The 57,671-nt window shown below is 40.2% G+C and carries 50 protein-coding genes and 2 pseudogenes (2 of these 52 running past the window's edge); 26 read left to right on the top strand and 26 right to left on the bottom strand.

The features are described from left to right. From AC1PJP_RS11920 to lgt, 6 genes and pseudogenes are all read right to left on the bottom strand, one after another. Positions 1–1,049 carry the 5' portion of an Lnb N-terminal periplasmic domain-containing protein gene (locus AC1PJP_RS11920; RefSeq protein WP_151766730.1) on the bottom strand. 7 nt of this gene lie to the left of the window's left edge, so the window shows 1,049 of its 1,056 coding nt (coding positions 1–1,049); the start codon lies at positions 1,047–1,049; its stop codon lies beyond the left edge, outside the window. Between the two features lie 14 nt (positions 1,050–1,063). Next, positions 1,064–1,573: a dihydrofolate reductase gene (locus AC1PJP_RS11915; protein WP_004794794.1), complete on the bottom strand. Its 510-nt coding sequence runs from the start codon at positions 1,571–1,573 to the stop codon at positions 1,064–1,066. Between the two features lie 44 nt (positions 1,574–1,617). After that, entirely contained in the window at positions 1,618–2,460 is an 843-nt protein-coding gene (gene thyA / locus AC1PJP_RS11910) for a thymidylate synthase (RefSeq protein WP_005302144.1), read from the bottom strand. A gap of 168 nt (positions 2,461–2,628) precedes the next feature. Next, positions 2,629–2,992, bottom strand: a pseudogene (locus tag AC1PJP_RS11905) (hypothetical protein); the annotation flags it as partial. An 11-nt stretch (positions 2,993–3,003) separates the two neighbouring features. Then, positions 3,004–3,363, bottom strand: a complete 360-nt coding sequence (locus AC1PJP_RS11900) for a hypothetical protein (RefSeq protein WP_005302149.1) — start codon at positions 3,361–3,363, stop codon at positions 3,004–3,006. Between the two features lie 79 nt (positions 3,364–3,442). Beyond that, on the bottom strand, positions 3,443–4,261 hold the full coding sequence (gene lgt / locus AC1PJP_RS11895; protein WP_479767019.1) for a prolipoprotein diacylglyceryl transferase: 819 nt from the start codon (positions 4,259–4,261) through the stop codon (positions 3,443–3,445). A gap of 93 nt (positions 4,262–4,354) precedes the next feature. Between lgt and AC1PJP_RS11890 the strand changes: the two genes are divergently transcribed. Next, positions 4,355–5,134: an NRDE family protein gene (locus AC1PJP_RS11890; protein WP_479767053.1), complete on the top strand. Its 780-nt coding sequence runs from the start codon at positions 4,355–4,357 to the stop codon at positions 5,132–5,134. Positions 5,135–5,183: 49 nt separating this feature from the next. Here AC1PJP_RS11890 and AC1PJP_RS11885 read toward each other — a convergent pair whose 3' ends face one another. From AC1PJP_RS11885 to AC1PJP_RS11865, 5 genes are all read right to left on the bottom strand, one after another. Continuing rightward, entirely contained in the window at positions 5,184–7,376 is a 2,193-nt protein-coding gene (locus AC1PJP_RS11885) for a PhoX family protein (RefSeq protein WP_479767018.1), read from the bottom strand. 176 nt (positions 7,377–7,552) lie between these two features. Beyond that, positions 7,553–9,733: a PhoX family protein gene (locus AC1PJP_RS11880; protein ID WP_013198996.1), complete on the bottom strand. Its 2,181-nt coding sequence runs from the start codon at positions 9,731–9,733 to the stop codon at positions 7,553–7,555. Between the two features lie 175 nt (positions 9,734–9,908). Next, complete coding sequence (gene tatC, locus AC1PJP_RS11875) at positions 9,909–10,679, bottom strand: twin-arginine translocase subunit TatC (protein WP_004794778.1); 771 nt, start codon at positions 10,677–10,679, stop codon at positions 9,909–9,911. Next, a complete protein-coding gene (gene tatB, locus AC1PJP_RS11870; protein WP_005302167.1) occupies positions 10,676–11,110 on the bottom strand; it encodes a Sec-independent protein translocase protein TatB in 435 nt (144 codons plus the stop codon). The genes tatC and tatB overlap by 4 nt, the downstream gene beginning before the upstream one ends. Positions 11,111–11,122: 12 nt before the next feature. Further along, complete coding sequence (locus AC1PJP_RS11865) at positions 11,123–11,341, bottom strand: Sec-independent protein translocase subunit TatA (RefSeq protein WP_004794775.1); 219 nt, start codon at positions 11,339–11,341, stop codon at positions 11,123–11,125. Between the two features lie 251 nt (positions 11,342–11,592). On the opposite strand from AC1PJP_RS11865, the gene AC1PJP_RS11860 reads away from it, so the two are divergent. After that, complete coding sequence (locus AC1PJP_RS11860; RefSeq protein WP_416707671.1) at positions 11,593–12,468, top strand: AEC family transporter; 876 nt, start codon at positions 11,593–11,595, stop codon at positions 12,466–12,468. Between the two features lie 189 nt (positions 12,469–12,657). Here the strand turns inward: AC1PJP_RS11860 and rdgB are convergent, their stop codons facing one another. The 7 genes from rdgB to AC1PJP_RS11825 form a co-directional block, all read right to left on the bottom strand. Further along, a complete protein-coding gene (gene rdgB, locus AC1PJP_RS11855) occupies positions 12,658–13,284 on the bottom strand; it encodes an RdgB/HAM1 family non-canonical purine NTP pyrophosphatase (RefSeq protein ID WP_311073343.1) in 627 nt (208 codons plus the stop codon). Positions 13,285–13,459: 175 nt separating this feature from the next. Then, complete coding sequence (locus AC1PJP_RS11850) at positions 13,460–14,047, bottom strand: tetratricopeptide repeat protein (protein WP_013198993.1); 588 nt, start codon at positions 14,045–14,047, stop codon at positions 13,460–13,462. After that, positions 14,044–14,637: a methionine biosynthesis protein MetW gene (gene metW / locus AC1PJP_RS11845; RefSeq protein WP_001217230.1), complete on the bottom strand. Its 594-nt coding sequence runs from the start codon at positions 14,635–14,637 to the stop codon at positions 14,044–14,046. The genes AC1PJP_RS11850 and metW overlap by 4 nt, the downstream gene beginning before the upstream one ends. Next, the gene (metX, locus tag AC1PJP_RS11840) at positions 14,637–15,797 is read right to left on the bottom strand and encodes a homoserine O-succinyltransferase MetX (RefSeq protein ID WP_049837917.1); all 1,161 of its coding nucleotides are present in this window, start codon (positions 15,795–15,797) and stop codon (positions 14,637–14,639) included. The genes metW and metX overlap by 1 nt, the downstream gene beginning before the upstream one ends. 83 nt (positions 15,798–15,880) lie before the next feature. After that, positions 15,881–17,578 (bottom strand): 2-isopropylmalate synthase, encoded by a 1,698-nt coding sequence (leuA, locus tag AC1PJP_RS11835; RefSeq protein WP_013198991.1) that lies wholly within the window; start codon positions 17,576–17,578, stop codon positions 15,881–15,883. 458 nt (positions 17,579–18,036) lie between these two features. Continuing rightward, on the bottom strand, positions 18,037–18,720 hold the full coding sequence (locus AC1PJP_RS11830; protein WP_199944983.1) for a Fe2+-dependent dioxygenase: 684 nt from the start codon (positions 18,718–18,720) through the stop codon (positions 18,037–18,039). Positions 18,721–18,827: 107 nt separating this feature from the next. After that, the gene (locus AC1PJP_RS11825; protein WP_479767017.1) at positions 18,828–21,101 is read right to left on the bottom strand and encodes a TonB-dependent receptor; all 2,274 of its coding nucleotides are present in this window, start codon (positions 21,099–21,101) and stop codon (positions 18,828–18,830) included. A 414-nt stretch (positions 21,102–21,515) separates the two neighbouring features. Here AC1PJP_RS11825 and tig point away from each other — a divergent pair, with 414 nt between their 5' ends. The 4 genes from tig to AC1PJP_RS11805 all read left to right on the top strand — a co-directional run bounded on the left by tig (position 21,516) and on the right by AC1PJP_RS11805 (position 25,936). After that, positions 21,516–22,850 carry a trigger factor gene (tig, locus tag AC1PJP_RS11820; protein ID WP_151821260.1) on the top strand — a complete coding sequence of 445 codons (1,335 nt, stop codon included), beginning with the start codon at positions 21,516–21,518 and terminating at the stop codon, positions 22,848–22,850. 192 nt (positions 22,851–23,042) lie between these two features. After that, complete coding sequence (clpP, locus tag AC1PJP_RS11815) at positions 23,043–23,648, top strand: ATP-dependent Clp endopeptidase proteolytic subunit ClpP (RefSeq protein ID WP_003654845.1); 606 nt, start codon at positions 23,043–23,045, stop codon at positions 23,646–23,648. A 105-nt stretch (positions 23,649–23,753) separates the two neighbouring features. Then, the gene (gene clpX, locus AC1PJP_RS11810; RefSeq protein WP_005302193.1) at positions 23,754–25,067 is read left to right on the top strand and encodes an ATP-dependent Clp protease ATP-binding subunit ClpX; all 1,314 of its coding nucleotides are present in this window, start codon (positions 23,754–23,756) and stop codon (positions 25,065–25,067) included. Positions 25,068–25,219: 152 nt separating this feature from the next. Further along, positions 25,220–25,936, top strand: coding sequence for a DUF2846 domain-containing protein (locus AC1PJP_RS11805; protein WP_005302195.1), 717 nt, complete (start codon positions 25,220–25,222; stop codon positions 25,934–25,936). A gap of 24 nt (positions 25,937–25,960) precedes the next feature. Here AC1PJP_RS11805 and AC1PJP_RS11800 read toward each other — a convergent pair whose 3' ends face one another. From AC1PJP_RS11800 to AC1PJP_RS11780, 5 genes and pseudogenes are all read right to left on the bottom strand, one after another. Then, positions 25,961–26,515 (bottom strand): DUF2059 domain-containing protein, encoded by a 555-nt coding sequence (locus AC1PJP_RS11800; protein ID WP_151828188.1) that lies wholly within the window; start codon positions 26,513–26,515, stop codon positions 25,961–25,963. Between the two features lie 143 nt (positions 26,516–26,658). Further along, a complete protein-coding gene (locus AC1PJP_RS11795; RefSeq protein ID WP_002115045.1) occupies positions 26,659–28,185 on the bottom strand; it encodes a fumarate hydratase in 1,527 nt (508 codons plus the stop codon). Between the two features lie 228 nt (positions 28,186–28,413). Beyond that, positions 28,414–30,558: a phosphate acetyltransferase gene (pta, locus tag AC1PJP_RS11790; protein WP_005302202.1), complete on the bottom strand. Its 2,145-nt coding sequence runs from the start codon at positions 30,556–30,558 to the stop codon at positions 28,414–28,416. 45 nt (positions 30,559–30,603) lie between these two features. Continuing rightward, positions 30,604–31,806 carry an acetate/propionate family kinase gene (locus AC1PJP_RS11785; RefSeq protein WP_151768600.1) on the bottom strand — a complete coding sequence of 401 codons (1,203 nt, stop codon included), beginning with the start codon at positions 31,804–31,806 and terminating at the stop codon, positions 30,604–30,606. Continuing rightward, positions 31,788–31,908 (bottom strand): annotated as a pseudogene (locus AC1PJP_RS11780) (hypothetical protein). Before AC1PJP_RS11780 ends, AC1PJP_RS11785 begins: the two are co-directional and overlap by 19 nt. A 658-nt stretch (positions 31,909–32,566) precedes the next feature. Between AC1PJP_RS11780 and edd the strand changes: the two are divergent. From edd to AC1PJP_RS11760, 4 genes are all read left to right on the top strand, one after another. Beyond that, a complete protein-coding gene (gene edd / locus AC1PJP_RS11775) occupies positions 32,567–34,420 on the top strand; it encodes a phosphogluconate dehydratase (protein ID WP_199943607.1) in 1,854 nt (617 codons plus the stop codon). A gap of 20 nt (positions 34,421–34,440) precedes the next feature. After that, positions 34,441–35,070: a bifunctional 4-hydroxy-2-oxoglutarate aldolase/2-dehydro-3-deoxy-phosphogluconate aldolase gene (gene eda, locus AC1PJP_RS11770; RefSeq protein ID WP_005302210.1), complete on the top strand. Its 630-nt coding sequence runs from the start codon at positions 34,441–34,443 to the stop codon at positions 35,068–35,070. Between the two features lie 186 nt (positions 35,071–35,256). Beyond that, on the top strand, positions 35,257–36,615 hold the full coding sequence (locus AC1PJP_RS11765) for a GntT/GntP/DsdX family permease (RefSeq protein ID WP_151988847.1): 1,359 nt from the start codon (positions 35,257–35,259) through the stop codon (positions 36,613–36,615). A gap of 17 nt (positions 36,616–36,632) precedes the next feature. After that, on the top strand, positions 36,633–37,145 hold the full coding sequence (locus AC1PJP_RS11760) for a gluconokinase (RefSeq protein ID WP_191900506.1): 513 nt from the start codon (positions 36,633–36,635) through the stop codon (positions 37,143–37,145). Positions 37,146–37,218: 73 nt separating this feature from the next. On the opposite strand, the gene AC1PJP_RS11755 is transcribed toward AC1PJP_RS11760, so the two are convergent. Next, positions 37,219–38,484: a glutamate-5-semialdehyde dehydrogenase gene (locus tag AC1PJP_RS11755; RefSeq protein ID WP_322005745.1), complete on the bottom strand. Its 1,266-nt coding sequence runs from the start codon at positions 38,482–38,484 to the stop codon at positions 37,219–37,221. A gap of 299 nt (positions 38,485–38,783) precedes the next feature. Between AC1PJP_RS11755 and AC1PJP_RS11750 the strand changes: the two genes are divergently transcribed. Then, positions 38,784–40,097, top strand: a complete 1,314-nt coding sequence (locus tag AC1PJP_RS11750; RefSeq protein ID WP_479767016.1) for an alpha/beta fold hydrolase — start codon at positions 38,784–38,786, stop codon at positions 40,095–40,097. Positions 40,098–40,152: 55 nt separating this feature from the next. Here AC1PJP_RS11750 and AC1PJP_RS11745 read toward each other — a convergent pair whose 3' ends face one another. Together AC1PJP_RS11745 and nagZ are read right to left on the bottom strand one after the other, a co-directional pair. Further along, positions 40,153–40,995 (bottom strand): class I SAM-dependent methyltransferase, encoded by an 843-nt coding sequence (locus AC1PJP_RS11745; RefSeq protein WP_479767015.1) that lies wholly within the window; start codon positions 40,993–40,995, stop codon positions 40,153–40,155. A 297-nt stretch (positions 40,996–41,292) separates the two neighbouring features. Beyond that, positions 41,293–42,312 carry a beta-N-acetylhexosaminidase gene (gene nagZ / locus AC1PJP_RS11740; RefSeq protein WP_199943615.1) on the bottom strand — a complete coding sequence of 340 codons (1,020 nt, stop codon included), beginning with the start codon at positions 42,310–42,312 and terminating at the stop codon, positions 41,293–41,295. A 192-nt stretch (positions 42,313–42,504) separates the two neighbouring features. Here nagZ and AC1PJP_RS11735 point away from each other — a divergent pair, with 192 nt between their 5' ends. From AC1PJP_RS11735 to AC1PJP_RS11665, 15 genes are all read left to right on the top strand, one after another. Next, on the top strand, positions 42,505–44,688 hold the full coding sequence (locus AC1PJP_RS11735; protein WP_004794726.1) for a carboxy terminal-processing peptidase: 2,184 nt from the start codon (positions 42,505–42,507) through the stop codon (positions 44,686–44,688). A 138-nt stretch (positions 44,689–44,826) separates the two neighbouring features. After that, a complete protein-coding gene (locus AC1PJP_RS11730) occupies positions 44,827–46,116 on the top strand; it encodes a glycosyltransferase family 4 protein (protein WP_479767052.1) in 1,290 nt (429 codons plus the stop codon). Positions 46,117–46,140: 24 nt separating this feature from the next. After that, positions 46,141–46,692 (top strand): phosphatase PAP2 family protein, encoded by a 552-nt coding sequence (locus AC1PJP_RS11725; RefSeq protein WP_479767014.1) that lies wholly within the window; start codon positions 46,141–46,143, stop codon positions 46,690–46,692. 99 nt (positions 46,693–46,791) lie between these two features. Next, positions 46,792–46,992: a Fe-S cluster assembly protein IscX gene (gene iscX, locus AC1PJP_RS11720; RefSeq protein WP_003654869.1), complete on the top strand. Its 201-nt coding sequence runs from the start codon at positions 46,792–46,794 to the stop codon at positions 46,990–46,992. Between the two features lie 113 nt (positions 46,993–47,105). Further along, entirely contained in the window at positions 47,106–47,537 is a 432-nt protein-coding gene (ndk, locus tag AC1PJP_RS11715) for a nucleoside-diphosphate kinase (protein ID WP_003654870.1), read from the top strand. Positions 47,538–47,660: 123 nt separating this feature from the next. Beyond that, positions 47,661–48,896, top strand: a complete 1,236-nt coding sequence (gene rlmN / locus AC1PJP_RS11710; protein WP_005302240.1) for a dual-specificity RNA methyltransferase RlmN — start codon at positions 47,661–47,663, stop codon at positions 48,894–48,896. A 15-nt stretch (positions 48,897–48,911) separates the two neighbouring features. Continuing rightward, positions 48,912–49,712 carry a type IV pilus biogenesis/stability protein PilW gene (gene pilW, locus AC1PJP_RS11705; RefSeq protein ID WP_005302242.1) on the top strand — a complete coding sequence of 267 codons (801 nt, stop codon included), beginning with the start codon at positions 48,912–48,914 and terminating at the stop codon, positions 49,710–49,712. Continuing rightward, on the top strand, positions 49,703–50,494 hold the full coding sequence (locus tag AC1PJP_RS11700) for a helix-turn-helix domain-containing protein (protein WP_005302244.1): 792 nt from the start codon (positions 49,703–49,705) through the stop codon (positions 50,492–50,494). Before pilW ends, AC1PJP_RS11700 begins: the two co-directional genes overlap by 10 nt. Before the next feature lie 21 nt (positions 50,495–50,515). After that, positions 50,516–51,631: a flavodoxin-dependent (E)-4-hydroxy-3-methylbut-2-enyl-diphosphate synthase gene (gene ispG / locus AC1PJP_RS11695; RefSeq protein WP_004698760.1), complete on the top strand. Its 1,116-nt coding sequence runs from the start codon at positions 50,516–50,518 to the stop codon at positions 51,629–51,631. Then, positions 51,628–52,920, top strand: coding sequence for a histidine--tRNA ligase (gene hisS / locus AC1PJP_RS11690; RefSeq protein WP_479767013.1), 1,293 nt, complete (start codon positions 51,628–51,630; stop codon positions 52,918–52,920). The genes ispG and hisS overlap by 4 nt, the downstream gene beginning before the upstream one ends. A 27-nt stretch (positions 52,921–52,947) precedes the next feature. After that, complete coding sequence (locus tag AC1PJP_RS11685) at positions 52,948–53,646, top strand: YfgM family protein (protein WP_004794712.1); 699 nt, start codon at positions 52,948–52,950, stop codon at positions 53,644–53,646. After that, a complete protein-coding gene (bamB, locus tag AC1PJP_RS11680) occupies positions 53,646–54,791 on the top strand; it encodes an outer membrane protein assembly factor BamB (RefSeq protein WP_049837905.1) in 1,146 nt (381 codons plus the stop codon). Before AC1PJP_RS11685 ends, bamB begins: the two co-directional genes overlap by 1 nt. Before the next feature lie 187 nt (positions 54,792–54,978). Further along, entirely contained in the window at positions 54,979–56,388 is a 1,410-nt protein-coding gene (gene der / locus AC1PJP_RS11675; protein ID WP_004794708.1) for a ribosome biogenesis GTPase Der, read from the top strand. 197 nt (positions 56,389–56,585) lie between these two features. Further along, the gene (locus AC1PJP_RS11670) at positions 56,586–57,200 is read left to right on the top strand and encodes a beta-ketoacyl synthase chain length factor (protein ID WP_479767012.1); all 615 of its coding nucleotides are present in this window, start codon (positions 56,586–56,588) and stop codon (positions 57,198–57,200) included. After that, on the top strand, positions 57,185–57,671 hold the 5' portion of the coding sequence (locus tag AC1PJP_RS11665) for a lysophospholipid acyltransferase family protein (protein ID WP_151767329.1). 317 nt of this gene lie beyond the right edge of the window; the window shows 487 of its 804 coding nt (coding positions 1–487); it begins with the start codon at positions 57,185–57,187; its stop codon lies beyond the right edge, outside the window. The genes AC1PJP_RS11670 and AC1PJP_RS11665 overlap by 16 nt, the downstream gene beginning before the upstream one ends.

The following is a 57,671-nucleotide window of genomic DNA, read 5'->3' as shown; positions in this document are numbered from 1 at the left end:
GCTTTAGGTAAACCTTGTCGAACGATTTGAGAGAAGTGTTCACTACTCTGATCTGAAAGCTGTTCAAAATTTTCAGTACGTGGATTGATATGTGCAATTTGATACCACTGTTTTAAACTGACATTTTGATTAAGAGCTTTAAGATCATATAAATAATTAGGTAAATAACCTGAAGCGATTAGACGATAATCTTTAGGAAGTTGATATGGGTTAATCGCTTGAACCATATCAAAAATTAGAGTTGTACAGTTACTGGTGAGCGTATTGTACCACTCTGGTTTTGTACGTAACTCATCTGATTTTTTAAGATATTCTAAAAATAAAGCTTTTTGCTCAGATCGTGGCATGTTGATAGGAAAATTATAAACTTGCTCTTTGCGGATGTTGCTACGCGTATAGACAATATCTTTTTCATCAGAAGCAATTAAGCTCAGTTCATATTTTCTAAAAAAACCACCGATTGCCGAAAACTCTTCAGTTTTTTCTTTGCGAATCTCGATTGAGAAGACTAAAGGTTGTTGATGTGCAAATTCGAAGCTGACCAGTGTATGGGCAATTTGTGGTCCCATCCAGTAAGAGGCAATGATGTTTATGCCATTCAACTGGTTAAGATCAAAAGTTCGAGTTTCCCAACGAACATCATAAGTTCCATCGGGATGCCAATTGAAGTTACGGACATTATGTAAAGTGATTACATCGCCGTGCTTTTCATAGCTCAGCATATTGGCAACTTCTGGGTTCCAGTCACGGTCTTGACGTGCAGTAATCGAAAAATACCAAACGAGAGAGCAGGCAAATGCTAAAAGGTAAATCAGGATGTCTGTACGTCTGCTAACAAGATGGCCTTCGACATATAAGCCCGCCATACTCAGCGCAAAAGCAATCCAGATGCCAATGAGTATGCGGCTGCCTAACCAGCCAAAAGGCTGTTGAACCCAGAGCGCTACACATACCCAAATACTAGAGAACACAATAAACAGCGTGAATAGACTATGTAACAGCCCAAAAAGTAGAGCAATAATAAATTCACGTGTTCCGATATTGTGCATAGGCATCCATAGAATTATTTTTTATAAGTGGCAAACTCGAATGAAGTTCCTGATTTTTCATCAACTTGCTGTTCACTTGCAGTTTTATGAAATTCACTCGGTATTGTTGGATAATGTGCATCACCTTGCACATCTAAGTCAACATGAGTAAGTTCAAGACGGTCTGCAATTGACAAAGTTTGCTTGAATATCTCACCGCCACCAATGATGAACAATGCCTGCTTTTCAGTATTTTTTACATCTTCTAAAGCTGCATTTAAAGCATCTTCAATTGAATAGGCAATTTTAACACCGTCAAATTGCCAGTTAATGTCACGGGTAATGATCCAGTTCACACGGTTTGGTAGCGCACGGCCCATAGACTCAAGAGTTTTACGACCCATCACAACCACACCGCCTTGGGTGATTTCTTTAAAGTGTTTTAAGTCGGCAGAAATATGCCATGGCAAGGCATTGCCTTTACCAATACAGTGGTTTTTGTCCATTGCTACAACGTGAACAACTTCTACATTTTGCCATGCCATAATCTTATTCTCTAAACCGTAATCTAATGAAATTTGAGTCGTTGTTACACTGCTACTGGTGCTTTAATTGCAGGATGTGACTCATAGCCTACAATTTCAACATCTTCAAATTTGAAATCAAATAAGTCTTTTATTTCTGGATTTAGTTTCAATTGGCAGAGCGGTAAAGGTTCACGTGTCAATTGAAGTTGTGCTTGCTCAAAATGGTTGGCATAAAGATGTGTATCACCACCAGTCCATACAAAATCACCGACTCCTAAACCGCACACTTGAGCAATCATATGGGTGAGTAGAGCATAGCTCGCAATGTTAAAAGGCACACCTAAGAACACGTCTGCGCTACGTTGATAAAGTTGGCACGACAATTTGTTATCTTGTACGAAAAATTGAAAAAGCGTGTGGCAAGGTGGTAAGGCTACTTGTCCAGCTTCGTTTGGGTTCCAACCAGAAATAATTAAACGACGTGAGTTTGGGTTGGTTTTAATTTCATTAATTAACCATTTAATCTGGTCAAAACCATCTTGGTTATAAGTGCCGTCAGCGTTTTTTGTTGCGCCGAAATTACGCCATTGATGACCATAGACTGGACCAAGCTCATGCTCTGGGCGGCCAAAACGAGCAGTTTGTTCTGCTGTTGCCCATTCGTCCCAAATTGAAACTTTATTATCTTTTAGATATTGGACGTTGGTATCGCCTTTTAAAAACCAAAGTAACTCAATCACAATAGAACGGAAGTGAACTTTTTTTGTGGTGAGTAAAGGAAAACCTTTAGAGAGATCAAAACGCATTTGATGACCAAATACAGAACGGGTTCCTGTGCCTGTACGGTCGCCTTTGTCACCGCCATTATCAAGGATATGTTGTAGTAGGTCTAAATATGCACGCATAACACTCTCGAGTTCGGATTAATTCCATAAAATAAAAGGGGGGAGATAGCTCAATGATAAATAATTACGCAATAGAGCTGCTTCATCATGAACCATTGAAGATGATACCCTTTGTAGCTCAAGATGAAAATCTAAAAATAGTTCTATGACATTTCAATAGATGTAATTATTCAAATCGTTTAGCACGATTTTGATGTATCGAAACCAGAAAAAAGCCAACCAATACAAAACCTAAAGCTTGTATAGCAAGAATCCATTTATGCTGAGCAGGAAGTAGATACATCAAAATAACAACGATCAAAATAGGATAGATGCTGCTTAAAAATCTAAAGCTCGATTTGTCTGATGTGTTATTTGAAATTTTGCTATTTAAGTAATGTCCAACATGTAAACCAAAACCGAAAATAAGGCTAAGAACAGTATAAGTCGGTGATAAAGGCTGGGCTTGATTGGCTACATAAATTGCAGCACAAACCGCAATAATGAAAATGAGTTTGATATGGCGCGGAGCGTTGTACCAATAAGCCAACATGAAAACCAGACCTATTTCTTAAAAAGTGATTGAGGTGAAAAAATAAAAGCAGCAAGTGCCATAAAAGCAATTCCTTGCACACCCCAGATCAGCAAGTTCGGCATCGCTTTAACAAAAATAAGGGCAAACAAAAGGGCAATAGGGATCCAAGTAAGTAAACGGTAGAGTAAACCCGTCGGGTTGCTTTGAGCGAAATGCAATTTAAAGTAACGACAGATTAAAAAAATTACCCCAGTTCCAGTAAACATTAGAATCGTATCTAAAGGCAGTGGTTGGTATTGATATAGCGCAATACAAATAAGTAGCGTAATAATCAAAATCACTAATTTTTTAAATGTTGGGACTTGCGTGTTAAACCAGAATTCCAGCATGGTATATCTTCATCTTGGGAGAGTAAAAACTGTAGCATAAAAAAAGAAAAGAGGAGCCGAAACTCCTCTAATTTAGATATTAACTATTCTTTTGTGGACCCCAGTCATAAATTTTCTTTTGATAGGCATACCACATCATCCAAAGGCCAATCAGCAACATTGGAATTGTTAGAATCTGTCCTTTTGTCATCCAACCAAATAGAATAAAACCTTGGTCGGCATCTGGTTGGCGGAAGAATTCCATAACAAAGCGGGCAACACCATATCCCATTAAGAATAGGGCAGAAACGGCCATACGAGGACGTGGTTTTGAACTAAACCACCACAGAAAAATGAATAGAATCAAACCTTCACAAAGCGCTTGATAGATTTGTGATGGATGGCGCACTAGGTGTAACGGATCTGTTGGGAAGATCATACCGAATGGATAATTTGGGTCAGTTACCGCACGACCATATAACTCTCCACCAATAAAGTTACCAATGCGTCCAAACATTAAGCCAGTCGGTACACAAGGGGCAATAAAGTCGAGCGTTTGGAACCATGTTTTTTGGTATTTTTTACACCAAAATAGCATAGCAACCATAACACCGAGAAAGCCGCCGTGGAAACTCATGCCACCTGTCCAGACTTGAAATAACCAAATCGGATTTTCGAGGAATTTATCAAACTCATAAAAAAGGACATAGCCGACACGACCGCCCAGAACAACACCTAGGGCGCCATAGAACACTAGGTCGGAAACCATTTCTGATGTCCAGCCATCACGTTGTTTGGCACGGTAGGAAGCAAGCCCCCAAGCACATAAAAATGCCAATAAATACATGAGTCCATACCAATGGACTTGAAGAGGTCCTAAGTGTATTGCGACCGGATCGATATTAGGATAGGTCAGCATTGCTGCTCCTTGATCTTACGTTTTGACAGATTGTAGCGGAATGATGTGAAAAATGTTGTACATTCAATGTGTAAAGATAGGGAACAAGAATCAATGTGTATTGTGGCTTTAGCATGGCATGTTCTGGATGATATGCCCTTGTGTCTTATGTCAAATCGGGATGAGTTTTATCATCGTCCAACGGCTTTATTGCATCCGTGGGAACATACTCCCATTGTTGCAGGACAAGATTTGCAGTCGGGTGGCACGTGGATGGGCGTTACGCCTCAAGGTCGATGGGCTGTTTTAACCAACTTCCGTGATGGACGGGATCAAAAGTCTTATGAGACTTCTCGGGGGCATTTGGTACAGGCTTTTTTAGAATCTGATTTATTGCCGATTCGATTTGCTCAACAATTAGAACAGCAACAACAGAATTTTGCTGGCTTTAACTTGTTTATGGGAAATGCTGATCAAGCGGTTTATATGAGTAACCGTGGTGAAGCTCCGCAAGTATTGGCTAACGGTGTGTATGTGGTTTCAAATGGCTTGATGTCTGAACATTGGGAAAAAACTAAACATTTACGAACACGTTTTACGCAAGAGTTTTTGCCTATGCTTCAGCATCAGACAGAAGAGTTAACTTTGCAAGATGCGGCGTGGGATATTTTGGAAGATGAGCGCAAAGTCACAACTGCTTTATTACCGAATACTGGCATTCAAGCAGAAATGGAAGAGTTATTATCATCGACTTTTATTCAAAGCCCTGTGTATGGCACACGTTGTTCAAATTTTCTAAGAATGACCAATAACGAATGGCTTTGGTTGGAAAAGACCCAACAAGGCGAGCATAGTGGGCAAATTGTTCAGCAGCAGGTTCTCTTAAATCGATGATAATAAAAATGCCGATCAATTGACCGGCATTTTTATTGGCATAAACGAATTAGCCTGCGATCACACCGCCATCTTTACGAGTAATCACAACTGTTGCTGAACGTGGACGTGCTGTTTTATTGTTTGGATCTTTCTGGGTTGCTGGCCAGTTACTGTCTGGTGTTGCGTAACTTTTCGAGTCTTCACCAGGGTGTTGAACATTAATAAAAATAGCTTTGTGATCAGGTGTCATGGCAATACCTGTAATTTCACATTGCTTTGGACCCACCAAGAAACGGCGCAAAGTTGAGTCTGTAACTTTTGCACCCACTAAAGTTTGCTGACCATTTGATGTGGTTGCAGTAGTACCATCACCAATTTGGCCCGGTAGTGCAGCAAGCATCATACAGTTAGTGACATCGGTATAAGCACCATCATCTGTCTGAATCCAAAGTACGCCACGTGGATCAAACCACATCCCGTCAGGAGATGACAAATCATTATTGTCTGTCAGACCCGATAAGTTGATATTTGAAGCCATCGATGCTTCTGCGCCAAATAGGTAGATATCCCATTTGAAGGTTTCAGCAGTGGTTTTATCATCAGTTTCTTTAAAACGGATAATATGACCGTTAACGTTACCCTTTTGCTCTTTAGTGCCGTTGTAGAGGTCTGTGTAGTTACGTGGGTTTGCAGCATCGGTCGCGTAATCTTTACCACGATTTGAGTTGTTGGTTAGGGTGACATAGACTTCGCCGTTCACTGGGTTGACCGTACACCATTCTGGGCGGTCCATTTTGGTAGCGCCTACAGAATCTGCTGCTAAGCGTGCAAATGTGACAACATCCGCTTGAGATTTAAATGGGTAGGTCGTGTTGCTCTCATTTAAGCCATTTTTGCCATAGGCCAGTTCAATCCATTGACCTGAACCATCATTATTAAATTTGGCAACATACAATTTACCCGCGTTCATATATTTGTCGCCAGCTGTATAACCGCCGTTTATGTCTTTGACATCCCATACAGCAGTCGAGACGAATTTATAGATGTATTCACCGCGAGAGTCATCACCCATATAAAACGCTAATGGTTGACCTGCTACGGCACGACAAGCACTGTCTTCATGTGCAAAACGACCTAGCGATGTTCTTTTAACCGGATTTTGGCGACCATCAAACGGATCAATCTCGACCATCCAGCCGAATGTATTTGGTCCGTTGCGATAGTCCTGTGTCGGCTGTACAGCTTTTACATCGGCATTCCAGCGGTCATATAAGTCTTGTGACTCCACTTGACCGATTGCTGTTTCCCAACCGTAACGTGAACCAGATCCTGCCTTTAAGCCATAGCGTTTCAATGCAATAATTTCTTCTGGGGTACGTAGCGCATCATCAGTCGTACTACGAGCAAAGTAACCAATAAAGTTTTCTTCGGTAGTTAAGTATGTGCCCCAAGGCGTATAACCATTACCGCAGTTATTATGGGTGCCACGAGTTTGACGACCAGCAGGTGAGAAACGAGTTGCAAGCAAACTAGACCCAGCAGCAACACCTGCAAAATTCATCTCTGTTGATGCCGTAATGCGTCGGTTAAAAATTGAATTTTTATCAATGACTACTTTTTGAGTAGTTGCATCTTTTTTGATGTGAACAATAGAAACGCCATGCGCATTGGTCTCACGAATGACTTCATCTTCAGGGCGGCGTCCATCAACTTTTGTTGGGCCTTTTGGGTGAAGGAAGGTCTGGTTGATATATTCGTGATTCATGACTAACAAACCTTCAGCCGAAACACTTTCATCAAAGTTATTTTTTGACGTATTTAAACCAAAGAAATGCATACCGTCATGGCAGTCGCCCGAGCGAAACTGGAAGCTTGGACCAGATGGGATATTATTGTCATCCCAGTCGCCAAAAGCAGGGTTGATTGAATCACCTAAAGCATAAATGACATTAGCTTCATAGCCTTCAGGTACAGTCACAATATCGTTGTGGTTTTTTGCAACTGCTGTAAAAGTTAATTTCTCTGGTTTTTTATTTGGATCTACAGGTGGGATTCCACCGTTGTTAGAACCTGAGTCATCATTACTATCATTACAGCCTGTTAAAGTTGAGGCTAAAGTTAAAGCTACAGCACCGCTTGCTGCTTTAGTAATTAAACTACGGCGACTTACATGTTGTTCTAAAATGTCACGGAAGTGGATATTGTCAGAAGTATTATTGTCCAGTTCTTGATCTTCATGATATGGCGTCAGCTCTGTCATGGGAAATTCCTAAGTAAGTAAAGAAATAAAGAGATTGTTCTAAAAATCTTCATTAGCTTAGTTGGATAGTGTGACGAGGCTTTGACGTTTTGATGATAGGTTTGTGAAATAATTGATCGTTTAGTCAAAAAAAGAAACCTGCATAAGGCAGGTTTCTTCTATTTTGGTGAAAGAGATTATTTTTTCACAACAGATGGAGCAATTGGGTCGGCAGTGATATAGCCAACCGCTGCTGCAAATTTATTGCTGTAGTTTGTATTAATTGCTGTATCAATTTGCGAAAGTAAATCTGCACTGATACCAGTACGAACACCGTTAGTTTCTTTATAGAAACGATTCCATTCATCACCTGGATGTTGGAAGTTACTCATGATGTAAGTCCAACCGTTTACTTCATCGACTGCGTGTAGACCAGTCGATTCTGCACCTGCTGGTGTAGACAAGATACGGATGAGCTGTTTAGTGTCGACATTGTAAGCCCATAAGAAGTTATTTAAATGGTTACCAGAGTCTTCACCGATAAATAACGTACGTAGCTTTTCAGAGAACTTCAAGTTGTCAGGGCTAGCAATCTGTTCTGGGTCAGCAGTGTTACCTAAGCTGTCAAAGCTAATGTCTTTACCTTTAATGAGAAGACTAGATTGGCTAGGTACCCATTCACTGTTAATTGCTACATTTGAGCTGTCTTTTTGGCCGCCTGTCAGTTTATGCTCCAAAATACCACCAGCCGTGATTTTCGGGAATTTAACGTTGTGCTCAGCAAGGTAACCGCTACCACCTTCAACCATTGAATCAACAATGTTAGCTAAAGCTGAATATGCGCGTTTATCTGCAATATTTACAGTCGTACCTTCGTTCTTGGTCAATGCCATTGAAGCACCAACGTAAGCTGCATAGCGGTGTGTCTCAAGGAAAGCCGCAGCAAGTTTAGTTTTGTCGCTGTTATCTTTAAGCTTGAGATAAACACCAGTTTTACTCAAATAAGTAAATTTAAAACCTTGAGCTTCTAATTCTGCTTTTTGAGTAGCTTGTTGTAGTTTTAAACGATCTTTCGCAGCTTTTGCTAAAACTTGTTGTTCAGGTGTACCTTTATCTCCAGCATCAATAGCATCTTTTTCTGCTGTCGTTGCATCGCTTGGATATTTGGCAATTTGTAGAACCGATTCGAAAATATCAGTTCCTTTGATACCACTCTTGATTAGGTTTTCAATCTCTACACTTGTTGCATGACCAAGCTTGATCCATGAGATCTGACCCGTCGTTGTATCTGTAAGTACTGTTGTATATTTTGCAACGTAGAGTGTACCCGCAGATAAGTCTTTCTCTTTATCTGCAACAAACATGAAGAGACCACCATTGGTATAGTCGTCACCCATCAAAACTGTACGGTTATCTGGGAAAACTTGTACAAGCTCATGTGAAATACGGCCTAAACAGTAGTGCTTTGTTACACGACCCGTACCATCTGCATTTACGGTAATTTCTGGTAAGTGACCGTAGTTATATGGGTTAGCCGCATTTTCATCACCATACACATTTTTACTGAATGCTTTAAGTGTTGAAAGTGATTGACCTAACTTTTGGTTGAAAGCATCTGGCTCATATTCTTCACTCGATAAATGAGTTCCCCATGGTGACAAGCTTGCACCACAAGTAATCCATAAACCATGCGCACTTGAAGTGTCTACATTGTGATATTTAATTAAAGTCAAATGACCAGTTTTCGGGTCTTGATCTAAAGTAAGTACTGCAATCGGAGATGATAATTTACCGTACGTATCACCACCATTTTGGTCTTTTGATAAATATTCAAACTGAACTACATGGAACACTGGGTTACCAGTTACACCTAATGCTTTCTTGTCTGCATCTGTGAAATCTTTGCCAGTCGCTTGTTTGAAGCTAATCAGAGAACTACCATCTGGACAGTCAGAGAAGAATTGACGTTCTTTACCTGCAACTGACTTATCAATAATTGGCTTATTATTAATGTCAACATAACCACCCGCGATAATCTTCCCGCCTTTACCATCAGGAACTTCTGTACCTGTTAAGAAGAATGGTTTGTAAGCAAGTTGATATTCGGTTTTACTGCCATCTTCCCATGAAATAGCAAGCTTTGATGCACATGCTGTTGTTGCGATCTCTGCTACAGTAGACGGTGCAGGCATTGACGTGAACGTTGCATTTTTAAAGTTAATTGGTTTTGATGGAGTGGTAACGTCTGAATCATCATTACTATCGTTACATCCTGCTAACGTTGCTGCCGTAGCCATCGCACCTAATGGAAGAAAAGGGATCCCCGTAAACCATTTTAAAATGTCGCGACGTGTTGGGTGGTTAGAAGCAGTTGTCATAATAAATCCGTAACTTTTGTGAGTATATTTGTTGAGTTGATTCTATGGACTGGAAATGACACTTTTCTTACATTTTTAAGTCACTTTGAAGACAGTTTATAGCTTTGTAGATTAAAAAGTGACCTAGACAAAAAAGCCTGAACTTAGAGGTTCAGGCTTTTTCTTAAATATTATTTTATTCAGCAGATTGAGCTTTTCTTTTCTCAAGAATTTTACCGAACAATAATCCAAGTTCGAAAAGCAGCCACATCGGGATTGCCAACATCACCATAGAAATTGCATCTGGTGGGGTAATGAACATCGCTACAAAAAAACAGCCCACAATGATAAAACGTCTTTTTTCAGCAAGACTTTTTGTATTTACCACACCAATTAAAATCAGTAGAAGCGTCGCGATTGGAATTTCAAAAGTGACACCAAAAACTAAAAACAGCTTTAAGCAAAAGCTTAGGTAGCTATTAATATCCGTCATAGGTGCAACAGTTTCAGGCGATACACTAATAAAGAAATGTAAAATTGCAGGAAGTGTAATGTAGTATGCAAAGGCAACTCCAGCATAAAACAAAACGATACTACCGATGAGTAATGGCAGCGCTAAATGACGTTCTTTTTGATATAACGCTGGGCGGACAAAAGTCCAGATTTCATAAAGAATAAATGGCATTGCCAGCACAAGCGCGACAAATAAATTGAGCTTAAAAGGCGCCATAAAGGTTGCAGTTACATCTGTTGCAATCATTGAAGATGATGCTGGAAGTTGCAGCCTTAAAGGTTCAGATAATAATTGGTAAGTATTATTTCGAAAGGGTAATAAGCAAAAGAATAAAAATAATGTTACCCCGACAATCCTAAATAAATGACGTCTTAAAACGACCAAATGATTCATGATTGGCATTTGGTCTAAATTTTCTTGCGTATTTACAGTCGTTGAAGGCAGTTGGTTCATACGGCAATCTTCAATTTAACGGGAGGTGTTTCTAAAGTGTCGCTTTCAGATACCAAAGGTGTAAATTTGGCAAGAAAGGGCACTTCATAATGACCCGATACAGGGGAGTACATCGTAGACTGAGATATAGTTTCAGCTACCTCAGTTTTTTCTGAGTTGTCTGAAGTAGTCTGTTTTTGTATTTCTTCAAGTTGTTGTTGTACTTTGCGTTCTAGTGCTTCAATGCGGTTGAGTTCTTCTTGCATTTCTTTTCGAAATTCAGAAAGACGCAACTCTTGATCAATCTCATTTTGCAAATTGGTAATATAACGTTTCAGGCGAACATACCAGCGACCAGCAAAGCGTGCGGCTTCTGGTAGTTTATCTGGGCCTAAAACTAAAATTGCAATAATTGCAAAACAGAGTAGCTCTGTCATTCCTACATCAAGCATGGTGGAAAACCTTTAGCTTTTCACTGATGTGCTGTCAGGGGTTTTGACTTGGGCATCAATTGTACGTGGAGTATTAAGAGCAGCAGTTTCGTCTTCTTCACGAACTGATTTTTTAAAGTCTTTTACTGCACCGCCTACATCTTTACCGATATTTTTTAATTTAGATGTACCGAATAATAAAATAACGACAATTGCAAAAATAACGACGTGCCAAATAGATAAACCGGCCATGATCTTATACCTCTTTTCAGTTTGCTTTATATCAACAGGTTGCCATGACAACAATGTGACATTTATATGTCATTTTTAAGACAATAGCCGTCAGTCAAAATCTAAAAGGGTAGTTTTATAAAGGCTGTATTGGGTTGTTATTTTAGAGAGAGCTGAGAAAGTGAAGCTTAAATTACTTGAAATGGAGAGTACATTTCACTTTGAAAAGGTGTAGCATAACAAACTGATTTTGATGGGTGAGAGGAGAAAACGTGGCGTTATTATTGCCAATATTGGCGTTTATCACTGGACTTTTACTTGCTCAGATTTCTCTTTCAGAAACGATAAAACCTGTTCTTTCAGCTTGGCTTGCCCGTTTATTGATTCCAGTTGTGATTATTTACAACATGGTATTTTATCAGCCGGGTAGTTTGAGTTTGATGCTCTTTAGCTTCGGTTCAGCATTTCTTATTTTCTTTGCATATTTAGCTTTATTTAAAGACAGATTATTAGCGCTTTGCGTGAGTTATACCAACATGGGCTGGCTCGGTTTTCCTTTTGCCATGGCTTTATTTGGCCCTGATGCTACGGCCCCAATTGTTGCGCTATATATTGGTATGTCTCTTTTTGGAAATGCATGGGCGGTTACTGCAGTCACTACTGCACCACAAAGTAAGCTCAGCATATTAAAAAAGGTTTTAACTTCTCCTCCTTGTATTTCAATCTTTTGCGCGCTTGTGCTCAGGTTGTTAGGTGCTCAGCATATCGAGCATCCTGCCATACATTGGGTATATGAGGTTGCCAAGTTCGCAATGACATTTGCTGGAATGTGTGTACTGGGAATGTGGTTACGTCGTACTCGAGTGCATTTAAAAGACTTAATCTACAGCACCAAAGCTCAAGCATTTAAGGTGGTGTGTGGACTTATTCTTTGTGGCTTAACTTATAGATTTCTACCGATTCCAAATATAAGTCAGCAAATTGGAGTCATGTTTTTAATGTTCTGTTTGCCACCAGCAGCCAATATTGTAGCGCTAGAAACACATTATCAAGGAACAGGAAGATCTGCGGCTTATATTGCCTCAGGGACGATTGTGAGTTGTGTGTGTATTGTGATTTATGCAGTGTTTTTGCATTTTTCACTATAATTTTTAAACTTCTTTCACCACATTTGCTTGTGCGAAGGCGGCATGGATGCCGCCAGTTAGACTGTGGCACAAGGAAGTGCCATCAGTCTAACAAAAGATTTTTGCTTACTTTTCATCTTTGAAAAGTAAGGTTTGCCTATACAAAGTTTAATCTGTTTTAACGCTGTATATTATGGCCATGTGATCAGTTTACTTCTGCAAACTCTCTCTAAATAACTGCATCGCTTGTCCACGATGACTAATCTTATTTTTGTCTTCTTTAGAAAGTTCAGCACTAGAAACTTGTAGCTCAGGTAACCAGAACAGAGGGTCATAACCAAAGCCATTTTCACCACGTGCAGCTTCTAAAATTTCGCCGTGCCAGATGCCTTGGAAAATTTGTGGCAAAGGATCTTCAGCATGTGTTACTAGAGCAAGTACACACACAAACATGCCTTCAATCACTTCACCATTTTTACGAAATGGCAAAAGATCATTTAATAATTTGGCATTGTTCGCTGCATCGTCACCGTGTTCTCCAGCATAGCGTGCAGAGTAAATGCCAGGTGCACCACCTAAAACAGGAATACAAATGCCTGAGTCATCAGCCATAGCAGGTTTACCTGAAATTTTAGAGGCATGACGAGCTTTAATAATGGCATTTTCAATAAAGCTTAAGCCATCTTCAATTGCATCCGGAATATCAAGGCGACCTTGAGGAATAATTTCTACAGGTAACTTAAGCTGTTCAAAAAGTTTTTCAAACTCAGCGACTTTACCTTTGTTATTGCTGGCAAGAACTAAACTGCCCTGATCAAACCAATGTGGGGTAGACATAATAAAACCAAACTTTATAGCTAATATCGAACGTGAGTTATGTTACGTGTTTTTTAAGAGGGGATATAGAGGGAAATAAATAGAATATAAAATGGGACAACCTAAACTAAAGCCACCTTGTAGAGCATACAAGGTGGCTTTAGTCGAGTAAGGTTTTTTTACGGATGAACCGTTATTATTGTGCTTGAATCCATTTGTCTGCACGGTCACGTGCGGTACGGATTTGTTCTTGAGTTAAGTTCGCCGCTAGAGCAGTTTTCTTACCTTCAGATAGGCTAATCACTTTATTATCGAGCATGCCATCACGAGTTGAAAGCTCATACCACTGGTAAGCACCTACGTAGTTTTTCTTTTGCTCTTCCATCATCGCGAGGTTGTAGCTTGCACGGTTATCACCATTGCTTGCTGCTTTTTCAAAGTATTTACGAGCCATAGACTCATCTTTTCTAACACCAATACCGTCGGCGTACATACGACCTACGTTGAGTTGTGCTGGTGATAAACCTTGATCAGCTGCCGCTTTAAACCATGCGAAAGCTTGTTTCTCATCTTTTTCTACATCTTTACCATATTGGTAGTGTGTACCAAGGTAAAATTGCGCGCCTGCTTGACCAGCTTTTGCAGCTTTCTGAAGGTCATTAACCCCCATTGTTGAAAAGCGTGCAGCCTGACTCGCAACCGATTGTGGCTGGGCGATATAATCTGCATGAGCCTGCATACTTAGCAGTCCTGCAAATAGTGTGCTAAATAATGTCTTTTTCATAGTGCACTCACTCGATAAATAGCGACTTCACCAAACAAATTAGGAACATGTTTGCTTAACAGGCTTCCCTGCTGATTTCCATTGACGGCGAGTCGATTAATAATTTGTATCTGATTTTCAGCACAGAGTGCTTCGAAATCTTTAAATGTACATAGATGAATATTGGGGGTGTTATACCACATATATGGTAAAGCATCCGATACAGGCATCATTCCTTTTAATGCAAGAAAAGAACGAGTCTTCCAATGCGCAAAGTTTGGAAAAGTAATAATTGCCTGTTTACCCACACGCACCATGTCTCTTAATAAAACATCCGGTGCATCTACGGCTTGCAAAGCCTGTGCCATAACCACATAGTCAAAAGACTGGTCGGCAAAACGGCTCAAACCGAGATTCAAATCTTGTTGAATAATATTTAACCCGCGACTGACGGCAATTGCAATCTTTTCTTGATCAATTTCTAAACCATAAGCACGAATTTGATGCTTTTGGCTCATATGAGCGAGTAATTCACCATCACCACACCCTAAATCGAGTACGCTTGAGCCGGGTTTAATCCACTTTTCTGCCAGTTGTTGATCAATACGCATTAACTTGCCTCCAGTGATGTCGATTTTAAGTGTTCTTCACCACCTAAGAAAGCGCGCATGGTTTTGACATACAGTGGAATCGGGAATAAGAACGAGTCATGGCCTTGCTCAGCATCAATATCGAGATAACTTACAGGCTTATGATTGGTAATAAGTGCATCTACAATTTCTTGAGAGCGACTAGGGGCAAAACGCCAGTCTGTTGTAAAAGAGACAATCAGGAACTGACATTTAGTTTTACCCATCGCTTCTGTTAACGAATGATTGTATTCACGTGATGGGTCAAAATAATCCAAAGCTTTGGTCATGATGAGATAAGTATTGGCATCAAAGTTACGGCTAAACTGTTCGCCCTGATAACGGAGATAGCTTTCGACTTGAAACTCGACATCAAAACCATACATAAATTTGCCAGATTTTAAATCACGGCCAAATTTTTGTTTCATGGCTTCTTCTGAAAGATAGGTGATATGACCGACCATGCGAGCCAAAATCAGACCACGTTTCGGGTAGCTATCATTTTCTAAATAACGACCATGATGGAAGTCTGGATCAGATAAGATCGACTGACGCGCAACCTCGTTAAATGCAATATTTTGTGCTGAAAGCTTTGGTGCGCTGGCAATAATCACACACTTTTGTAAGCGGTCAGGATAATCGACTGACCATTGTAGTGCTTGCATGCCCCCTAATGATCCACCCACAACTGCATACCAAGCATCTACACCTAAAAGGTCAGAAAGCATGGCTTGAGTTTTGACCCAGTCGCGTACCGTTACTAACGGGAAATCCGGTCCATATGGGCGATTATCATTTTCAGGATTTGGTGACGTTGGACCAGTTGAGCCGCTACATCCACCAATATTATTGAGCGAAACTACAAAAAACTTATTTGTGTCGATTGCTTTACCCGGGCCAATACAGCTATCCCACCATCCAGCTTTTTTATCATCTTCATGGTGATAACCCGCTGCATGATGATGTCCGGAAAGAGCATGACAGATTAAAATGGCATTTGATTTATCTGCATTTAAAGTGCCGTAAGTTTCAACCATTAATTCAAAACGTGGCAAAACACGCCCACATTCAAGATGTAATGGTTCTTCAAATTGGAACTTTTGCGGAGTGACTAACCCCACTGAATCAGCTGGAAAAGACACGGGAACATTTCGCCTTTTAAATCTTTCAGGAATAAAAAGAAAGGATACCAAGCTAGGTATCCTTTCAAAAGAGTTTTTTTAAATTAAACAGCGGCGGCAACAACCTGATCTGTACTTAAAACGCCTTGATCAATCAAACGGTTAGTACATGCAATAATTGCTTCAATCGATGAGGTGACGGTATTGTCATGAACACCTGCACCAAATGAACCTTTACCGGTACCTTTGACTTGAAGTTCGATCAAGGTTAATGCTTTCGCATTTGCACCTGAACTAATACTACGTTCTTCATAGTTCAATACGTCAATTGGTAATTGAAGCGCATTTAAGAATGCAGAGATTGGTCCGTTACCTTCACCGCGAAGTTGTTGTGTTTCACCTTCAACATCAACATCAAGTTCGATAATTTGAGTGCCATTAATGTCAGATAATCTGTAGTTTTTGACTGTGTAATGGTGGTTTTTCACATCAACATAAGTGTCTTTAAACAAGGTCCAGATTTCTTTTGCATTAATTTCTGTACCATTATCATCAGCATATTGTTGAACAACTTGGCTGAATTCGATTTGTAAACGGCGAGGCAATACAACGTTGTAGTTCGCTTCTAATAAGTAAGCAATACCGCCTTTACCAGACTGACTATTTACACGAATAACTGCGTCATAGTCGCGCCCCAAATCTTTTGGGTCGATTGGCAAGTAAGGCATATCCCAGATTTCTTCGTTTTTCTGGTACTCGAAGCCTTTTTTGATTGCATCCTGATGTGAACCAGAGAATGCAGTAAATACCAAGTCACCTGCATATGGATGGCGAGGGTGTACAGGTAAACCAGTACATTCTTCAACCGTAGCAATCACTTCATTAATGTTAGAGAAATCTAACTCTGGCGCTACACCTTGGGTGTACATGTTCAATGCAATAGCTGCAACGTCAACGTTACCCGTACGTTCACCATTACCGAACACACAACCTTCAACACGGTCAGCACCCGCCATAATGGCAAGTTCTGATGCAGCAATACCACAGCCGCGGTCATTGTGGCAGTGAACAGAAATGATCACGCCATCACGACGTGCCAAATTACGATGCATCCATTCAATTTGGTCTGCATAAACATTTGGTGTAGAAACTTCTACAGTCGCGGGTAAATTTAAAATCACTTTATGGTCAGGACGTGCATCCCAAATTTCTGTGACGGCATCACAGACATCTTTTGCGACTTCTAATTCGGTTGCAGAGAAACACTCAGGGCTGTACTGGAAAATCCAGTCAGTTTGAGGATATTGCGCCGCATACTCTTTAACTTTTTGAGCAGCATTAATTGCTAATTGTTTTGCGCCATTAACGTCTACATTCAACACCTTTTGACGGAAGGTTGGAGAGTTAGAGTTATAAATATGCACAATTGCGCGTTTAGCACCTGCCAAAGATTCAAAAGTACGTTCAATTAAATGATCACGTGCTTGAACCAAAACCTCAATGTATACGTCATCAGGAATATGATTCTCTTCGATCAACATGCGAGTAAAATCGAAGTCAATTTGAGACGCAGAAGGGAAACCGATTTCAATATGTTTAAAACCGATTTTTACAAGCATTTTGAACATTTTGAATTTTTGTTCCATGTTCATCGGTTCAAAAATTGCTTGGTTACCGTCACGTAAATCAGTACTCATCCAGATTGGCGCTTTTGTAATTTCTTTATTTGGCCATTGGCGATCTGGTAAATCCACTCGTTGGTACATACGGCGGTATTTTTTGCTTGGGTCAGCCAACATCATGAGAAAACTCCTTGTCTCGTAGCGCAGTTGCTCTGGATATATTTAAAAGGCAACGTCTCTACTTAATATATGGTATCTAATTCAGAAAAATTAAAGGGAACCTCAAAGTGCTGCTTTAGAAAGCAGACAAAATTTTTATACGCGCGCTTGGCGCAGCATCAGGAGTTGCGGATGATGTCTTGCTTGAGTAGGCTGGGCAAACAAGTAATTCGTTTTCATCTCTAGACCGTGAAATAATAAGTTTGATGGTTTGCTGGTAATCTTGATATTTAGATATATCACATCTAAACAATGATTACACCTTGTGCAAAAGTCTTATCGTAATTTTAATCTCAGAAATTAGAAAATAATTTTCTAATTTTGCGCAGTTTTATGTTTATGAGAAAATAATTTTCATATTTTTGCCATATTGAGGTAAAAGAAATTATATGATCTCAATAAGGCAAAAATAAATGTAGTTATAGCTCTGACCACATTCGAATTAAATTATGATAAATATTGGTGAGCTTCATGACTTCTGGATAGTTATCGCCGTGTGTTTTACGTAATTCTCTAATACTTTCATCTAAGTTAAATAAAAGATGACGTTTACTATCGTCGCGTACCAAACTTTGAACCCAAAAGAAAGAAGCAAAACGAGTACCTGAAGTAATACTACTAACTTCATGCAGGCTGGTCGAAGGGTAGAGCACCACATCACCTGCGGGTAATTTGACTTCGTGATAACCATAAGTGTCTTCAATAACGAGGTCACCGCCTTCATATTCATCAGGTTCACTTAAAAATAGCGTACAAGATAAATCGGTGCGGAGCTGCTCAGAAGTACCACGGATAAGACGAATTGAGTTGTCCACGTGAAAACCGAAGCTTTCATGTTCATCATAACGATTAAAAAGCGGTGGAATAATTTTGTGTGGTAGGGCCGCAGCCTGAAACACTGGATTTTGCCAAATTGCTTTGATGACAATATCACTCAAATGATGAGTAAGCGGGTCTTGTTCCGAGAGTTGCTGATTTCTTTTAACAGAAGCAGATAAGGTCCCAGCCGTCACTTTTCCACCTACCCAATTGGCTTCTTCCATGAGTTTACGAAACTCGGCAACTTGCTCTTTGCTTAAAACATTAGGGATATGATGAATCACAGCAAACACCTTTTAATATAGATACTTCATTTGTAAAAATAGCCTCGTGATGAGGCTATTTTATATGAACTTTGATTAATTCCATAAATAAATTATGGAATTTAAACTTAGTACTTAAAGTTAATCGCTAAGACAGCATTACGGCCAACACCTTCAAACGCGTAGTGAGCAGGGTGAGCACTTGTGAAGTAGCGCTTATCAGAGATATTGTTAATGTTAAGCTGTAAGTTTACGTTCTTGTTGACGTCGTATTTAGCCATAGCATTGTAAATGGTATAGGTTGGTAAATACTTGTCTTCAAGCATCGTTGTACCTGTGTTTGTATTAGTGAACACTTTGTCACGATACTCTGCACCTGCACCAACTGTTAATTTAGGCAAGATTCTATAAGTTGACCACAATGTTGCGCTATTTTTAGCTACAAATGGTAATGGTTTACCTTCTTGAGCAACTGCGTTGTAAGCCGCTTTTGTAAGTTCGCTGTCTAAATAGCTATAACCAGCTGAAACTTCCCACTTATCAGTCACTTTACCGTTGAAACCAACTTCAAATCCGTCAACTTTACTTTCGCCAGCATTAGTTGAAGTGTTGGCATCTATAGCGATACGAGTATTTTGCTTCTCTGTGCGGAAGATTGCAGCAGTTAAGTTTGCACGGTTATTAAATAGGTCCCACTTTGTACCTATTTCGAAAGTACGTGCTTTTTCTGGGTCTAAATCATTTGCTTGTTGCGAAGATGTAGATAGTGCATCTGCGCCGTCACCTTGGTCTACGCCAACTGGGTTAGCAGAAGTTGCAAAGCTTGCATAGACACTGCCATTTTCAGTTGGTTTATAGACTAGACCAGCTTGATAAGAGAAATAATCACTGTCGTTTTCAAATTTCTGACCAGCTGCAATGCTTACATCATTTGAGTAATTGCCGTTAGCTCCACCCACTGTTTTATAAATGTTTTTATTATATTTACGTTCAGTTTCAAATTTATCCCAACGTACGCCCAAATTTAAAAGCCATTGAGGGTTAAATTCGATGCTATCTAAAGCATATAAAGAAACAGTACGACTGCGGGTTGTATATTGATTGGTGATGCTACCTAAAGTATCGGTAAATGCTCCATTCATTGGATTATTTACTGATGTACACCAACCATTCGAAATAGCACTGCTCGCAGGGCAGCTTGTATTGTGTACAGTTGAGGTTGTACCAGAGCCATCTGTAAAAGTGTAAACACCTTGGCTTGATTCTTGATAGCTCCACTCAGCACCTGTATTAAATGAGTGCTTAAGTGAGCCAGTATTAAATTTCCCTTTTAATGCAAGCTGGTCACTATATGCATCAGTATCTACAATACGACTTAAAGCACGACGAACAATAGTACCATTTTTGGTTACATTACCTTTTGAGTCATCTGCGTTTGTATAGATGTAATCTGATTTAGATTTTGTATATGACATCGTATTTGACAAAGTTAAATCATCAGCAAGATCTTGCTCTAATTTAAATGTACCAATGTGGTTTTCACGCTTATCAAAATCACGCTCTTTCCAGCCATAATATGTGCCTTGTTTTACATCAATTGGTTTTCCACCAACAGGAAGAAATGGAATACCTGCATCAGGTTCATCATTACTACGTAAATAGTAGTAGCTCAGTGTTCCACGAGTTGCACTATCCAGGCCAAATGCAAGACTTGATGCAATACCGGCACGAGCATATTCAGCACCATTATTTGCACCAGCTTTTTCGTTTTCATGGCCCATAACCACTACACGACCAGCGACTCCGTTACCAAAGTCTTTGTTAGCATCGAGTTGAATATGACGATAGTTGTCAGTACCACCTTGAACGCTACCTTGGTAAACGTCACCTTCATGAGCAACTTTAGGGATTAAGTTAATGCTTCCGCCTACACCGCCGCCGCCGCCAAGAGCAGAAGAAGAGCCTTTAATGACCTCAACTTGTTCGATGGCAAACATATCGCGATTTTGAGAAGTCGAATTACGAACACCATCAACGTAGACAGATGATTGAGCACTATAACCACGGATGTAGGGCATATCTGTAAACGGCGTACCACCTTCACCTGCACCTAACGTAATACCAGGTTCATAGCGTAAAGCTTCGAGTAGAGTATTAGAGTTTGTATCTTTAATTAATTTTTGAGAAAGAATAGAGACTGATTTTGGCGTGTCTTTAAGAGGAGCTACTAGTTTAGAGTTGGCTGACTGATCTACTTTTAAAGATTCTTCTTGAGTCGCCTGAGTATGAATCGTTGGTAATTGTGAAATTGCTTCTTGTGCCATGGCTGTTGTTGCAATCATTGATAACGAAGAAGCTATCGCAGAAGAAACAATTTTTTTACGTGTTCTAATCAAAGACATGACTTCAGGACTCTAAAACTAAAAGGTTATGCGAATAATAATAATTCTTATTTATATGTACAGTTTGTGTTAATTGGATTTGCCTATTGAATTATGAAGAAAAAGTGAATGCCTGAATGGTTAATTGTATATTTATTTAGCTAATCTATTGATTTTTGGTAATTGTTTGTAAAAACGATTAAATTTAGATTTTGATTGTAATTTTAGATTTATGAAGAATAACTAAAAAATTAGTTTTACTTAAGGTTTTATGAAAAATATTTAAAGAATCATAAAATTACTGTGAAATTTACGAGAATAACGAGGCTAACTTAAATGAAGTGATCGGTTAATTTTGTATATCTTGAAAGTTGTCATATAATACAGCACTTTTAAAAAAACTGTTCCTACTCACTAATTTTTATCGAGGAAGCCATGCAAGTAACGACTGAAGCGGTTTCGGGCGTTGCCCGTCGTTTAAATGTGTCTGTACCGACGAGCCGTATTAACGAGCAATTTGAAGCTCGTTTGAAACGCACTGCCAAAACTGTGAAGATCAACGGCTTCCGTCCAGGTAAAGTACCTGAAAACGTTGTTCGCCGCGAATACGGTGCAAGCATTTATCAAGAAGTTGTAAATGACATCATTCGTGATAGCGTTTTTGAAGCAATTCAACAAGAAAAAATCAATGCGGTAGGTATGCCGAACATTGATAAAGTTGAACATAAAGAAGATGCTTTAGTTTTTGAAGCGACTGTAGAAGTTTATCCAGAAGTTGCAGTACAAGCATTCGACGGTTTAGAAGTTGAACGTAAAACAGCTGAAATTAAAGATGCTGACGTTGATGCTATGATCGAAAACTTGCAAAAACAACGTCAAACTTGGGCTGTTACCAAGGGCATGGCGAAAAAAGACATGCAAGTGACTTTTGACTTTGAAGGCACTATCGACGGTGAAAAGTTTGAAGGCGGTTCTGCTGAAGACTTTAAACTCGTATTAGGTTCAGGTCGTATGATTCCTGGCTTTGAAGACGGCATCGTTGGTATGAAAGCTGGTGAAGAGAAAGTAATTGATGTTACTTTCCCAGAAGATTACCAAGCTGAAAACTTGGCTGGTAAAGCAGCTCAGTTCAAAATCACTGTGAAGCAAGTTGAAAAATCAAAACTTCCAGAAATTGATGCTGAATTCTTGAAAATCTTCGGTGTAACTGAAGAAGAAGGCGTTGAGAAATTAAAAGCTGACGTTCGTAAGAATATGGAGCGTGAAGTTCGCAATGGTTTACGTAACCAAGTTAAACAAGCTGCTTTTGATGCACTTGTTGCTGCGAACGAAGTTGAAGTTCCAACTGCAATGGTTGCTCAAGAAATTGACCGCCAACGTCAACAAATGGTTCAACAATTCACTCAACAGTTCGGTGGTGCAGGCGCGCAATCTTTTGACAAGAGCATGCTTCCTGACGAATTGTTCAAAGAACAAGCAGAGCGTTCTGTTAAGCTTGGCGTATTGGTAAGCAAAGTTTTAGCTGATGCTAAACTTGAAGTTGACCAAGCTCGCGTTGATGCTTACATCGACGACATGGCTTCTTCTTACGAAGATCCAACTGAAGTGATTGAATACTTCAAAAATGATGCTCAACAACGTGCTCAAATCGAAGCAGTTGTATTAGAAGATCAAGTTGTTGATCACATCTTAGCTGGTGCTAAAGTGACTGACAAAGCTGTATCTTATGATGACTTATTGAAAGAACAACAAGCTCGCCGTATGGGCTAATCTTTTTAGAAGTTAGAAAAAGGCGCTTAGGCGCCTTTTTTATTTTTCTTTATGTGGTCAATTTGAGTGCGACATTAAGTACTTAGGTATAAATAATATAATATTTCAGTGCGAACCTTTTGCAATTTGAGAAATTATCCCGCATATTGTTGCCATAGGTTAAGTCACAAAAAATTTAGGAATAAATAACGTATGTATGTTCCAACAATTGAAAATGCTTTAGTTCCTGTTGTGGTTGAACAATCTTCTCGCGGCGAACGTTCTTTTGATATTTATTCACGACTTTTACGTGAGCGCGTCATTTTTTTAACAGGTGAAGTTGAAGATAACATGGCAAATCTAATTGTTGCCCAAATGTTGTTTTTAGAAGCTGAAAATCCTGATAAAGATATCCACCTTTATATCAACTCTCCAGGTGGATCTGTGACAGCGGGCATGGCTATTTATGACACGATGCAGTTTATTAAACCTGATGTCGTGACATATTGTATGGGCCAAGCTGCTTCAATGGGTGCATTCTTATTAAATGCTGGTGCTAAAGGCAAACGCTATTGTCTAGAAAATGCCCGTGTCATGATTCACCAACCATTAGGTGGTTTCCGCGGTCAAGCATCGGATATTGAAATTCATGCGCGTGAAATTCTATTTATTAAAGAACGTTTAAACCGCTTAATGGCAGAGCATAGTGGTCAAGACTACGAAACTGTTGCTCGTGATACTGACCGTGATAATTTTATGACAGCACAGTCTGCTAAAGAATATGGTTTGGTTGATCAGGTGTTAAGTAAGCGTCCATAAGGACCTTCTTATATAAATAACTTGAGATGTTGAAAAAGATCTCCATTTAGTTATTTATGCAGTGCATCTTGCCCTAATATTTAAGATTCTATTTGTGGAGTGAATATGTCCGAACATCCTCAAGGACAAAAACATTGTTCATTTTGCGGTAAAACGCAGTCTGAAGTCGGGAAACTGATTGCAGGTGAGGACGCATATATTTGTAATGAGTGTGTGGATGTCTGCTTAGACCTTGTACAAACCAGCCAACAGGTTGAAGCAGGGGACTGGGCGAGTAAGGCATTGCCAAAACCACATGAAATACGTGCTGCGCTTGATCAATATGTAATTGGTCAAGATCTTGCCAAAAAGACATTATCTGTTGCGGTTTATAACCATTATAAACGCCTAAAAGTTGGTCATAATGGCCATGTGTCTAAAGAAGTAGAAATTGCTAAAAGTAATATTCTATTAATTGGACCTACAGGTTCGGGTAAAACTTTACTTGCGCAAACATTGGCTCGCCTTTTAGACGTTCCATTTGCAATGGCAGATGCAACGACATTAACCGAAGCTGGTTATGTCGGCGAAGATGTTGAAAATATTGTACAAAAACTTTTGCAAAAAGCGGACTACGATGTAGAGAAAGCTCAGAAGGGCATTATCTATATTGACGAAATTGACAAGATTACTCGTAAATCTGAAAACCCGTCAATTACGCGTGATGTTTCTGGTGAAGGCGTACAGCAAGCATTGTTAAAAATGATTGAAGGTACAGTGGCTTCTATTCCTCCGCAAGGTGGACGTAAGCATCCGCAGCAAGAGTTTATTCAAATTGACACCTCGAATATCTTGTTTATTTGTGGTGGTGCATTTTCTGGTTTGGAAAAAATTGTACAGCAGCGTCAAGAGAAAGGCGGTATTGGTTTTACAGCTGATGTTAAAAACAAAGATGAAACCAAAAAACTTGCTGAATTGTTCCGTCAGGTTGAGCCAACCGACTTAGTGAAATTTGGTTTAATTCCAGAATTCATTGGTCGTTTACCAGTGATTGCGACACTTGAAGAGTTGGATGAAGAAGCATTAATGCAAATTTTGACTGAGCCAAAAAATGCATTAACTCGCCAGTATCAATATCTTTTCACTATGGAAAATGTTGATCTGATCTTTGAAGATTCTGCATTGCGTGCTATCGCGAAGAAAGCACTTGAACGCAATACGGGTGCGCGTGGTTTACGTTCTATTATGGAGAACGTGCTGCTTGAAACCATGTACGATTTACCAAGTCGTACTGATGTTGGAACAGTCATTATTAATGAAGCAGTCATTAATGGTGAAGCAGAACCTGTTTATAAAGCAGAGCGTCAACCTAAAGAAGCTGCAACGCATGAAAGTGTTGCTAAGGCAGATTTAAAGGTTATTGATTCGAAGTCTGCATAGATTTCATTCATCTAAAAAGCATGAATCGCGCGAGTGATTCATGCTTTTTTTGTTTTCAATTTATGTGCGTGGTGTTAATCTTAAAAATACAAAATACGCATAGTTTTGCGTTGTAAAAAATAAATCAAAAACAAAACGCTTTGAGGGATGCCATGCGTTATTTAATCGTATCTTTGTGCTGTGCCGGACTGTTTGTGGGCTGTCAAAGTTCATCTCATTTAGAAAAAAATACTGGTGAATTGACGGCAACCTTACCTAAAGTTGATGTTGAAAAAGAACCAGGTTTATTTGATCAATATCATGTGGGTGGTTTTGCTGTAGGTGGTTGGGTGAATCAAAAATTGGGTCAGACTTTTGTTCCAGTCAAACCACAAAATCAACAAGCTGCTGTTGTTTATCTTTACCGACCAGACACGAAATGGAATCGTCAGGAAATTGCAGCGATAAATCTCTTTGTGAATGGCAAGCGCATTCCGAGTCTATTGCATAATCATTATTACTGGATTGAATTGCCAGCAGGCACTTATCGTCTTTCTGCGAGCCGTCCTTTATTGGGTATTCATTTTCAAGAACCGAAATATATTGATATCACTGTTGAGGCGGGAACGTCTTATTATTTGAAATATGATGAAGAAAACAAAATGGACCGTGGTGAACACACTGGCCCATTTATGTTAATGCAAGATAATATTGGACGTAGAGAGATAGCATTTACTGAGCTTAAATCTTCTAGCTACAACTTTGTGGCTGAAGATGCTTCAGGAAAGATCCGTCATAAACCACAAGAATTAAAGCCAGCCAAATATGATGAAAAATCAGATGTACATCTGATTAAGCCATTTAAATTATGGAATCCGTTAACTTGGTAATAGCCTACAAAAGATAAAGAAAAGTTAAGACTTTTCTTTATCTTTCATGAGTGGGGCAAGAATTTTAAGCATCTCTTCTTGCATATGATCCCTTGCTTTAGGGTCATTAAAGGTCTGTTGACCCAACTCCATCATGTATTCTGAAATTTGCCCCATAATTTGCACGTTCTTGCGTGTAATTGATTGGCCTTCAGGAGTTTTTAAAAACTTCAAATTTGCTTGAACTTCCTCTTCAGTATAAGTCTTTAGGTAAATATCCTGTAAGGCTTGTGCAGTTTTAGGGTTGCTAATGAGCTGATTGCTCGAATCTTTCAAAAGTAAACCTAACTTTTTCGCGGCCTCTTTTTCTTTTGGACCTAAAGTTTTGATACCTGTGATATTACTAACGATCTGTTCTGCCTGTTGATCATAGTAAGGCGTTAATTCATTAATTGATTCTTTAAGTAGGTAATCAATTTGGCTCATTTGCATGAGTTCTTTGACTGAACTTAATTTGGCAGGAGAAGCAAATAAGCTTGTTGTAATACAGCTTAAGCAGAGACTGATTGAAAGATTTTTAAGAATAGGGCGAATAGTCATGAAATGACCTATATTCAATATATGGCGAGAGAGTGCATTTATTAATAGCACAGATTGAAGAAGTAATTGTTACAATTCTTTTCAGATTTTAAAATAAAAAAAGAATGCAAAAAAAAAAGCACCGAATTCGGTGCTTTTCTTGATTAGCCAGCTGCTGCATCGACTACTGGAATTTTTCCAATTTTCGCTTGCCAGATTTTTGGAGCTACTGCGTGAATTGAAGTGCCGTTTACATCAACTGCAACAGAAACAGGCATATCTTCAACGACGAATTTGTAGATTGCTTCCATACCTAAGTCTGCAAACGCAACCACTTCAGCTTCACGAACAGCTTTAGATACGAGGTAAGCCGCACCACCAACTGCCATTAAGTAAGTTGCTTTGTTGTCTTTGATTGCTTCAATTGCTGTAGGACCACGGTCAGCTTTACCGATCATACCGAATAGACCAGTATGTTCGAGTACTTTACGTGTGAATTTGTCCATACGTGTTGCAGTTGTAGGACCAGCAGGACCAACGACTTCATCACCTACTGGATCAACTGGGCCAACGTAGTAAATAAATTTACCTTTAAGATCAACCGGTAATTCTTCACCGTTGTCGATCATTTCAACCATACGTTTGTGCGCAGCATCACGACCTGTGTACATTGTTCCGCTAAGAAGTAATGTATCACCCGGTTTCCAAGAATCCATTTCTTCTTGAGTAATGGTATCAAGGTTTACGCGCTTAGATTGTGAAGAGTCCCAAGTTACTGAAGGGTAGTCTTCAAGTTTTGGTGCTTGAATATGAGCTACACCTGTACCATCAAGCTGGAAGTGAGCATGACGAGTAGCAGCACAGTTAGGAATCATACCAACTGGTTTACCAGCAGCGTGACATGGGTAGTCTTTGATTTTAATATCAAGAACAGTCGTTAAACCACCAAGACCTTGAGCACCAATACCAAGTGCGTTTACTTTTTCAAAGATTTCGATACGAAGTTCTTCAATTTTGTTCTCTGGTCCACGGCGAAGTAATTCGTCCATGTTGATTTCTTCCATGAGTGCTTCTTTAGCAAGCATCATGGCTTTTTCAGCAGTACCACCAATACCAATACCGAGCATACCTGGAGGACACCAGCCTGCACCCATTGTTGGAACAGTTTTAAGAACCCAGTCAACAATCGAGTCAGATGGGTTAAGCATTGCAAGTTTAGATTTGTTTTCTGAACCGCCACCTTTAGCAGCAACAGTAATATCTACTTTATTACCCGGAACGAGTTTGTAGTGAATTACAGCAGGGGTATTATCTTTTGTATTTTTGCGACCAAATGCTGGGTCAGCAAGTACAGATGCACGAAGAACGTTGCTGTTTTCAAGGTAACCTTGGCGAACACCTTCGTTTACCGCATCGTCTAAGCTCATTGTTAAATCAAATTTAACATCTAAGCCCACTTCAAGGAAAACGTTAACAATACCAGTATCTTGGCAAATTGGACGATGACCTTCCGCACACATGCGAGAGTTAATTAGAATCTGTGCAATTGCATCCTTTGCGGCTTTGTTTTCTTCGCGATCATAAGCACGGCTCATCGCTTGGATAAAGTCTTGCGGGTGATAGTACGAAATAAACTGTAGGGCGTCCTTGATCGATGTAATCAAGTCATCTTGTTTGATAATCGTTGTCATACCAGAAAATCTCTTGAGCGGGCTGTTAGCTAGCGGGCTAAATTATATGACAAAAAGACAGTGTTGTGGGAGATTGGTTGATCTTTTGACCGAAAGTCGCATAAGAAGATATTGAAGTGATTTAAAAGAGAGAAATCGGAAAATTATTTATTTTTGAATGACTAAAATAAAAAAAGCCATTTGAGCGGACATCAAATGGCGAGAGGTAGTAAAGGTGAATTATATTAATTATTTGGCAGCGGCTTGCTGTTCTGCCTGAATTGCGGTTAATGCAATGGTAAAGACGATGTCATCTACTAAGGCCCCACGAGACAAGTCATTAACAGGCTTGTTTAGACCTTGCAGCATTGGTCCAACGCTCACAACATTTGCAGCACGCTGTACTGCTTTGTAAGTGGTATTACCCGTATTTAAATCTGGGAAAATAAATACATTGGCACGGCCAGCAACGCGTGAGTCTGGTGCTTTTTGACGTCCCACACTTTCAACTGAAGCTGCATCGTATTGAAGTGGACCATCGATGAGTAAGTCAGGACGACGTTGTTGAGCAATTTGAGTTGCTTGCTGTACTTTTTCAACATCAGCACCCGTTCCAGAAGTACCGGTTGAGTAGCTGATCATGGCAATACGCGGGTCAATTCCAAAAGCTTTCGCTGAGTCAGCAGACTGAATTGCAATTTCAGCAAGTTGTTCTGCTGTCGGGTCTGGATTAATCGCACAGTCGCCATATACATAAACTTCATCTGGCAAAAGCATAAAGAATATTGATGAAACCAGTGAATAATCAGGGGCTGTTTTGATGAGCTGGAATGCTGGACGGACCGTATTCGCTGTGGTGTGTACCGCACCTGAAACTAAACCGTCGACTTGATCTAAAGCTAACATCATGGTGCCAAGCACAACGGTATCTTGAAGCTGTTCTTTCGCTTGAAGTTCGTTGAGTTTACCTTTACGTAGCTCAACCATTGGTGCAACGTATTGGTCACGAATACTATCAGGGTCAACAATTGCCAATTCAGCAGGTAATTCAATACCACGTGCTTTTGCAACATCTTGTACTACATCTGGTTTAGCCAGCAAAATACAGTCAGCAATACCACGTGCCTGACAAATTGCCGCAGCTTGAATGGTGCGTGGTTCATCACCTTCGGGTAGAACAATTCGTTTTTTCGCTGCAATTGATTTTTGCACCAGTTCGTGACGGAAAGCCGATGGCGACAGGCGAGGGGTAGCTGCATTGTTGCTGTGCTGTTTAAGCCATTCAACATCAATATGACTTGAAACAAATCGGGTCACTTGCTCAGCACGTTCAGTATCGTCAGTTGGAATTTCATTGCCAAAATTAGATAAACGCTGTGCAGTTTCAAGTGTGTTTAAACGGGTATGTAAAATCGGCAAGCCTTGTTTAATCGCACTTTGACAAAACTCTAAAAGTTCTGGTGCTGGCGCTTCTCGTTCTGTAAGTACCAAACCAGCCAAAGGAATACCATTACTAGTTGCTAAACTACTTGCGAGTAAAACGTCGGTACGCTCAGATGCACTAATAATCAATTCGCCTGCAATAAACTTATTCAGTTCATATTCAATGCTTGAAGCAATTAAACTCGAATGCAAAATACGACGTGTTTTCGCTTCACCTTGATGTACCCATTGTCCATCAATGACATTCGCAATATCGAGAGTTCTCGGTACGCTTAGCGTGTTACTAAATGGAACTAAACCAATGATTGGTAAATCGCTAGAGCCAAAATAACGATTATATTTTTGCAGTTCGGTCGTAAATTTTGCGATTTCTTCAGTTGGTCGTAACGATGGATCAAACGCAACAGGAATTTGAGCTGTTTCTTCGGTTAATCCACGGGTACGCATAAAGAGTACACCAGCAGTACGATTTGACGCTGCTCCACCGAACTGGCGTAAATGAGCATCTACTTTTTCTGCGGCTTTTTTCGGGTTTTGAATATCTGCTGTGCTGACCAATACGACTTCTGCATCAAGCGCTTGTGCAAGACTTGCGTTGAGCTCACTGGCGAAGTGGTCTTGTCCGTTAGGTAATAAGCCTTCCACAATAATGACATCGTGGTCTGCTGCAACGCTACGGTGGAGGCTGACAGCTTCTTCAAGTAATTCATCTACTTCCCCAGCGGCAATAAGCTGAGTTAATTTTTCATGCGAAATAGATTGAACGGTTTTACTTTGAAATAAGTGACCAAATAATGAAGTGGTTCGGTCAAGATGCTCTTGGTCTTCTTGAGAAAATGGTTTTAAAAAGCCAGCTTTAATCCCGTTGCAATCAAGTGCGTAAATCATGCCTAAACAAGCAGAGGTTAAGCCAACCCCTTCGCCTGTAGGAATCAATAAAATTGTATTCATATAAACCTATAAATAAACGAATATCGTATTTTCGCTGAGCTCTAATTAAGCAAGGCTTGCTACAGATGCAGCATTTTCTGCCGCTTCAACAACTTGACGAGTTTCTTTGGCAATACGACCTTCTTCATCTGTTGGAATGACCCAAATTTGTGGTCCTGTTCCATTGTCGATTCGGCCTTCAGTGCCACGTTTTAAGTTATTGTTTTGATCTTTATCAAGCTGCAAACCAAAATGAGGTAAATAAGCTAAGGTTTTTTCACGAATATAAGCCGAGTTTTCGCCAATACCACCCGTGAAGATTAAGCCGTCTAAAGTTGGTAAGCCACAGCTTAATGCAGCAAGTGATTTTGCAAGGCGATAGCTAAACACTTCAATTGCAAGACAAGCATCTTCATTACCATTTTCAGCAGCTTCAATCACTGTACGCATGTCATTAGACAGTTGAGATAAGCCTAGTAAGCCACTTTCATTATTTAAAACTTTATCAATTTTTGCTAAATCCCAACCGAGGTTTTTCGCAAGGAAGCTATGTAAGCTTGGGTCGACGTCGCCACTACGTGTTCCCATCACCACACCTTCAAGTGGAGTAAGGCCCATAGATGTGTCAACACTTTGTCCATTCCATACTGCGCAAGTTGAACTGCCGTTTCCTAGATGCGCTGTTAACCATCCACCTTTTTTCAGGTTGCCTGAGAGCTCACTTGCTTTATCAGATACATAGGCGTGGCTCGTACCATGGAAGCCATAACGGCGGACATTGTGGTCAGTATATAAAAACTTAGGAATTGCATAACGGTATGCATGCGGTGGCATGGTCTGATGGAATGCAGTATCAAATACGGCAACTTGAGGTAATTCAGGAAATAGGCGTACGGTTGCGTCAATACCAATTAAATGTGCTGGGTTATGAAGCGGAGCCAAAGGCGTTGCTGCACGAATACGTTCAATAATTTCAGGAGTGAGTAATTCTGCTTTGGTTAAACTACCACCGTGTACAACACGATGTCCGATGGCTTGCGGTTTGTAGTTGGCAAGACGTGCAAGTAAAGTTTCTAAAGCTTTGGCATGGTCAGCATAAGGAATTGAAAGTTCAAGTGGTTCACCACCAACTGTAACTCCCTTAATACGAGCGTCAGCTGCCCCCAAGTTTTCTGCTAAACCGTAAATACGGTCTTCACGACGCTCTGAAACCAGTGCGTATTTAATAGATGAAGAGCCGCAATTGATAACTAATACTGATATAGCCACGTTGAAATACCCAAGTCCTGATTTAAAATAGTTTTCCTAACTTCCTGTTCAAGATGTATTATTTTTTTCATACAGATTGAACGGGTTGTCATGTTTTAACATGTGTTGTTTTTCTGTCCAAGATAGACTTTAGCCCATTAGACTTAAGCACTATCGACCATCAAATTATTTGTAACTAATATTTGTCCAGTATAAAGCTTAACCACTGTATTCCTTGTTTTTTTATATGCTTAGAAACGAGTTTTTTGTATATATTTATGAAAAAATAAACCTGAATGAAGGATGAATTTTAAATGGTAGAAACCAAACCGTTATTGAATAAGTGAGCTGGTTCTTTAAGTTAAATTTTAAGCATATATTACAAATAATATACGTAATTGAAATTAAGTTTTGATGGTATTAAGGGCGTGAAAAAAGAACCTAATATGGATTTATAAGTACTAAAAATTAGAATGAAAAGCTCATCATTTATATATTGTTAAATATATTTTATTATGTTGATTTACAATAAATTTACCGTATTTTTGAGATTTGGTTTAGCTGTAAATATACCTAATTTTAAATAAGTTTTTTGTCTAAAAGATAAACTCGTTATGTCTTTAAAGCTTGTACTGAGGCCATTACAGCAGCATTGGCTGGGGTTGCATGTCGCTTTTTGCCTGAATAATATTGTTCATCCTTTTTTCAAATGATCATAAAAAATATATCATTTGGTCTATTTTTCTTTTCCGGCTTATCCGGTTGTACAGGAGCGTCCAGCATGGACTTGCCGAATCCAATATTGGCAAAAGTGACCGAGCGTGTAATCGCCCGTAGTCAAAAAACTCGTTCTGCATATTTACAACGTATTGAACATGCACAAGGCAAATTTCCTGCTCGTGGGGCACTTTCATGTGCCAATCTGGCTCATGGTTTTGCCAGCATGGATGACAATGAAAAATTAATTATTAAAGTAGGTCGTGAACCAAATATTGGCATTGTGTCGTCATATAACGAAATGTTGTCGGCTCATGCACCCTATAAAACATTTCCAGATTTAATTAAAACAGCCGCTCGTGAAAATGGTGGCGTGGCACAGTTTGCAGGTGGTGTTCCTGCGATGTGTGACGGTATTACCCAAGGTAATGCTGGTATGGAACTCTCATTGTTCTCTCGTGAAACGATTGCAATGAGCACAGCAATTGCACTTTCTCATAACATGTTTGACGCAGCTTTGTGTCTAGGTGTTTGCGACAAGATTGTACCAGGCTTACTCATTGGGGCTTTGCAGTTCGGCTATTTACCTACTATTTTTGTGCCAGCTGGCCCAATGACTAGTGGGCTATCTAACGATGAGAAAGCTAAAATTCGCCAGCAATTTGCAACGGGTCAAGTTGGTCGAGATGCTTTGCTAGAAGCTGAGTCAGCTGCTTATCACGGACAAGGGACTTGTACTTTTTACGGTACAGCCAACAGTAACCAGATGCTGATGGAAGTCATGGGCTTACATTTGCCAAGCGCTGCATTTGTTCATCCTCACACACCATTACGTGATGCACTTACCGCAGAAGCTGCGATTCGTGTACTTGATTTAACAGTTGAGCGTGGAAACTACACGCCGATTGGTCATGTTGTCGATGAAAAAGCAATTATAAACGGCATTGTGGCGTTACTCGCTACAGGTGGTTCAACCAACCATACTTTGCATTTGATTGCGATTGCTCGTGCCGCTGGCGTTTTGATTGACTGGGATGACTTCGATGAATTGTCGGCTGTTGTTCCATTGCTCGCAAAAATCTATCCAAATGGTAAGGCCGATGTAAACCATTTCCAAGCTGCGGGTGGGGTTGCTTTCCTTATTCGTAACTTACTTGAAGCTGGCTTGTTGCATAACGATGTAACGACAGTGGCTGGTAAAGGTTTGCAGCATTACACCAAAGAACCAAAACTGATTGATGGCAAGCTCACTTGGATTGATGGTGTTGTTCAAAGCCTTGATGACAAAGTTCTACGTAGCATTGATGCGCCGTTTCAACCAGATGGCGGCTTGCGTTTAATGCAAGGTCGACTTGGTCGTGGTGTTATCAAGATTTCTGCTGTTGCGCCAGAGCACCGTAAAGTTAAAGCTCCAGCAATCGTGTTTGATTCTCAAGAAGCAGTACAAGCAGCATTTGATCGTGGTGAGTTACACCGAGATTTTATTGCAGTCGTTCGTTTCCAAGGTGCGCGTGCTAACGGTATGCCTGAATTGCATCGCTTAACGCCTGTGTTGGGTGTTTTACAAGATCAAGGTTTCCACGTTGCATTAGTAACCGATGGTCGTATGTCTGGTGCTTCAGGCAAAGTTCCTGCGGTGATTCATTTATCTCCTGAGGCCTTATTAAATGGGCCGATTGCTAAAGTTCAAACAGGCGATATGTTGATTATTGATGCTGAGGCCGGCGTACTCGATGTCGAAATAGATGAACAGACTTGGCAGTCGCGTCCTGTTGCACAGCCAGAACATCAGGCAGAAAACGAAGTTGGTTTTGGCCGTGAATTATTTGGTGTTTTCCGTGCTGCTGCTGCGCCAGCTGAACATGGAGCATCTGTATTTGGTGCATTGGTTGGTGAAACTTCACCAGAGCAGATTTGAGTCAAAGGAACTGAAAAATAATGATTAAAATTGAAGATATCGTCAAATTAGGCCCAGTCATTCCTGTATTGGCATTTGATTCTGCTGAGCAAGGTGAAGATGTATCACGTGCGTTGCATGCAGGTGGTGTAAAAGTCCTTGAAATTACATTGCGTACCGCTGCAGGTCTTGCTGCTATTGAGCGTGCGAGCCAATTGGCGGATGACATTGTGGTAGGGGTGGGGACGATTACCAAGCCAGAACATTGTGCTCAAGCTAAAAAAGCAGGCGCTCAATTTGGTGTATCTCCTGGTTTGACTAAAGATCTGCATTTGGCTGCACAAGATGCTGGCTTACCTTTACTACCGGGTGTGATGACACCAAGTGATCTGATTCAGGCGATTGAGTTGGGTTATGAGATTGTGAAGTTCTTCCCAGCTCAACAGGCAGGTGGAGTTGAGATGCTAAAAGCATTTTATGGTCCATTTCCAAACTTACGTTTTTGCCCGACTGGCGGAATTACGGCAGAATCAGCGCCAGATTTCTTAAAGCAACCAAACGTAGTGTGTGTAGGTGGTTCATGGTTAACGCCTAAAGCTGCTGTAGCTGCACAAGATTGGGCTGAAATTACTCGCTTAGCGCAAATTGCGAGTCAGTTGAGAGCACTGTAAATGTAGTCAATATTTATAAAAAATGAAGTGCATTCTATGTGCTTTAAGGCTGTATTGAGGTGGCCAGTTTGTGCTGGTCACACCTAAATATAAAAATTTAGTGTCTTAACAGTAGGAATTACTGTGGTTGAAGACCTTTGTTTGGGCAGTGTGCCTAAATAGTATTATTCCAAGGAGAAGTATCACATGGAGACCGTTCAGGGTGGCATGTTGCTTATCTACACTGTAATCGCGATTATTGCATTGGTTGTCATGATCGCGAAGTTCAGAATTTATCCATTTCTTGTTCTTATTATTGTTTCACTCGGTTTGGCTTTAGCTGTTGGCATGCCAATGGGCGATATTGTTAAGTCATATGAAGCTGGTACTGGTAAAACCTTGGGCCACCTTGCGATTGTAATCGCACTGGGAACGATGCTCGGTAAAATGATGGCCGAGTCGGGTGGCGCTGAGCGAATAGCAATTACTTTAATTAAATGGTTTGGTGAGAAAAATATTCACTGGGCCATGATGTTTATTGCGCTGATTGTTGGTCTTCCCGTATTTTTCGAAGTCGGTTTCGTTCTACTCATTCCAATTGCGTTCAACATTGCTAAGCGGACTGGCAAATCTTTACTGGTTGTTGGCTTGCCAATGGTTGCTGGTTTATCGGTTGTGCATGGTTTAATTCCACCACATCCCGCGGCATTGTTGGCAGTACAAGCCTATCATGCTGATATTGGTAAAACGATTGCTTACAGCTTAATCGTCGGTGTGCCAACGGCTATTGTTGCTGGGCCATTGTATGCACTTTGGATTAATAAGTACGTCAAATTGCCTGAAAATAACCCGTTAGCAAAACAGTTTATTGAAGCAGATACAAATAGAACTCGTGATTTGCCAAGCTTTGGGATTACCTTATTTACGATTATGCTACCAGTAGTGTTGATGTTAATCGGAAGTTGGGCAGATCTTTTCTTTGCACCACAGACTTTCGCAAATGATTTACTACGTTTCATTGGTACTTCTGATATCGCATTGCTTATTGCTGTACTGGTCAGCTTTATTACTTTTGGTACGATGCAAGGCTTTAACCGTGAACAAATTGAAAAATTCTGCGGCGGATGTTTAGCTTCTATTGCTGGAATTATGTTGATTGTTGGTGCCGGTGGTGGTTTTGGTGGCATTTTACGTGACACAGGGATTTCTAATGAGATTGTCTCTACAGCGTTGAAAGCAAACCTGTCGCCGTTATTGTTGGGTTGGTTTGTTGCAGCATTAATTCGTTTGGCAACAGGTTCTGCAACGGTGGCTATGGCTACAGCGTGTAGCATTGTTGCTCCAATTGCAGCTACGGCTGGTGTCGCAGTTAGACCAGAACTTTTAGTGCTTGCGACGGGTTCAGGTTCATTGGTTTTCTCACATGTAAATGACGCAGGATTCTGGTTAATCAAAGAATATTTCGGTATGACAGTGGGACAGACGCTCAAGACTTGGTCGGTATTGGAAACGATCATTTCAGTGTTGGGTTTATCTTTTACGCTACTGCTTAGCACTATTTTATAATTAAAGGTGAGTAATCCATGATTGTGATTGCAATGGGTGTCTGTGGAACAGGTAAAACCCTGATTGGTGAATTATTATCAGAGCGTTTGGCTTGTGAATTTCTCGACGGTGATACGCTTCATTCGGCTGCAAATAAAAGTAAGATGAGCCAAGGGATTCCTTTAACTGATGATGATCGTCTGCCATGGTTACAGGCGATTCGTCAGGTGATTGAAACCAAACAAAGAGATGGTGAAACAGCTGTATTTACATGCTCATCTTTAAAACGCATGTATCGCGATATTTTAAGAGGGCAAGATCAGAATGTTAAGTTCGTCTACCTCAAAGGCTCTTATGAGTTATTGCAGCAAAGACTTGCGGCAAGATCAGGTCATTTCTTTGATCCATCATTGCTACAAACCCAGCTTGATACATTAGAAGAACCAGATCTTCATGAAGCAATAACGATTGATATTGCTTTGACGCCTGAACAAATTGTTGCGCAAGTCATGCAACAACTTGGTGTAGTTAGTGATGTCTGCCAAGAATAATCATAGAAAAGTTTAAATGATAAAAAAAACGCCTGATATTGATCAGGCGTTTTTTTTTGAAGTGTTAAATCTGTTATTGGCGAATTTGACCGTCACCTAATACAATCCATTTTTGAGAAGTTAAGCCTTCTAAACCAACTGGACCGCGGGCATGAATTTTATCTGTAGAAATACCAATTTCTGCGCCTAAGCCATATTCAAAACCATCAGCAAAACGAGTTGATGCATTGATTACAACTGAGCTTGAATCTACGCGAGCCAAGAACTGACGAGCCAAAGTGTAGTTTTCAGTCACAATTGCATCGGTGTGATGTGAACCATATTTGTTGATATGGTCAATTGCTTCATCAATACCGCTAACCACTTTAACAGCAAGAATTGGCCCTAGATATTCGGTATACCAATCTTCTTCTGTCGCTGGTTTTACAGAAGCACCTAAAATACGGCGTGTTTCTGGACAGCCGCGAAGTTCAACTTGTTTTTCAGCATAAAGTTCAGCAATGCGTGGTAGGAAAACTTCTGCAATTTTTTCATCAACAAGCAGAGTTTCCATCGCATTACAAACGCCATAACGATGTGTTTTGGCATTTAATGTAATCGGTAATGCTTTTTGCAAGTCTGCCTGTGCTTCAACGAATACATGGCAGTTACCATCAAGATGCTTAATGACCGGAATACGCGCTTCGTTGGTGACACGTTCAATTAAGCTTTTGCCACCACGTGGAACGATTACATCTACATATTCAGCCATGGTAATAAGATGACCAACAGCCGCACGGTCAGAAGTGTTAATCACTTGTACTGAATCTTCAGGTAAGCCAGCAACTTTTAAGCCATGCTTAATCGCTTCAGCAATTGCTTTATTTGATTCGAGTGCTTCTGAACCACCACGTAAAATAATGGCGTTGCCCGATTTAATCGCTAAAGATGCAGCTTCAAGGGTGACGTTTGGACGTGATTCGTAAATCATCCCAACAACACCTAAAGGCACACGCATTTTTCCAATTTGAATGCCTGTGGGGCGATATGCAAGATCCGTAATTTCCCCAATTGGATCGACAAGTGCAATCACATCTTTTAGACCTTGCAACATTCCTTTAAAACGTGCGGGCGTAAGTTCAAGACGATCAAGCAATGCGCTGTCGAGCTGATTGCTACGACCTTTATCCATGTCGATTTGATTCGCTGCCAAAATTGCTGCCTGATTATTTTCTAAAGCAGTATAAATAGCAGAGAGTGCATGGTTTTTTAGTGAGGTTGAAGCACTTGTAAGGACACGAGAGGCCTGACGTGCTTGTTGCCCAACTGTTTGCATATATTGTTCAATTGAATCTTGCATAGCATTTTTTAATCATTTACCAATGAGTAAGATAGTAGCAGTCAAATGCGGAACAATGAATGGCTTTTTTTGAAAAATGTGACCGCCATAAAAAAACATTTAAATATTTTGCAAACTATTAGCGACTTAAACAAGATGAGCGGTCATTTGAGCGATTGCGTATATTTCACACAATTGTTTAGAATGTTATTGTGCAATACAAACTAATACAAATTTTAAAGTTTTGTGCATAAAAGATTACGTGTTCAAGAAGGAACTCTTGCAGCATAAAAAAATTACAGCAAGGAGGAAGCAAGGATATGAATTCCATTATTCAAATGGATTCGGAGATCAACCAAGCTTATGCCGGTTTTGGCTTTTTCGATATCTACCATAGAGATAGTTTTAAACAACCTGCTCGTACCACATGGATTGACGGCTGGAAAATTGAATATATGGCGATTGCCGACCCAAAAACGATTCACAATACGCCAATTGTGATTGTGGGCGGAGCTTTCCAGAATTTTAATTCTTATAAATATTGTGTTGAACAATTGTTTGAAAGTGGTCCGGTCATATTAATTGATTTACCTTCTATGGGCGCAAATCAGCAAATTACCAATCGGGACACCGGGGTATCAGCGGGTACTTTAGAGCTACCTGATTTGTCTAAAATGTTGGGGCGCTGGTTAGATATTGTTGGACTACAAAAAGTTTCTGTGATGGGAATGTCTTTGGGGTCAGTAATCGCCTCTTGTTTTGCTTATTATCGTCCAGAATTAATGGATCGCATGATTTTGATGGGGGTTATGCAAAAGACCCGAAAAAGTTGGCGAATGATTTTGGAAGAGTCGCTTAAGCTCATGCAAGAAAACCGCATGGAAGAGTTTGGGCAAGCTGTAATTTTATATTTAGTTAATCATGCAAAATTAGATAAAACCCGCATGTCGCCAACAGCCAAAAAATTATTTTTTAGGCAAATGGCTGAGTTTACGGGTACAGAGCGAGAACGTTATGAAATTAACTGTAATCGTCTTTTACGTTTAACTGATGTACCCATTCCAGAGTGTAAAACGCTGGTTGCAGCAGGGCAGTACGATAGTTTTACTCTGCCTCATGAAAATGCGAACTTTGCTTTGCAATGCCCAGATATGGAATTTGCCCTTATTGCAAATGCGGACCATGTGCCACAGTTGCAGCGTCGTAAAGAAACCATGTGTTTGTTCACTTCATTTTTAAAAGGTGAATCTATCCAAAATTTGGATGGCATTATTCCTATGACACGTGAACAAATGCAAAAGATGGAGCGCCGTGGGGAAGAGCGAGTTCGGGTTTTGCAGCCAAAAACCCAACTTACTCACCGAGAGTCTGATGTAGAGGTACCTGTAACGATTGTTGATGTCACTTTCTTTGGTATGTATTTAAAAATGGATGATGTTTCACAGCTTGATTTTGTGAATGACCATCCACGTGATTTAGCACTACATTTAAAAGATGAAGAAGGTAGCTTTGCAATTGAGTGCTTAATTTTTGAAAGTACAGAGCAGGGTATTCGAGCTTTATTTAAACATGGTAGTTTCGAACTTGCTGATCGTTTAAGCCGTTTTATTGCTCGTCAAAAACAAGCAGTTTAATAATATAGTTAGAGATGGAAGCTCGTTTATTTCGAGCTTCCATTTTTCATATGAGTTATTTTGTTTGGGCGTGAATGGTCCAAACTAAGTCGCCTAAATGTTCTTCACCTCTTTCTTTAGAAACTTGTCCAAAGAATATTTGTGGTTGTTCCACGCTAACTTGATTGAACTCTGTATCTTTAAAAAAGTCTTCAACTTCTTTGGGATTTTTGAAGTGAAAACTAAACGAGCTTCGAGACATTAATTTCAATAATTTACTGCTATTCCAGATAATACTGGCAAGTTTGTTTTTTACTGGTTCAGGGTAGAGATCCGTTAAATAATGGAACTTTTTAAAAGAAGTGCCATAGTGAGCAATTGATTGAATCAGCTGTTTTAATAAATTTTTATCAAAATAATTAATTAAACCTTCACTAATCACAACCAATGGGCGGTTCGGGTCAAATACTTCAAATGCTTGTGCAAAAGCTTCGGTAAATAAATCAACTGATAAAACTTCAGGTGCATTTTTTTCAATTTGTTGTAACGCATTTTGTTTGGTTTGTGCCATATCGGGTAAATCAAGCTCCCGATAGGTAATCGAAGGGTAATGCTGTCTAAACCACCAGCCACGTGGAGACAGGCCACATGCTATTTCTAGAACTTGTAAATCAGGACTTTCTTGAATGAGTTGTTCTAAGTGATGATCAAGCATGGTGTGGCGTTGTTTGAGCGTCGTGCGCATGCTACCGCCGACATATTTCTCTGCCCAAGACTCTATCGGATGAACCAAATATGCTAATGATTTGCCTTTGGCTGTAGCAAGTGCTTCATGAGAAATCCCCATTTGATACCAGATATAGCCTGTATAGTGGGCTGTAAATGAGATGTGGCGGTGTTTTGAAAGGTGTTGTGTCATTCGTCCTGAGCTCGATTTATTGTTTTTGTGTGATCTTCATTGCCTAAGCACTATAAGATCTTGAATTGAAATTACGTCATTTAAGTTGATTAATACATCACGGCGGAGTTTTGCTATTTTAAATGTTTCATATCGGGATTAACCTTCGGTTTTGCCTACTTTTGTTTTGGCAAAAGTAGGCAAAACCATTGTCATCTGCAAAACCTGTTAGATGTATCCATCTGTCTTATATATTGCAAATACAATACTTATTAAGAACTACGCAGGTTGCAGATGACGCTTCTACGTATTCATAACTTAAATCGAATTTTTAAACTCTTCAATGGCTGTTTTGACAGCTTGCCACTCGTCGCCAAGCGATAAGGTTTCACCAATCTGAATTTGTGGAATTTGACCACGCATGCGTTCTAAACGTTCTTGATTTGGTAGCTCTAAGTTTGCAATACCTTCAAGTGCTGTACATGCCGCACTACGGTCATTGCACACCAGCCCCATATCACAACCCGCGGTTAAAGCAGCTTGAATACGTGCATCAGCACCACCTGCTACACATGCGGCTTGCATGCTTAAGTCATCAGAGAAAAGTACACCATTAAACTTCAAACGGTTGCGTAGAACTTCTTGAATCCAGAACGGTGAAAAACCTGCTGGATTTGGATCAATCTGATCATAAATCACATGTGCAGGCATGAGTGCATCAAGCTGTGGCATGAGCTTAATAAAGCTTTGCATGTCATGGTTGTAAATTTCGTCATAGCTGCGGCTGTCGATTGCAGCTGCAACATGAGAGTCGGCTTTTACGGAACCGTGACCCGGAAAGTGTTTGCCCGTGTTTGCCATTCCAGCTTTTTTCATGCCTTGCATAAACGCGCCAGCAAGTGGTGCGATATCCTCAATATTTTTAGAGAAACCACGGTCACCGATCACATCGCTAATTGCATTGAGGTCTAAAACGGGTGCAAAACTAAAATCGATACCTACAGCCAAGACTTCGGTTGCCATTAACCAACCGCACTGTTCAGCCAGTTCAAGTGCTTTTTGAGGTTGAGTGATATAGAGTTCACCAAAACGTCCCATGGCCGGTAATAAGGTAAAACCTGATCTTAGGCGCTGAACTCGGCCACCTTCTTGGTCGACAGCAATTAAAATATCTGGACGAATTTGACGCATATGGTCCGTTAAGGCACGGACTTGTTGTGGAGATTCAATATTTCGTGCAAATAAAATCATGCCACCGACTTGCGGAGCGCGTAATAGTTCAATATCTTCTTGAGTAAGTTCTGTGCCGGCGATGTCCAGCATCAATGCGCCAATCATATTGGTTCCATTTGAATTTTGATTGAAAAACAATAAGCGAATTTTGCAATGTTTTGCTACATTTTGTCAGTACAGAATATGATAAAACTACACGGTATAAACAATTTAGTTGGTTAAGATTTTGAATCTGCTTAGTTCATATCGAAAACAGAGCGTGTAAGATAGGAACACCCAAGGAAGTATTAAAAATTTATGAAACTTCAAACTATAGCTTGTGCAGTAGCGATCGCGACTGGCGGTTTATTCTTCACTCATACGATGAATGAAGCGAGAGCAGCAACCAATACTGCTGTGGTTTCTCAATCGATCCAGCCAACGCAAGAACAGGCTTTGGTGGCTCGCCAACTGGCAACTTTAGTTGATCGCCAACATTATTTGAATATGCGTCTGGATGCAACGACATCAAATCGTATTCTCGATATGTATTTAGATAGTCTTGATCCGGATCACTCTCTATTTTTAGACGCTGAAGTTCAAAATTATAAAAAACTATATGGTTCAAATTTTGGTGCTTCTTTAAAAGCAGGGAATTTGACTGGACCGTTTGCAATTCATCAGCAATATCGTGAACGCTTAAAACAATTTTATGAGTTCATGTTAGCTGAGCTGAAACAGCAGCAAAATTTAAAACAGCCAAATAGCTATATTGAAGTAGATCGCGAAAAAGCGCCGTATTTTAAAACGTCTGCTGAGCAACAAAATCACTGGCGTAAAATGTTGGTTTCACAGTTAATCAACTTAACGATTAGCCGTGAAGAAGAGCAGGCGAAACAAAAAGCGCTTAAAGAAAATCCTTCACTTGCTGATGGTCAAGATTTAACTGGCCCAGAAGATTTAACACCAGCTCAGACCTTAACTAAACGTTATACGCGTCAGCTTGAAAGAATTAGTCGTGTGAAAAGCGATGATGTGTTGGATAAAACATTGAACGCCATGTTGGCGACTTATGATCCACACAGTAACTATTACCCGCCAATCGATGCGATAGAATTGAATCGCCAAACCACCTTGCAACTAGAAGGTATTGGTGTATCGATTCGTCCAGAGCGTGGCAATGAAGATTACACCAAGATTGAAACCATTGTAGAAGGTGGTCCTGCAAGTAAGTCTGGTCAAGTGAAATCAGGAGATCGAATCGTTGGTGTCGCCCAAGAAGGCGAGAAAATGATTGATGTGGTTGGTTGGACAAGTTCTGAAATTGTTGGACTCATTCGTGGTAAGCGCGGAACTAAAGTTACGTTAAAACTTCTTGGTGCTGGCGCATCAATGAGTCAAGCACGTAATGTGACCTTAGTGCGTGATGTGATTCAAGAAGAAGATGCTGGTGTTCGTTCACGTACAGTTGAAGTGACACGCGATGGTAAAAAGCATGTGTTAGGCGTGATTGAAATTCCATCATTCTATTTTGACTATCGTTCACGTCGTGCGGGTCAACAATACCGTTCAGTTTCTGAAGATACTGCCAATGCTTTTGAAGCGTTAAAAGCGAAGAAAGTAGAAGGTATTATTATCGACTTGCGTAATGACCCTGGTGGTTCATTAGAAGAAGTTGCACGTATGCTGGGTCAAGTGATTAAGTCAGGTCCAGTGGTTCAAATTCGTGATGGCAATGGCAACGTAAGTGTTTTTGAAGACAACGATGGTGGTCAGCAAGTTTACACAGGTCCACTCGCTGTAATGGTGAACTTGGCATCTGCATCTGCAAGTGAGATTTACTCTGCTGCAATCCAAGACTATGAGCGCGGTATTATTATTGGTAGCACAACGACTGGTAAGGGTACAGCTCAGGTGCAACTTGATACTCTGGCATACGGTCAAGCGACTTTAACTCAGCGTAAGTTCTACCGTATTACAGGTGGTAGTACACAAAATAAAGGTGTAGTGCCAGACATTAAACTCGTCGATATCTATAACGAAGAGTTTGGTGAGCGTAAATCAAAGAATGCGTTGAAGTGGGACACAATTCCTACAGCACCATTTAAACGTGAAGGCTCTGTGCAACCTTATGTGGCCAAGTTGTCTCAATTCTCTGAACAACGTGTTGCTAATGATGCCCAGTTTAAATATCTAAATAAACGTACTGCGATTGCTAAAGTTACGAGCGACCAAAAACAAGTGGTGCTTGATATTGATAAACGCCGTGCTGAATTACTTGGTTTAGAGAAACAAACTTTAGATGCAGAAAATGAACGCCGTGCTGCAACGGGCCAAAAGCCTTTTGCAAACTGGGAAAGCTATCAAGCTTCATTAGATGCTCTAGCTGAATCTCGCGCTAAAATGAAAGCATCTCAACGCCCTGCATTACCAGAGGAAGAAACTTTTGTGACTGAAGCTGCAAACGTACTCATGGACTATGCAAAATTGCAAAATCGCTAAGTATTACTAGGTCTTAAGAGAAAAGCATGCTGTTATCAGTGTGCTTTTTTTATTTTTCATGTCAGTAAACTGTCACGCATTTATCATCAAAATGTCAAAAAAACTGCTTAATCTTTAAGCATGAAAATAAATACATTGATGGATGGCGCTATGCAAAGCTCATACGCGACAGCACTATTAAAACAACAGCAACTTCCTGAAAGCTTCCAATTCTTTTTTAAACAAAAGCAGCAACTATCTAATACGCATTCATTGCATGATTTGGTGCGCCCACGTTTAAAAATTGCGATTGTGACGGAAACTTGGCCACCTGAAATTAATGGTGTGGCACTTTCATTATTACAACTATGCCAAGGTTTACAAAAACAGGGGCATAAGATTTTACTGATTCGTCCAGAGCAAAAGGCAAAATGCCATGACTTTACGCCAGAGCAAGAATGCTTGGTAATGTCGCAGGCAATTCCAAAATATCCGACTTTACAATTTGGTTGGCCACAATATTTAAAAGTATCGAAAGCTTTTGAAAAGTTTGTACCGGATGTGGTTCACATTGTGACCGAAGGACCATTAGGTTTAACTGCGATGCAAGCTGCTAAGGCAAAAGCTATTCCGGTTTCTAGTGGCTTTCATTCGCCATTTCAAGATTTTAGTCGATTCTTCGATTTGGCTTTTTTAGTCAAACCGATTCAAAAATACCTATGCTGGTTTCATAACAATACTCAAGTGACTTGTGTACCAAGTAAAGATACACAAGAAGCATTACGCGGTTTTGGTATTACTTGCCCGCTGGTTGTTGTTGGGCGCGGTGTAGACACAACGAGATTTTCACCAAAGCACCGCTCTGAAAATTTACGAAAGCAATGGGATGCCGATGAGAATACTCGCGTTATGCTTTATGTAGGGCGTTTGTCTCCTGAAAAAGAAGTGCAAGTGCTCATTGATAGTTATGCGAGCCTACAAAGCATTCAGCCACATAAAACGAAATTGGTTATTGTGGGAGATGGCCCAGATTTTGCTCGTTTAAAGTCACTATCTGAAGCGAAGGGTGTTATCTTTACCGGAAGTCTGAGAGGTCAAGATTTGGCTGCTGCATATGCGAGTGCAGACGTATTCGTATTTGCGAGTCAAGTTGAAACGTTTGGTAACGTAGTTTTAGAGGCAATGGCAAGCGGTTTACCAGTTATAGCGTATGATTATGCATGTGCACATCAATACTTAACACATGGTGTGAATGGCTGGTTAAGCCCACTTGGACAAAAAAGCCACTTTATACAACAAATTTATCAGCTTCCTTCAGTACAACAACTTAGAGAAATGGGCGTGCAAGCCTGTCATAAAGTACAGCAAAGCGGTTGGCAACTTCCGGTTCAGCAATTGGAGCAGGCATTTTATCAGGTAGTGAAGGAGCCCTCGGTGGACTTCACCTAAGTATCCTAAAATAGGAGAATGACCATGAAATTTAAGAATGCAAAAATAAAAATACTCGATTTAGATTTAAGAGGCTGTTTATACCTTAACAATTTCTCTCACTCACAGCGTGTTGCCCTTTTCTTCAAAATCATCAGTCGTGTGGGTGACGGTCCATTTTGGTATCTAATGCTGGCAATCGTGTGGGGGATGCAAGGCATCACCTATAGCCTGCAAATCATCTACTTGTTATTAGGTGGTTCTGTTGGGACCGCGATCTATAAATTTTTAAAACATAAGACAACACGACCTCGTCCTTATCAAGTGCATCAGGTGATTGTGCTCGGTGAGAGACCACTTGATCATTTTAGCTTTCCATCTGGTCACACGCTTCATGCTGTGATGGTGACAATTGTGTTGGGTTATATCCAGCCCGCTTTGCTTGCGGCGATGTTTCCTTTCATGGTGCTTGTAGCATTGTCTCGTATGGTGCTTGGTCTTCATTACCCAAGTGATGTGATTGTCGGTGCACTTATTGGTGCGGCGGTCGCGAGTATGATTATCTTTATGGCTCCACTATTGAGCATCGCTTTATAAGTACTGGTAATTTTTATCAGCTTAAGCTATCGATTAGGTTTGTGGATTTGCTAAAGTACACAGTTCGTGATTTAGCAGATTAAACAGATAGGAGCCGCTATGGGCTTACGTTGGACAGATACGATTGATATTGCCATTGAATTGTCAGAAGCACATCCAGAAGTTGATCCGCAATGGATTCGTTTTACTGATTTACATGCATGGGTATGCGCATTACCAGACTTCAATGATGACCCAAATAAATCGACAGAAGGATTGCTAGAAGGGATTCAAATGGCCTGGATAGACGAAGTTCGCTAAAAACAGTAGAAAAAATCGCAACTTTTACACATTCAAAGCTGATTATTGCCTATGACATCGGTATAATGCGGCAAATTTTTTAATGTTTAAATTTTAAAATAAAGGAGCCACTCATGGCTATTGAACGTACTTTGTCTATCGTAAAACCTGATGCAGTTTCTAAAAACCACATCGGTGATATTTTTGCTCGTTTTGAAAAAGCGGGTTTAAAAATTGTTGCGACTAAAATGAAACACCTTTCTCAAGCTGATGCTGAAGGTTTCTATGCTGAGCATAAAGAACGTGGTTTCTTTGGTGACTTAGTTGCATTCATGACTTCTGGTCCAGTTGTAGTATCGGTTCTTGAAGGCGAAAATGCAGTTCTTGCACACCGTGAAATCTTAGGCGCTACAAACCCTAAAGAAGCTGCTCCTGGCACTATCCGTGCTGACTTTGCTGTAAGCATCGACGAAAACGCTGCTCACGGTTCTGACTCAGTTGCTTCTGCAGAGCGTGAAATTGCTTACTTCTTTGCTGACAACGAGATCTGCCCACGCACTCGTTAATCGAAAGCATTCAAACCAGATAAGTGGTATACTACTTATCTGGTTTTTTTATTCTCTCAAGAGAATATTGTTTGATTCTTGAACAATATCTTCAGTTTTTTGACATGGTTTAGGTAAATACACATGAGTTCTGCAGAGGTCGTTTCATCTGAAAATCTTGATGGACAGCAGCAATCTTCGTCCAAGCTGGTAATTCCTGCTGCCGAAAATAAAGTGAATTTACTCGGCATGTCTCGTACTGAATTAGAAAAATTCTTTGAAGATATTGGCGAGAAAAAGTTTCGTGCCGGTCAGGTCATGAAATGGATACATCAATACTTCATTACTGATTTTGCTGAAATGACCAATATTTCAGGGAAATTGCGTGCGAAGCTTGAACAGATTTGTGAAATCAAAGCTCCTGAAGTGGTTCACCGTCACTATTCAAAAGATGGTACACGTAAGTGGGTTTTTCGTGTGGGCGATGGTGCAGGTTCTTTAGTTGAAACTGTATTAATTCCTGCCGAAGATAAAACAGGCTTGCGTAAGACGTTGTGTATTTCGTCACAAGTCGGTTGTGCATTAGACTGCTCATTTTGTTCAACAGGCAAACAAGGTTTCCAACGTGATTTAACACCAGATGAAATCATTGGACAACTTTGGATGGCTAACTATTCTTATATGGAAGAAGTGCCCGTTGCCGAGCGCGAGCGTTCAGTGACTAATGTCGTGATGATGGGTATGGGTGAACCATTGCTCAACTATGATGCCGTATTAAGCTCAATGCAGATTATGCTTGATGACTTTGCTTATGGCATGTCTAAGCGTCGTGTGACTTTATCGACATCAGGTGTTGTACCTAAAATTGATCAACTTGCAAAAGACATTGATGTTGCTTTAGCAATTTCTTTACATGCGCCAAACGATGAATTACGTAACGAATTAGTGCCAATTAATAAAAAATATCCATTGGCTCAATTGATTGCAGCATGTCAGCGTTATATTGCCAAAGATGGTAATGAAAGTACGCGTAAACATGTGACTATTGAATATGTGATGTTAGAGGGTGTAAATGATCAGCCTGAACATGCACAGCAAATGATTAAATTATTAAAAAACCTACCAAGTAAAATTAATTTAATTCCATTTAACCCATTCCCGCATGCACCATATGGTCGCTCAAGCCGAAATCGAATTATCTCGTTCCAAAAAACTTTGTCTGATGCTGGATTTGTGTGTACGATTCGTCAAACACGTGGTGATGATATTGATGCTGCATGTGGACAGTTAGTCGGTCAAGTGGCCGATAGAACTCGTCGTGCTGAACAGTGGCAGAAGAAAGTCACACAGCGTCAAGAGATTTTGCGTACACAGGGATAAAATTGAGGGCAGGCTTTGAGTACTCCAAAGTTAAAAACGGTATTATGGATGGGGATTGCAGTTGCATTTCTGGTAAGTGGTTGCCAGACAACGCATGTGCAAAAGAAAGACCCAGAAAAAGCGGTAAAAGTGCGTACACAACTTGCTGCTGAACATATCCGTTCGGGTGACTTGGATTCAGCAAAGCGAGCTCTTGATCAAGCTTTAAGTGTAGATAGCCGCGATGCGACGGCAAACATGATGATGGGCATTTTACTACAGCAAGAAGGTAGTAAGCCGAACTTAGAAAAAGCAGAACATTACTTTAAACGAGCAATTTCATCTGAACCAGATAATGCTCAAGCACATAATAACTATGGTACGTACTTGTATCAAATGGAACGCTATAATGATGCGATCGAGCAATTTCGTATTGCTGGTACAACATTAGGTTATGACCAACGCTATCAGGCGTTAGAAAATCTAGGGCGTATTTATTTAAAATTGGGTGATGTTGCGAATGCTGAAAAAACATTCAAACAAGCACTCCTTGCTAACCGTGACTCTTATATTTCAATGTTAGAGTTAGCGGAAATTTTTTATTTGCAGCAGCAGATTCCGGCTGCTACACAAATGTATGAGCAATATGTTCATACAGTGGGGCAGAAAAATCAGGGTGCAAGAGCACTTTGGATTGGTGTAAGAGTGGCTCGAGCCAATGCGGATAAAATGGGAATGCAAGTGTTAGTAAACCAGTTACGTGCTTTGTTCCCGGAAAGTCCAGAATATCAACGTTATTTGCAATTACAGTATAGTACTGAGGCCGTATGGAAATAAATCCTAATTCACAGCAGCCAACTGGCTCAAGCTTACCGACTTCTGCTTTAGGAAATATTCAACGTCCTGGTGAGTATTTACGTCAAATTCGAGTTGCTCAGAATAAAGAGTTAGGGCAAGTTTCTTCAGATTTAAACATGCCGGTTAAGACTCTAACTGCTTTAGAGCAAGATGATTACAAGTCATTGCCAGAAGCAACTTTTATTAAGGGTTATTACCGTTCATATGCAAAATATTTAAATACAGATGCGACGGCAATTATTCAGCGCTTTGATGAAATTTATGCAAATGATACCGGGCTTTTACCAAACCATGCCTTAAACAACTCACCGATTAAAATCATGGGTAAACTCCCTGGTTCTAATAGTGACCGTAATAAGAAATGGTTGAAGCGTGCACTTCTTGCAATCGTGGTTATTGCTGTTGTGTCATTGATTGTCATGGGTATTCAAAAATGGACTTCTAAGAAAGAAGATGCGGATTTACCTAAAGTAAATCAATCTAGTGTTGAAGTTTTACCTATGAAAGGAAATGCCACCTCAACAGTGGGTGATCAATTGGTGCTAAACTTTAACCGTCCAACGTCTGTTCATATTGTTGATGCAACAGGTAAAGTTTTGGCGACAGGCCGTCAGTCATCAACTTTAAACTTAAATGGCGAGTCTCCATTTCAGATTCGTCTTGATGATGCAACTGCGGTGTCATTAAGTTTAAACCAAGAACAGATTTCATTGTCTCCATATACGGTAAACGGTAAAGCTGAATTCCGTTTATCCCGCTAATACCATGAGTTGAGCGATACAATGATAGAGAACCCAATTAAACGTCGACCAACACGCAAAATTCGTGTTGGGTCGGTGTATGTCGGTGGCGATGCACCTATTAGTGTGCAAAGTATGACAAACACTGAAACTTGCGATGTTGATGCAACCGTTGCTCAGATTGAGCGTTGCGTTGATGCAGGTGCTGATATTATGCGTGTTTCGGTCCCATCTATGGAGGCTGCTGAGGCATTTGGCGCAATTCGTAAGCGCGTTTCAGTACCATTAGTTGCTGATATTCATTTTGACCATAGAATTGCCTTAGCAGTTGCAGATTATGGCGCAGACTGTTTGCGTATTAATCCGGGTAATATCGGGTCAGACCAGAAAGTTCGTGAGGTCGTTGCTGCGGCACGTCATCATGGTATTTCAATGCGTATTGGTGTGAATGCGGGTTCTCTAGAAAAAGATTTACAGAAAAAATATGGCGAGCCTACTGGGCAAGCACTTCTTGAATCAGCTTTACGTCACATTGATATTTTAGACCGCCTTGATTTTCATGAGTTTAAAGTTAGCGTAAAAGCCTCAAATGTGTTTTTAACCATGGATGCTTACCGCTTGCTTTCTCAGCAAATTGATAATCCATTACACCTTGGCGTTACCGAAGCGGGTATTTACCGTACGGGTACTGTGAAATCAGCGATTGCCCTTGGCGGATTATTGATGGAAGGTATTGGCGATACAATGCGTATTTCGCTTGCTGCCGAACCGGAAGATGAAATCAAGATTGGTTTTGATATCTTAAAATCGCTTGGTCTACGCTCTAACGGCATTAACTTTATTGCTTGTCCGAGTTGTTCTCGCCAAGAGTTTAATGTTATTCAAGTGATGCAAGCTTTGGAAGAACGTCTAGAAGATATTCGTACTCCAATGGATGTGTCAGTGATTGGTTGTAAGGTAAATGGCCCGGGTGAAGCAAAAGAAGCTGATATCGGGGTTGTTGGGGCTGCGCCTCGCTCACTGGTTTATCGTAATGGTGAGAAAAGCCATTTAATCGATACCGATCAATTGGTTGATGAAATCGAAACAATGGTTCGTCAACGTGTCCAAGAGCTTGAAGAAGCTAAATCTAAAGAAATTATTCGTAGTTCATCATGAGTTCAATTGTCGCAATCAAAGGTTTTAATGACGTCTTGCCAACGCAAACAGTAGCGTGGAGACGTCTTGAGCAACATTTAGCATCGTTAATGGATGCTTATGGTTATCAACAAATTCGTTTACCGATCGTTGAGCAAACGGGCTTGTTTAAACGTGCTATTGGTGATGCCACCGATATTGTTGAAAAAGAAATGTATACCTTTTTCGATAAAGGCAATCCACCAGAGTCATTAACTTTACGTCCGGAAGGTACAGCTGGTTGTGTTCGTGCGTTGGTTGAACATAATTTGTTGCGCGGCGCTACGCCACGTGTGTGGTATATGGGACCTATGTTCCGTTATGAAAAACCACAAAAAGGGCGTTACCGTCAGTTCCACCAGTTTGGTGTAGAAACTTTTGGCGTTGCGACTCCTGACATTGATGCTGAATTGATTATGTTGACAGCTCGCTTATGGAAACGTATGGGCGTTGCTGATAAGGTTCAGCTTGAGTTGAATACTTTAGGTGAAACTGATGAGCGTACAGAGTATCGCAATGCATTAGTTGCGTTCTTAAACGAACATAAAGATGCGTTAGATGAAGATTCTCAGCGTCGCCTAACAACAAATCCATTACGCATTTTAGATTCTAAAATTGAATCTACCCAGAAAATTCTGGAAAATGCGCCGAAATTGCATGATTTCTTAAAAGAAGATAGTTTGGATCATTTTAAGCAGTTACAAGATTATTTGACTGCTGCTGGCATCCAGTTTGTAATTAACCAGAAGTTGGTACGTGGTCTGGACTATTACAACAAGACTGTTTTTGAATGGACGACTACAGCACTCGGTTCGCAAGGCACAGTATGTGCTGGTGGACGCTACGATGGTTTAGTTGGTCAATTAAAAGGTAAGCCAGATCAATCTGTACCAGCTGTTGGTTTCGCGATGGGTATGGAGCGTCTATTGCTTCTGCTTGAGCAAGTTGAACAAGCTGAAGTTATTCGCGATTGTGAAGTCTTTTTGGTTGCAGAACCTGCTTATCAAACAAATGTTTTGATTTTAGCGGAACAATTACGTGACCAGTTAGAAGCTGCAAATAGCAGTATTCGAATCAAAACAGGTTCACAAGGCAGCATGAAAAGCCAGATGAAAAAAGCTGATCAGGCTGGAGCAATCTTTGCTTTGATTTTAGGGGAACGAGAGTGGGAAGCGCAGCAGTTTGCTATTAAAGAGTTAGCAACAGCTGAACAGTCACAAGTCGCAATTGCTGACCTCGTACCATTTTTAATCCAAAAATTTACAAAATAAACTGAACATCTGGAAAAGGACAATCACATGAGCTTAAGTGATGAAGAACAATTCGACAGCTTAAAGTCGTTCGCCAAAAAATATGGTTCTGCCATGATTAGCGGAATTCTCATTGCGTTGATTGCCTTTTTTGGGTGGACATACTGGCAAAAAAAGAATCTGGCAACTAGTCAGGTAGAAACTGCAAAAGTACAGCAGTTAATGGATGAAGCAAATGCGAGTGCCGATAATCCGAATGCTTTAAGTTCAGTAACTGCATCAGCAGATAAAATTGTAAAAGATGATATCGACTCTGTTCAGGCCATACAGACTCAGTTTGTATTAGCAAAATTAGCCTATGAAAAACAGGATTATGCTGCTGCCGAAAAAGCCTTAAAGAAAGTTGAAAATTCAAAAGTTAAAGATGAAGGTTTGATTCAAGTTGTAAAATTGCGTTTAGCAGATGCACAATTGGCGCAAAACAAATATGATGAAGCACTAAAAACTCTGTCTGGTAACGTCGATCCTGCATTTAAAGCAACGGTAGAAGAGTTACGTGGCGATATCTTTGTTGCTAAGAAAGATGTTGATTCTGCTAAAAAAGCGTATCAGGCAGCTTGGAATTCGTTACTAGAACGTAAACAAGAGCGACAAATTTTACAAATTAAACTCGAAAGTGTTGGCGTTTTAGTTGAAGATCCACAGATTGAGCGCCCAATTTTGGAAACACAGGTGGAAGAGTCTTAATGAATCAGAAATTCAAACTGCCTTTGGCAATTGCAATCGCATCGGCTGTACTGGTGGGATGTTCTAGTAATAAAGTAAAAGAAGTTAAACCAAATCCTCTACCGAAATTGACCGAGTCGAAAAAGACCTTAACGCCAGTGTTTTCGCGTAGTGTTTCTTCTACTGATAAAGCTGATCCATTACGTTTGCAACTTGATGCAAACGATGGTGTGGTTTTCACTCTTGATCCAAAAGGTGAAGTAGCTGCATATCGTGGTAAACAACGCATTTGGGAAAAGAAAGTCAGCAAATTAGGCTTGAGCTCTGGTGTTGAAGCTGCTGAAGGAATTGTTGTTGTTGGTAACAGTAAAGGTCAACTCTTTGCACTAGATCAGGCAACAGGCGAACAGAAGTGGACTGCACAGTTATCTGGCGCATTGTTAAGCCCGTCATTGGTTCAATCTGGACGTGTTATTACTATTGCGAATGATGGTACTGTATTTGCTCATGATGCTACTTCAGGCCAACAAGTTTGGGCTTATAAGTTACCGAATGTTCAATTTAGTTTGCGTGGGCAGGCATCACCAGTGAGCCTTGACCCTCGTACTGTATTAATTGCTTCTGCGAATGCATATGTTTATGCAATTGATACCATTAGTGGTATTCCACGTTTCCAACGTCGTGTTGCGGTAAGTGAAGGTCGTTCTGATATTCAACGTTTAATTGATATCGATGGTGATCCTACTGTAGCTGGACAGTTTATGGTAACGACCAGTTTCCAAGGTCAAGTGACTGTAACCGATCTTGCTTCTCAACGTGTCGTTTGGAGTGAAGATTCGAGCAGTACTAAACGTCCAGAAGTTTATGACAATAAAGTATTTGTCTCTTCAACAGATGGTAAGTTAACAGCTTACGATTTAGCGTCTGGTGAAAAAATCTGGGAAAATGATAGTTTGTTAAACCGTCATTTAAGTAATCCAGTTGTGCTGGGACAAGATCTTGTTGTAGGTGATTTAGATGGCGTATTACATCTTGTTGAACCAACAACAGGTAAGTTAATTGGTCGTTCAAAAACAAGTGGTGAAGTTAATACATTACGTGTTATCGAGAATCAACTTTATGTTTCGACCCGAAAAGGCGATTTAAGTATTTGGCAGAATCGTTAATTTCGTTCGCTTGTGCTAAAATAAGCGCTTAACAAATTATGCTGTTAAAAATATCGGGGTGTTTGAATTAAATCAGTTCAAAGCCCCGTCTTTTATTATGGTCATCTCTGACCTTAAAATATATCTCCTGTACTGTTTTTAATGCTCATGCCATGAGATATGGCTGGTCTTGAATTAAGGTTATTGTATGAAACCCGTTATTGCGCTCATTGGTCGTCCGAATGTCGGAAAATCAACGTTATTTAACCAGATTACCAAGAGTCGTGATGCACTTGTAGCCGACTTCGCGGGCCTGACTCGTGACCGTAAATATGGTGATGCGACTTATCAGAATAAGTCTTTCATTGTCGTTGATACTGGCGGTATTGGTGAAAATGAGGGCGGTATTGATAACTACATGGCCGAGCAGTCAAAAACAGCAATCAATGAAGCAGATATCATTATTTTTGTGGTTGATGCTCGTGCTGGTTTATTGGCTTCAGATGAGCAAATTGCCCGTGAACTACGTACTTTGGGCAAGAAAATTTATCTTGTTGCGAACAAGGTGGATGGCGTTCATGCAGAAGCGGCTTTGGTTGAATTCTACAAGCTTGGTATGGGGGAACCTTTACAAGTTGCTGCCAGCCATGGTCGTGGCGTGCAGCAAATGCTTGAAGATGTTCTTGAGAATGTTCCTGAAGACGAAAGTGAAGAAGAACATGACAAAGCAACAGGTTTACGTTTAGCTATTATTGGTCGTCCAAATGTTGGTAAATCTACCTTGGTCAATCGATTACTTGGCGAAGATCGTGTAGTAGCATTTGACCAACCTGGTACAACCCGTGATTCGATTTATATTCCTTTTGAACGTGATGGTCGTCAATACACATTAATTGACACAGCTGGTGTGCGTCGTAAGGGTAAAGTAGAAGAAATGATTGAGAAATTCTCAATTGTGAAAACGCTACAAGCAATTAAAGATGCACATGTGGTTGTTGTAGTTCTCGATGCTCGTGAAGGGGTTGTTGAGCAAGATTTGCATTTAATTGGTTATGCGCTTGAAGCTGGGCGTGCCATGATGATCGCCATTAATAAATGGGATAACATGACCGAATATGATCGCAAACAATGTAAATTGGATGTTGATCGTCGTTTTGACTTTATTCCATGGGCGAAAGTACACCTTATTTCTGCATTGCATGGTACGGGTGTAGGGGATATGTACCCAACTATTCACCGTGCTTATGACTCATCGCATTTAAAAGTTTCACCTGCGAAATTAACCCAAATTTTGAATGATGCTACAGATGCACATCAACCGCCAATGGTGAGTGGAAAACGTATTAAAATGCGTTACGCGCATATGGGTGGACAAAACCCACCAACGATTGTGATCCATGGTAATAAGGTTGATAAGACTCCTGCGGATTATCGTCGTTACTTAGAAAACGTGTTCCGTAAAGTATATAAACTTGAAGGTACACCAGTTCGTATTGACTTTAAAACTTCTGAAAACCCGTTTGAAGGTCGTAAGAGTCAAATTGATGAACGTACTGCTGCGCGTCGTCGTCGCTACATTCAGAAATTTAAAAAAGCAGAGAAAAAATTTAATCGTTAAGCTTTTTAACGTTCAAAAACCCAAAGTTTTCTTTGGGTTTTTTATTGCAAATAAATGAGCACGTGCCAAAAGTTATGAAAAAGTGTGAGTAATAAACGTAATTTTTTGTAAATTTTATAACGAATGCTATAATCAGCATCTTTATAAAATAATTTATATTTCGACAGAATAACGCGGCTTAGGGTTCATTTTTTAGCATGGTAACATTACATCTTGCTCAGCTTATATTTACACATGCTCAGCCCTCCTATGCAGCTCTCGACTGCATCCCCGCGATGCAGCGTAGACGGTTATCACCCTTAGCTAAACTTGCTTTAAATAGTGCGATCGGTGCATTAGATGGTAATAAAGCCGATTATATTGTTTGGGTGTCAAAATATGGTGATGAGGCCAAAACTTTAAATATCTTAAAAGATGTTTTAAATGACCAAACTCCATCACCTACACAATTTTCAACGTCTGTTCATAATGCAATTTCCGGGCTTTATTCTATTTTATGTCAGGATGATACTCCCTCTACAAGCTTAAGCTGTTCATGGACTGAAAGTTTGATTGAGGTGTATGCACTTTTAAAGTCAATGACTGATATCAAGCGAGTCTTAGTCGTTGCTTATGATGAGCCATTACCTAATATTTATGCTGAGGCAGTCGATTTTTCTGCCTATGCAATGGCTACCGTCGTTACTCTAGAGCAACCTAATTTACAAATTACTGCGTGGATGCATACAGATGAAGCAGATGGTCCTGCTTTTGCTCATTTTTGGCAGGATGCTGACCAGTTAACATCTGCATTTGGGTGGAACAAATGCTAAATCTTAAAAACCTCAAGCAAAAAAGTAATTATTGCTGGCGTGTGGCTGCTACTGGTTTTAGTTTTGCCAGTTTTGGACTGGGTGGTATGGCAATTGCCTCAGTGATTGCACCAGTACTAAATGCGACAACCTCTGACTCTGAAAAGCGTCAGCAGCGTGCACAAAATGTGATTAAACATAGTTTTAAAGGCTTTACCGAAATGATGGTCAAACTTGGCATCATGACTTATTCGGTAGAAGGCTTGGAAAAGCTACAAAATAGTCGTCAAGAGTTGGTGATTGCCAATCATCCGACTTTGATTGATGTTGTAGTACTAATTGGTATGATGCAGCAGGCTAATTGTGTTGTGAAGCAGTCTCTTTGGTCGAACCCATTTACCAAAGGACCCGTACAAAGCGCAGGCTATATTTTAAATGCAGGTTCTCAGCAGTTTGTTGAAGACTGTGTAAAGCGTCTAAAAGAAAACAATG

It is taken from the genome of Acinetobacter sp. V116_7, from assembly GCF_056735735.1.
The sequence above is the reverse complement of the archived record's forward strand: the minus strand, read 5'-3'. Positions and strand labels throughout refer to the sequence as shown.

Bases quoted from the DNA above. Each gene is read 5' to 3' on its own strand.
- edd (WP_199943607.1), top strand. From the start codon at position 32,567: ATGGACTTGCCGAATCCAATATTGGCAAAAGTGACCGAGCGTGTAATC.
- rlmN (WP_005302240.1), top strand. From the start codon at position 47,661: ATGAGTTCTGCAGAGGTCGTTTCATCTGAAAATCTTGATGGACAGCAG.
- iscX (WP_003654869.1), top strand. From the start codon at position 46,792: ATGGGCTTACGTTGGACAGATACGATTGATATTGCCATTGAATTGTCA.
- tatC (WP_004794778.1), bottom strand. From the start codon at position 10,679: ATGAACCAACTGCCTTCAACGACTGTAAATACGCAAGAAAATTTAGAC.
- nagZ (WP_199943615.1), bottom strand. From the start codon at position 42,312: ATGATTGGCGCATTGATGCTGGACATCGCCGGCACAGAACTTACTCAA.
- clpP (WP_003654845.1), top strand. From the start codon at position 23,043: ATGTATGTTCCAACAATTGAAAATGCTTTAGTTCCTGTTGTGGTTGAA.
- AC1PJP_RS11880 (WP_013198996.1), bottom strand. From the start codon at position 9,733: ATGACAACTGCTTCTAACCACCCAACACGTCGCGACATTTTAAAATGG.
- der (WP_004794708.1), top strand. From the start codon at position 54,979: ATGAAACCCGTTATTGCGCTCATTGGTCGTCCGAATGTCGGAAAATCA.
- AC1PJP_RS11850 (WP_013198993.1), bottom strand. From the start codon at position 14,047: ATGAAAAAGACATTATTTAGCACACTATTTGCAGGACTGCTAAGTATG.
- AC1PJP_RS11735 (WP_004794726.1), top strand. From the start codon at position 42,505: ATGAAACTTCAAACTATAGCTTGTGCAGTAGCGATCGCGACTGGCGGT.
- AC1PJP_RS11800 (WP_151828188.1), bottom strand. From the start codon at position 26,515: ATGACTATTCGCCCTATTCTTAAAAATCTTTCAATCAGTCTCTGCTTA.
- AC1PJP_RS11890 (WP_479767053.1), top strand. From the start codon at position 4,355: ATGTGTATTGTGGCTTTAGCATGGCATGTTCTGGATGATATGCCCTTG.
- AC1PJP_RS11725 (WP_479767014.1), top strand. From the start codon at position 46,141: ATGAAATTTAAGAATGCAAAAATAAAAATACTCGATTTAGATTTAAGA.
- AC1PJP_RS11760 (WP_191900506.1), top strand. From the start codon at position 36,633: ATGATTGTGATTGCAATGGGTGTCTGTGGAACAGGTAAAACCCTGATT.
- AC1PJP_RS11755 (WP_322005745.1), bottom strand. From the start codon at position 38,484: ATGCAAGATTCAATTGAACAATATATGCAAACAGTTGGGCAACAAGCA.
- AC1PJP_RS11795 (WP_002115045.1), bottom strand. From the start codon at position 28,185: ATGACAACGATTATCAAACAAGATGACTTGATTACATCGATCAAGGAC.
- AC1PJP_RS11730 (WP_479767052.1), top strand. From the start codon at position 44,827: ATGGATGGCGCTATGCAAAGCTCATACGCGACAGCACTATTAAAACAA.
- AC1PJP_RS11685 (WP_004794712.1), top strand. From the start codon at position 52,948: ATGAGCTTAAGTGATGAAGAACAATTCGACAGCTTAAAGTCGTTCGCC.
- clpX (WP_005302193.1), top strand. From the start codon at position 23,754: ATGTCCGAACATCCTCAAGGACAAAAACATTGTTCATTTTGCGGTAAA.
- ndk (WP_003654870.1), top strand. From the start codon at position 47,106: ATGGCTATTGAACGTACTTTGTCTATCGTAAAACCTGATGCAGTTTCT.
- AC1PJP_RS11805 (WP_005302195.1), top strand. From the start codon at position 25,220: ATGCGTTATTTAATCGTATCTTTGTGCTGTGCCGGACTGTTTGTGGGC.
- pta (WP_005302202.1), bottom strand. From the start codon at position 30,558: ATGAATACAATTTTATTGATTCCTACAGGCGAAGGGGTTGGCTTAACC.
- AC1PJP_RS11765 (WP_151988847.1), top strand. From the start codon at position 35,257: ATGGAGACCGTTCAGGGTGGCATGTTGCTTATCTACACTGTAATCGCG.
- hisS (WP_479767013.1), top strand. From the start codon at position 51,628: ATGAGTTCAATTGTCGCAATCAAAGGTTTTAATGACGTCTTGCCAACG.
- bamB (WP_049837905.1), top strand. From the start codon at position 53,646: ATGAATCAGAAATTCAAACTGCCTTTGGCAATTGCAATCGCATCGGCT.
- eda (WP_005302210.1), top strand. From the start codon at position 34,441: ATGATTAAAATTGAAGATATCGTCAAATTAGGCCCAGTCATTCCTGTA.
- AC1PJP_RS11750 (WP_479767016.1), top strand. From the start codon at position 38,784: ATGAATTCCATTATTCAAATGGATTCGGAGATCAACCAAGCTTATGCC.
- AC1PJP_RS11745 (WP_479767015.1), bottom strand. From the start codon at position 40,995: ATGACACAACACCTTTCAAAACACCGCCACATCTCATTTACAGCCCAC.
- metW (WP_001217230.1), bottom strand. From the start codon at position 14,637: ATGCGTATTGATCAACAACTGGCAGAAAAGTGGATTAAACCCGGCTCA.
- rdgB (WP_311073343.1), bottom strand. From the start codon at position 13,284: ATGTCTACCCCACATTGGTTTGATCAGGGCAGTTTAGTTCTTGCCAGC.
- AC1PJP_RS11670 (WP_479767012.1), top strand. From the start codon at position 56,586: ATGGTAACATTACATCTTGCTCAGCTTATATTTACACATGCTCAGCCC.
- lgt (WP_479767019.1), bottom strand. From the start codon at position 4,261: ATGCTGACCTATCCTAATATCGATCCGGTCGCAATACACTTAGGACCT.
- leuA (WP_013198991.1), bottom strand. From the start codon at position 17,578: ATGATGTTGGCTGACCCAAGCAAAAAATACCGCCGTATGTACCAACGA.
- AC1PJP_RS11825 (WP_479767017.1), bottom strand. From the start codon at position 21,101: ATGTCTTTGATTAGAACACGTAAAAAAATTGTTTCTTCTGCGATAGCT.
- AC1PJP_RS11885 (WP_479767018.1), bottom strand. From the start codon at position 7,376: ATGACAGAGCTGACGCCATATCATGAAGATCAAGAACTGGACAATAAT.
- tatB (WP_005302167.1), bottom strand. From the start codon at position 11,110: ATGCTTGATGTAGGAATGACAGAGCTACTCTGTTTTGCAATTATTGCA.
- tig (WP_151821260.1), top strand. From the start codon at position 21,516: ATGCAAGTAACGACTGAAGCGGTTTCGGGCGTTGCCCGTCGTTTAAAT.
- ispG (WP_004698760.1), top strand. From the start codon at position 50,516: ATGATAGAGAACCCAATTAAACGTCGACCAACACGCAAAATTCGTGTT.
- thyA (WP_005302144.1), bottom strand. From the start codon at position 2,460: ATGCGTGCATATTTAGACCTACTACAACATATCCTTGATAATGGCGGT.
- AC1PJP_RS11700 (WP_005302244.1), top strand. From the start codon at position 49,703: ATGGAAATAAATCCTAATTCACAGCAGCCAACTGGCTCAAGCTTACCG.
- AC1PJP_RS11865 (WP_004794775.1), bottom strand. From the start codon at position 11,341: ATGGCCGGTTTATCTATTTGGCACGTCGTTATTTTTGCAATTGTCGTT.
- AC1PJP_RS11915 (WP_004794794.1), bottom strand. From the start codon at position 1,573: ATGGCATGGCAAAATGTAGAAGTTGTTCACGTTGTAGCAATGGACAAA.
- AC1PJP_RS11900 (WP_005302149.1), bottom strand. From the start codon at position 3,363: ATGCTGGAATTCTGGTTTAACACGCAAGTCCCAACATTTAAAAAATTA.